The sequence below is a fragment of the Clostridium sp. DJ247 genome (assembly GCF_014231265.1).
In genome coordinates this window covers 1-48,289 of record NZ_JABAIW010000040.1, presented here as the reverse complement: position 1 = coordinate 48,289, position 48,289 = coordinate 1, and the positions used below count along the sequence as shown (strand labels likewise).

The window sequence follows — 48,289 nt, the reverse complement described above, 5'->3', positions numbered from 1 at the left end:
AAAATACAAATTTATCCAGTCGAAATTAATACGCATTTCTATTGTAATTATATATGTTAAAAAAATAACAATAACAAACCCAAAAATCATGGGACAACTCTCTTGACAAACGCCGTCTTTTACCAGTACTCTTTCTTCATATCCATCAATTTAGTGACACTTTATACATCACAAATTGGTGTAAGTTATCTTCTTGCTTTACCAGAAATATGCTCAATACTTATTTTTATTACTTTAGTTTTTGTACTTGCGTTTGTAATATATGCCTTTCCCTTCTCTATGTAATCTGGCGAATATTTATTTAATATATTATCTAATTTATGTCCTTCAATAGCACTATGAAAATATATTGAATTGTTAGAAAAAATAAAACTTAGGGGTACACCATAAGGATATCCATTTTGACTTACAGTTGATAGAATACCATACTCACTATTTTTTAAAATTTCAATAGCTTCATCATTTTTCAGTTCTCTGTCTTTTCTTCGCATTTCTCTAAACAAAATAATTCCCTCCATCTTTCTTCAATCTTATTAATATAAATCTATTTTGCTAGTTTAATTATATCGTATAACTCAGAGATTTTAATATTTTCTCTTCACTTATTTAATAGCATTATTTAGCTATATAATATAATACAAAAAATAGATAGATGCTATCTTTAATAAAGATATAAATAATATAGATAATATATTTTGTGAATAAGTTGAGAGTGTTCCGGTAGTGGAGGTATCAACAGCTTCAAGTAACAAATCGTGTATATAACATTAATATTCAATTTCAATATTTTCGCTCTTAAAAATTAACATAAATAGAATCTTTAAGACGTTTTATATCACTTATAGGAGGTAATCCAAACATTCGTGCATACTCACGACTAAATTGAGAAGGACTTTCATAACCTACCTTATAACCTGCATCTGCTGCTTCCAATGTTTCTGAAAGCAAAAGTCGCCTTGCTTCTTGTAATCTAATTTGCTTTTGATATTGTAATGGACTCATTGCAGTAACCTTCTTAAAGTGATGATGTAAAGATGAGGGACTCATATTAATTACCTTTGCTAATTCATCAATACGCAAGGGCTTTGCAAAATCATTGTTAATCACATTAATAGCTTTTGAGATAGCCTGTGCATGGCTGCCTATCACAGCAAATTGCTTTAATATGTATCCATGTTTATCTTGTAAAACTCTATAAAGAATTTCTCGAATAAACAAAGGTGCAAGAACTGGAATTTCCTCTAGAGTTTCTAAAAGACTGACAAGTCTTAACAAAGCATCTAAAAGTGTTGAATTAACTCTGGTTACAATTAATCCTCTTCCAAAATCAGATTTTTCGTTAAAACTTTGTTTGGATTCTTTGATAATATCAAGAATTTGATCAGAATTAAAACTAAGCCTTATACATAAATATGGAGAATCAGGAGTAGCTTCAATTATTTTACCTACAATAGGCAAATGAACAGAAGTTACCAAGTAAGAGTTTGTGTCATATTTATAACTTTCTTTCCCGAGAATTACCGTTTTTGCACCTTGTACTATTATGCATAAGGATGGTATATAAATCGCATGTAAATGCTCTGAAATATTAGAAGCACGTATGAAATCCAATGATGGTATGGCAGTTGATTGAAACCCATCTCTATCAGTAAAGCGCTCAACTAGCGAAACTAACTGTCTTCGCTGATTAACTAAGTTATAGTTTTTTAAATTATAAATTCTTTTTTCCATATTGATATCTCCTTAAACTTATAAATAAATTATAATTTTCTTTGCAGAATTAGGCAATGATTTAATATAAATAGGCTACCTATCTATATAGTAGTTATCTTATAATCAAATCAATGAATAAAGAGTATGTGAGAGGGAAAAGTTAGTTAACTAAGGTACTTAGTCTCAGATACCCTTAATCATAAATAGAAAATTTTAAGGGAGAATGATAGAAATGAAAAGTTTAGAAGGAAAAGTGGCAATAGTAACAGGTGCATCTAGAGGAATAGGAAGTGCTATAGCTAAACAATTAGCAGCTCTAGGAGCTAAAGTAGTTGTCAATTATTCCAGTAGTCCAGAGAAAGCAGAAAAGATTGTAGAAGAAATTACTAAATTAGGAGAAAAGGCTGTCGCAATTAAAGCTGACGTTAGTAATATAAAAGATGTTGAAAGATTGTTTTCAGAAACAATTAATGAGTTTGGCAAAGTAGATATATTAATCAATAATGCAGGAGTAATACTATATAAATTACTTTCTGATGTAACAGAAGAAGAATTTGATAAACTTTTTAATATTAATGTAAAAGGTACTTATTTTGCATGTCAGCAAGCTATGAAGCACATGGAAGCCAATGGAAGGATTGTGAATTTTTCCACTTCGATAGTTGGAGGTATGTTTCCAACGTATAGTGTTTATGCAGCTACTAAGGGAGCAGTTGAGCAAATCACACGTCAATTGGCAAAGGAATTTGGACATAAAAAAATCACAATTAATACTGTTGCCCCAGGGCCAGTAAATACTGAACTTTTCAACGTTGGAAAGACAGAGCAGCAGATAGAAGCAATAAAACAAATAAATGCTTTTGGACGTCTAGGCGAACCAGAAGATATAGCAAATGTTATTGAATTTCTGGTGAGTGATAAAGCTCAATGGGTAACTGGTCAAACACTACGAGTTAATGGTGGATATGTTTAATGTTTATAAATAAAACATATTAGATATAGTAATTAGATTGAGCAAAAAATTCGATAGAGCTACTATTGGTTTAGGATGCATGGGAATGAGTCATGCCTATGAAGCACAACTACTCACACAAATTAGACATGTCTAATTTGTGTGAGTAGTTATATTTACAGTGTTTTTTAAAATTTACCATAGATAACTGTACCTTTATAGCCTCAATATTTTTTTATTTAAATCAGGGGGAATGATATCTCTTTTTCAAATGCAGTTGCTGGTTACCTTGCTTCAAGTAATTACGCCGGATATTTGCTTGGATCCATGTTAACAGGAGTCATTCCCATGAAATATCGAAGAATTACTTTTTTAAGGTTAAGTCTAGTGATTAGCATCTTAACTACTGCTTTTATGGGATTATTTCATTCTTACTTACTTTGGTTTATCTTTCGTTTTTTCTCTGGCAGGAGCAGCAACCGTAGTACTAATAGGAGCTTGTTAACTTTTATCCGGAATTAAATTTGAGAAAATTACACTCTTAGGTAAGCCTGTAAATAAAAATGAATATAATCTAAATTACGGCTAGATTAATTAAGTAAAAAGTATTATTGTTTTATTATTACTTTTAGAAAGGAATGTATTTTTATGACTGTAAAAAACTTTAAAGCTATGGTAGTAAATGAACTTGAATACAATAAATTTTCAAGAGAGATTTTAACTAGAGAGATTTCTACACTTCCAGAAGGTGATGTATTAATAAATGTAAAATACTCATCCTTAAATTACAAAGATGCTCTTTCTTCAACTGGTAATAAAGGGGTAACTAAAAAATATCCTCATACTCCAGGTATAGATGCTTCCGGAATTGTTATTGAGAGTACTTATAAAGGATTCAATGCTGGAGACCAGGTAATTGTTACAGGATATGATTTAGGTATGAATACCTCTGGTGGCTTTGGTCAGTATATCCGAGTTCCTTCTGATTGGGTAGTTAAGCTGCCTCAAAATCTTTCATTAAAAGAAAGTATGATATATGGCACCGCAGGATTTACTGCAGCTTTATCCATATATAAATTAATTACCTCCGGTGTTAGTCCCAATGATGGCGAGATATTAGTAACAGGCGCAACAGGTGGAGTAGGAAGCATTACTGTATCTATTCTTAATAAGCTTGGCTATAAAGTCATTGCTGCTACAGGTAAGCCAGAGTCAAAGGATATGTTACTAAAATTAGGAGCTAAAGATATAATTCTTAGAGAAGAACTATATGATAAGTCTGGAAGAGCACTTTTAAAAGGAAAATGGGCAGGTGTAATAGATACGGTAGGTGGAAACTTGTTAGCAACAGCAATTAAATCTACTAAATATGGTGGAAGTGTAACTTGTTGTGGAAATGTGGCTTCCCATGAACTTTCAATATCTGTATATCCATTCATTCTTAGAGGCATATCTGTTCTTGGAGTAGATTCTGTTCAATGTCCAATGGATTTAAGACTAAAAATAATTCACTTATCCTTAGGCTGTGCTAGTAACATCCTTTCCTTCCACAACCTAAGGATAATCTCACTTATTTAGTTCACAATATATTTGTATCCATATCAATACTTGCTGGATCATTATGGCTCTTTACCGATAAACGCATAAAACCAAATCCTAATTTTTTCATTCATATTGCTCCCTTCACATATCTAAACTCATACAATTTGGAGTTCACTTCAAGTCAAGTACTTTTTTAATCTTTTTAATTTGCTGATGTGCATAATTGTTTAATTGCCAAATAGTTTAACTGCTTGTTTCATTTTATTAATAATCTCCACACCAAATGGACAGTTTTTCATACATAACCCACATGCTATGCACTCACTTGCATGATGTTCTAATAAGTCATAATGATTCTTTAGTGTTTCAGGAACCTCCTCTTGAATTAATGCTAAATCTAAATATTTATTTACTGATGCAATATCTATCTTTTTAGAACATGGGGCACAATGTCCACAATACATGCAATGTCCGCTAAATGAACTTCTTGGAGCATTTGCAAGAACTTCACTATAATCTTTTTCTTTATTATTTGCAGTGACATAAGCGGCTGCTGCAAGTATTTGATTTGTATTAGATACTCCAACCATTACGGAAGCAACTGCCGGTCTGGTTAAACAGTAATGTAAACATTGTACTGGGGTCAGTGCTTTTTCAAAAGGCGATTGTTTGTCACTTAGTAACACTCCAGCAGCATATGCTTTCATGACAGTTAAAGCAACACCTGCATTTTCACAAGTTTGGTATAACCTATCACGTTTTGGATCAATACCTTCATAAGTCCTATTTTTAAAAGTACTTTCTTCAAATAGTTCGTATACATCCTCGGTGGCTGGTAACATATCATAAGCAGCATTGATACTGAATAAAATTACATCAATTATTCCTGTTTCCACTGCCTTAAAAGCAATATCTGTATTATGGGTTGATATTCCTAAAGACTTAATAACCCCTTTTTCTTTTAATCCTTTTGCATATTTAATTATTTCACCATTAAAGATGTTATCAAAATCCTTTTGATCATCAACATAATGAATCATCCCTACATCCACATAGTCTAACTGCATTCTAGCTAAAAAGTCTTCATATGCATTGACAACTTCATTAAAATCCCTAGTACGACGATATTGTCCTTTATCCCAAGTAGAACATAGATGTCCTTCAATAACAAAACTACTTCTAGGATATTTACTTAACGCTTTTCCAACGTTACTTCTAACTTCCGGATTTGAATTATATATATCAATAAAATTAATGCCTTCCTTTAATGCACAATCAATAAGTGCTTCGCAATCTTCATAGCTTTTATTTTCAAATCCCTCACCACCAATACCAATGGCACTTACTTTAATTCCTGTTCTTCCTAAAATTCGATATTCCATACAATACACCTCCTATATATAGATAAGCACGCCCGAAATTTAATTTACGCTCCGGGATATATTACCATGTTTCGTCACGTTAAATATTTTTAATTAGTCTAAAGCTCAAATTTAAGCAGAGAGCCAAAATCTGTGATTTTGTGCGAATCGCTTACTCATCTGACGAAAGGAAGAGGAGTTTCATAATATAAAAGAACTTTGATAAACTCGCTATGCTCAGTCCGGACCAACTTATCAATTACCATTGATAAGTCGCTCGTTGAAAGCCATTTAGGCTTTCAACCATATCTAAAGTTCTAAGATTTTTTATCAAATTTTCACTAAGACTAATAAAAAATATTTAAATGTGACTTCAACATTGGTAATATACCCCTACACATAAATTAAATTTTAGTTTAGGTTATCTATATAACTAAGGATATCACCTTGAGTTAACTCCAAGTCAAGATGTTTTTCTCTGTATTAAAAACATATAAAAAACCTCTTTACACTTTTTAATTCCTAACTCAGTGTAAAGAAGACTTAACCTGTAATTTAATATTTTAGACGCAGAAATACTAATCATCCGTTCTTCTTAGCTCATTTTCTTTCGTAACTACTTGTTCATATCTTTCTATTTTATAATTCAGGCGCTCTATTGTTTTTTTAATATCTTCCGCTTTTTTTATTAACTGTTCACGTTGTTCAATTAATAGCTCTTTTCTTGCTTCAATAGTTTCAGCCCCCTGTTGAAACAGAGTAACATACTCAATTAATACTTCAATTGGAAGACCTGCATTTCTCATACATTTGATAAATTCGATCCACCTACAATCTTCTTCCGTATAATCCCTAATTCCACTTTCATTTCTCTTTATAGGTGGTATCAAACCAATTCTTTCATAATACCGTAACGTATCTGGAGAGATATTAAATTGTTTACTTGCTTCTGCAATAGTCATGTTTTTACCTCCTTGAGCTTCAGTCTAGCACCTGGAGTTAACTCCAGGTCAAGTATTTTTTTTGAAGTATTATTAAATTTAACTGCACTCTTATTAGAAAAAGATGATCTGTATTTACCTGATGTACTTACATCGAAATGAACTTATCAAAAAATAAAACGCCCTAACCTTAAGATTTTAGAGCGTTTATAAATATTCTATTTTCATTTTTAAACTTCCTATATGCTTCATAAAAAATAAATATTAGTTTCGGGATAAAAGAAAAATCTATCGCTGCTAGCAGTACTAGTTTTACTCCCAAGTCACTATATTCTCAATACCATTCATTTTTTCAACTGCCCATTCTACAGCCTCTCTGCTACTGCCAAATTCCTCATTTGTACTGCTTACATAGGAATAACCCTCTTTGTCATCCACAGTTTCAATAAACAACTCTTTTATTCCATCGGTGATACTTATTTCATCATTTTCTTCAAGGACATCTATTAATTCGTCAAGCATTATTGAGTTTCCTTCCATATGGTAACCACCTTTCTATTATATTTATAAATTATGATTCAACAAATCATATTCTTTTATAACCTATTTTTAAAAACATATTTCATAAATATCATATATTGAATTACCGCCTAAAGTTTTATAACCACAACATAGATAGTTTTTCATATAAAACACTTGATCTACTCATATCAGGAGCTTCTGTCCAAAAAACAGGATAAATAAATAATCTTCTTTAGGTTTCTATTGCAGCAAGAGGACTTTCCACATGGTGCAGATATATATTTGTCATAACATAATCTACTGTACTATTTTCTAAAGGTATTTTTTAATATCTCTATTTTAATTCTCTAAATATCTGTATAATGTTGATTTGCTAATTCCAGTTTCATCTTTTATTTCAGCCAGACTATATTTCTTGCTTTGATACATAACAATAGCACGTTTTACATTCTCATCAGGTTTCCTTGGTCGTCCTGTAGCCACTCCTTTTTGTTTTGCCTCATATAATCCTCTTCTTGTTTTTTCGCTTATAACATCGCTTTGAAAGTCAACGAGATGTTTTACAATATCAGTGAAATGATACCCTGTAGTATTACTTGTATCAATCCCCTCAGCAAGAGATTGAAAATAGGCATCTTTTGCATCAATTATCTCTAATAGCTCTACTAAATGACGCGTTGAATCAGCTAACGCAAAAAGCTTTGTAACTACAATTTTATCACCTTTGTTAAGGGTATTTATCATATTTTTTAGCTGTATTCTTCTTTTTGCTGATGAATGTTCTTCTGAAATAATTGTTGTACAATTTGCTTTTTTTAAATTCTTTATTTGCTCTTCACATTTTAAATCTTCTTGATAAGGTCTCATATATCCAATTAACATGCATGTTCTCCTAATATTAAAATATTTCTTCTATTATAGCATATTTTTTTATTTATAAAAAAGTATCAAAATAGTTCCTTTTTGGGACGATATGTGTTAAAATACTTTTTAGTACATGTCCAACTCCAATTTTATAAGAGTTAAAAGACAAAAATAATAAAGATGAGGTGTATGAAAAGTGATTGAAAGATTAAAAACAGAATGGTTTTCAAATGTTAGAGCAGATATTCTTTCCGGTATTGTTGTAGCATTAGCGTTAATTCCGGAAGCAATTGCATTTTCCATTATTGCAGGAGTAGATCCAATGGTTGGATTATATGCATCTTTTTGTATTGCAGTCATTATTTCCTTTGTAGGTGGTCGTCCTGCAATGATTTCGGCGGCAACTGGTTCAATGGCATTAGTAATGATTCCTTTAGTAAAGGAATATGGACTAAATTATTTACTAGCAGCAACTATATTAACAGGTATTATACAAGTAATTTTCGGTGTATGTAAAATATCGAATTTGATGAAATTTATTCCACAAGCTGTAATGATTGGTTTTGTAAATGCTCTGGCAATTTTAATTTTTATGGCTCAAGTACCGCATTTTATTGGAATTTCTAATATTACGTATATCTTTGTAGCAATTACACTGGTAATTGTCTATACACTGCCTAAATTTATTAAGGCTATTCCGGCACCATTAATAGCTATTATTTTACTAACAGCTGTTGCTATTTTTATGAAGCTGGACTTACAAACAGTTGGAGATTTAGGAACTATCACAAAATCGTTGCCTAAATTTTTTATTCCAGATGTTCCCTTTTCTTTTGAAACACTAAAAATAATTTTCCCATATTCTATTGCTTTAGCTATTGTGGGTTTATTAGAATCTTTATTAACAGCATCAATTGTAGATGATATGACTGAAACAAAGAGTGATAAACACAAAGAATCAAGAGGACAAGGTATTGCTAATATTATTACAGGTTTCTTTGGTGGTATGGCAGGTTGTGCAATGATTGGTCAGTCTGTGATTAATGTGAAATCAGGTGGACGCCGTAGACTCTCCACTTTTGTAGCAGGAATATTTTTAATGTTTTTAATTATTGTATTAGGTGATTTAGTTGTACAAATTCCAATGCCTGTTCTTGCAGGTATTATGATTATGGTATCCATCAGTACCTTCGACTGGTCTTCCTTCTCTTATTTAAGAAAAGCACCCAAAAGTGATGCTGCTGTTATGTTGTCAACAGTTATCATTGTAGTTGCAACAGATGATTTATCAAAAGGTGTTATTGTAGGTGTTATATTAAGTGCATTATTCTTCGTTGCTAAGGTTTCAAAGATACAGGTAATTGAAAGAAAAGAAAAGCAAAATACAATATTTGATATAAAAGGTCCATTATTCTTTGCATCTGTTCAGGGATTTGTAGAATCATTTGATTTCAATACAAAAAATACAAATATTATTATTGATTTCTCCAATACACATATATGGGATGATTCAGCGGTGGGAGCTATTGATAAAGTAGTTATTAAATATCGAGAGAATAATAATAAAGTTACTATTCAAGGCTTGGATTCTTCTAGTAAAAAACTTATAGACAGGTTAGCTGTACATAAGGATGAAAACTGTGCATAATGGTTTAAATAAGAAGTTATCTGTACATCAATATATATTGGAGGTTTGAAAAATGTATAATAATATATTACTAGCTGTAGATGGATCAGAATATTCAATTCGAGCAACAGAGGAAGCAATAAAAATTGCTTCATTAGGAGACAAATGTATGATTGAGGCTGTGTTTGTAGTTGATTTTTTAAAATCAAAGAGTGAAGTTCTTCATGCTGAGGGCAAGGAAGAACTAGAATTGTCAAGAAGAAAGAAACTTTCACCCATTGAAGAAAAGTTAAAATCCAGTAATTTGTCTTATGAAATTAAGATTTTACATGGAGATCCTGGTCCCACAATTGTAGACTACGCAAACAAAGGAAAGTTTGAGTTAGTTATTATAGGTAGTCGTGGTCTTAATTCGCTGCAAGAACTGGTACTTGGCAGTGTTAGCCATAAAGTAGCAAAAAGAGTTAAGTGTCCTGTTTTAATTGTAAAATAAAAAGAGACATTTTTATATAAGCAGTTTAATCTTAAAATCAAACTGCTTTCTTTCTTCGGCTCAACTTATGAACACATAAACAATAAAACTCCTATTAACTTACAATTTACCCAACCATCATAATTTTTAGACAGGGCAAGAGGCGTCTCATAATGTGAAATTGTAATAAGTGGTTCAATTCCATATTTTAAACATTCATCAAATAAATTATCATAGAATTGTAATCCCTTCTCATTTGGCTCTGCATCATCACCATTTGGGAATATTCTAGACCACGCAATAGATGTTCTAATAGTTTTAAAGCCCATTTCAGCAAATAATTTAATATCTTCTTTATACCTGTGATAAAAATCAATACCTATTAATTTCATATTATCTTCTGTTGGTTCTTCTGTAATTGGTCCCATGATACCTCTTGGTGCTATATCTTGTGTTGATAAACCTTTACCATCTTCATCTTATGTTCTTTCTGTCAATTATCGAAGCTATACCAAGAATAGCAACAATAATAAAAAGTCCATCCACTAAAGTAACACCGAATACACCTATTTCTCCCATATAAAATCCCTTTAGTGATGCTATTTGAAATATAAAAACACAAACAGGTCCAATTGCAAATTGTAACAACATACCAAACTTGAAACCTTTTAAAAGCATTTTGATACCTCTCAAATATTAATATTTTCTCAAAAAATAGTTGTACACATTTATTCTATAAGCGTAATATGCAATGTCAGTTGTACACCAACCTGCAAACCTCATTGGATTTATCTATAACCTATCATTTTTCTTTATCGTTTATGTAAATATCAAGTGCTTCAGTTGCTTTAACAGTCAATCTAATCACTACAACAAGTGCTACTATATAAATAACATTAGCTATTCAACTTGTTATTTGTCCAAAAACATAGAAACTCACACATACTCCCCCTTTAAATAAATTCCCATATTTCAAAACTTTTAATATATTATAGATTTATGATTAATAGATTTTAAATATTTCTTTATCAAATCCACTTTTAATATCTAAAGTAACAGATCCTATTTTTAATGAAATTGGTGATGTTTCTATGCTTTTAGAGATTGTTATTAGTCCCCACTTTTGTTCTTGAGATTTCCTATTTCTCATCCAAATTACCTCCTATCTTCATAGGAGTATTATCCCATGATTTTTCTAATTACACTAGGTGACGAGTTATTTGACGCTTACCAGAAAAAATTTAGATGCAAAAAAGCTGGTAACAAAATTTGTTATCAGCTTTTTTAGTCAGTCAAACCAGTAAGCAACGAAGATGTCCTAAAGATATTAGATGCTGTTAATTTGGCACCGTCAGCAATGAACCGCTACCCAATGGAATTCGTTGTTGTATCAGGCAAATAGATACAGAAACTTTGGCTAATTATAATCAAACTAAATATTTAATTTTTATCAATCGATTAAACCGATTTTTTTCAACTAAGACATCTCCTTTAAATTTATTTAGTTTTATCTCATAACTATAGTTAAGACGCATTTAATGAATTATATATGTGGTATTCCTTATAATCAAAATTATTTAAGTCCCTAACCTAGTTTTGTTATTTACACTTCATAATTTCTCTTGTTGCTTTTGTTAACCTCTTAATACCTTCTTCAATCATTTCTTCATTGGAGTTTGTAAAGTTCAATCTTAATGTATTGATACCTTTTTCGTTAACATAAAATGGATCACCAGGTACAAAAGCAACCTTTTCTTTAGCTGCAAAATTGAACAAGTCTAAGGATGAAACTCCTTCTGGAAGTGTTATCCAAAGGAACATTCCGCCTTCAGGTTTTGTACTCTTTACTTCCTCTGGGAAGTACCTTTCAATCATTGACACCATGCAATCCCTCTGGCCTTTATATAGTTGTCTAATTTTTTTTATATGGTCCTCAAGATCATTATCCATTAAAAATTGGTGCACTACTCTTTGTGAATAATAATTACTATGCAAGTCAGCTGCTTGTTTTGCAACTATTAATTTTTCCATGATTTCACCTTTAGCACATATCCATCCTAATCTTATTCCTGGTGCTATTATTTTAGAAAATGACCCTAGCATAATTGAGTTATCTTCCAGATAGGTTCTTATAGGTGGTAAGTCCTGTCCCATAAATCTTAATTCACCATAAGGATCATCTTCAATAAGAACTGTGTTATATCTTTTTAAAGTATTTGCAATAATTTCTCTATTTTTTTCTGAATATGTTATACCAGAAGGATTTTGAAAGTTTGGAACTGTATAAAATAATTTTGGATTGTGTGCATCTAAAGCACTTTCCAATAGATCAATATCAATTCCATCATCATTCAAAGGAACAGAATGAAAAACTGGTTCAAAAATTGAGAATGCTTGTATTGCTCCTAAATAACCCGGACGTTCTATAAGAATATTATCATCTTTATTCAGTAATACTTTTCCTATCAAATCTAGTGCTTGCTGTGACCCATTTGTTATTAATATTTCGTTAGGTTCAACCCTTAATCCAAATCTCTTAAAATATCTTTCTGCAAGGTATTGTCTTAGGGGAAGGTATCCTTCAGTTGTACTATATTGAAGTACAGCATTACCATCTTCATTTAAAACTTTTTGTGATGCCTCTTGAATTTCTTTAACTGGGAAAGACAATGGATTAGGAAGTCCACCTGCAAATGATATTACTTCAGGATTTTCTGTTACTTTAAGAATTTCTCTTATAAAGGATTTTTGAACCTTATTCATTCTTTCAGCAAATACTATACTCATTAATACTTCACCACTTTCTGAGAATTTTGATTATATTTTTTACTGTTTCCTCCAATGCGCATTTAGAGAAAATAAAAAACCCTTCATCCTAATATATAGGACGAAGGGTGAATCTCCGTGGTACCACCTAAATTTGTACAAATGTACACTCTCAATATAGTGCGGGCATATATGCCGATACTATTTCCCTTTTAACAGTGGGAATTCCGTTAAATCCTACTCACATAAAGCTTTCAGTTTAAAGCTCCGAGGCTACCTTCATTACATCAATCATGGGAAATTTCCACCAGCATTCCCTCTCTTTATTTCAAGTATGTAACTACTCTTCCACATCAATGCCTTTATTTATAGTATTGTACATATGTTATCAATATTACAACATATTGTCAATACAAAACTATAAATAATTTAATATTTTTTAGACTCTTAATACAAGTTTAATGGAAATTCAAAGAAATCTAAATTTATTATACCTGTTGCTAATTTTAACTTCCACCCAGTAATCTATGCTTAGTAGAGGAGTTTTCTTCAGCCTCAGCTCTATCTAATATTAATCCACGAGTTGAATAATAAAATATTTGCTCGTCCACAGCAGTTTTCTAGCTGTGGATCAGAAACACTCATACCCGATCTATTTTTATAGTCGGGCTTTATTACTAACTGATAGCTTTTTAGGTCTACTCTCGCTTTACTTTTTACTTTGTTAAATATTTTATTTAAATCTCTCCTGATTTTTTAATTTACATTGACTAAAAATGAGTATCAAACTGTTCCTTGATTCCAACAACATAATTCTTATTGTGGCTTATTTTGTAAGTAGGAGGTATCTACGTTTGTCCCCTCATGTAAAATTTGAAAATTACCGTTATCATCAGTGATAATATCATAACCATAAGTATATTTTTCTGTTAGTTTATCCTGTGCTTTTACTATACCTGCTTCTATTATGCAGACAAAATAGTTATTACAGATAGTAATAATAAAAAAACCATCAAACTAATAATCCTCTTCATAATTACTCTCTCCCCCAAAATAAGTAATTTTGTTACATTAGGTTAGCTGCAAATTACTCTTGTATCGTAAGGTAAGAATCATGCGTACTTATCTGTTTCCTTAACTGTCGTTTTAACAGAAGAATTTTCAACGATAGGCTTCTTCCAATATTGTCCTGTCCTTGTATCCAACACAACTATATTTTTTTCATCTACCCGAACCATTTGGTATGTCCCAGTTTCATTATTTTCACTATTGCTTAAAATATATCTTCCAAGTATAATAATTCCAGCTAATATAAACACTCCTATTAGTACTACTGATATCATTATATACATATCTGTAATAGTCCTCCCCCAAAAATTTACTCTTGGTCAACTCAGTAAATTTGTAATTAATCAATAATAAATTACAGTTGTGACGCTTAATAAGAATATTGGGTAATAGCAAACCCTATATTGAAGTACCATTATTTATCTTCTTTAAAAAGGTATCTACTAATTTTTCTGCTTTTTCAAATGACTGTACACAATAATTTTTAGAAAAAGGATTACTAAATCCATGTTTTCCATTTAACATATAAACCTTAATATTCTGTTTTCCCAAGGAATAAACTAATTCTTCTACATTAAATGAGTTCTCTTCGGTAGGGAAAATTAGTAGAACTGGGCATTTTGGAGTGATATTCTTATAATCTCTAATGCGTGAACCATAATATCCTATAATACCATTACACATATTTTCTTCGCCACCACATAACCATGCAATTGTCGCACCTACACTATATCCCAATAAATATATGTTCCTATATTGCTTTTTTGCTTGTATAATCACCTGTTTTACTTGCTGAACTGCTGAATCAAACCCAATATTATTCATAAAATGTTGATAGGCTTCTTCTTGCAAATCATAATTAAAAGGTTGAACCAGGTCAATTAGGTTGGGGCAAATAATATCATATCCATTCATAGAAAATTTCTCACAAACCATCTGTATATGCTGATTGATCCCATATATTTCATGTAATACTATTATTACAGAATCAGAATTATTTATAATTTTCATATAATCCTCCTAGAAGTGGTTACTTACTTTTTTATTGCTTCGTCATATTTTTACTATGTTGACTTAAAATAAAAATCTTTGCTTAGTACAACTTCTCCAATTTTCTTACTACTCTTGTTGCATAGCCTTTTGCTACTTTAACTGGACCATCTACATCAGTTATTGTATTGCTTCGGAATTCTGTATTCACAAGGTACATTTATCTGACACTTTCCACAACCATATCTAGGCTTGTGTTTTTCAGCTGTTTTATCTAAAAATTCAGAACATATAATGTGATTTTTCCCGTATTCTATAGATATGGCATTGGCTGGACAGTTTCTTGCACATGCACCACACATTGAGCAATATTCATAGATATTTTCGTATTCTCTTTTGTCAGGACACAAGTCTAATTCTGTAACAATACTACCAAATCTTCCAGCTATGCCTTTTGATGTTATTAGACCTTTAGAAAGCCCAAAGGTTCCAAGTCCACAGACAAAAGCTACATGTCTTTCAGACCAGGTACTTGTAAATGATGCCTCAGGATGAGCGGAATCTTTATTAAATCTAGCTTTGGACCAGAATCTTTCATCTAAAGACGGAACAATACTATTATATCCTTCATTTACTAATTGGGACTTTAAATACATACAGAGCTTATTTAGAAAAGATTGACCTTCAATACGTCCATGTAGCCATTCTTCTGAAGGCCATGACATGTCCTTTTTATTTCCATTTTTAACTGATTGGCTAAAGGGTAAAAAAAAGGAGATAACAGTTTTGGATTGTGGCAACCATTCTTTTGGAAGCAAGAAGTGTTTGCCTATTGCTGATGGTTCTTTCAATAATGTAAAATACTCATCATCTGCTGAACCAAATGCAAAAATTGGCTCATCAAAAATCTTCATTCCTGCAACATTTTCAGAAATGGCACTCTCCCTTGTTATGTAGTTATCTTCAGAGTTCTCAACAAAGTGCGATGCCATTTTTATTAAGTCTTGCTTGTTCATTCTCCCCCTCCTTATATAGTCAGTTTTACCACTGCTAAATTATGATTATCAAACTAACTTTTCTTTACATTTTACCATATAAAGCAGAAAATTTGTATAATTATCTATATATTGAAATCATATACATCAAAAAGTATAGAACAATTATAAATCTGTAAACACTACTTAAATATACATTCAATTTGCTGAATACAACTACTGTAATACTGGTGCTTCTGTAGAATAAAACCTAAAGAATAAGGAAAAATATCTTTAGCTATTCTATAACCTGGAGGGAAAAATATGTTAACTAATGATACAAAAAAAGAACTAAATAGATATGTAGATGATTTTATAGTAAATGCCTTATCAAACAATTATGCAGTAATTGAAGATTCCATAGTAAATGACATAAGTAAAGAAACTAACCTCAAACCTAAAAGAAATTAGTGACGATGAAATATCAGATTATGTGTATGACCTAATCAAAAGTGATCCTAGAATCCATTTTTATGGAGTTGGAGAGGTTTATACCTATAATGGCCAATTTGAAGCTATAACAGATAACCCTATTATAACCAGTAAGGTTTTTGATAATCCCTTTGATGCAAAGTATGAGCACAAGTAAAAGTATTGATATAAACCTCATCTGAAGTTTAGTTGAAAGAATCCAGGAGCTTAGCACCGCTTAGCCGCCGCTTATGGAAGCAGATGTCTTAGCGGTGGTTAGCTATAGGATAAACTATCTTACCAATCAGATTTTTTTAGTATAGTCAGATAGATGCTTCCTTCCCATAATGCTCTTGCTTCATTATACTCTCTGGACAGTTTATGCCTATGAATTTAACTCTTCTTTATAGATTATATTTTTCAAATACAACCTAAATATATTCTATTATTACATTTACAAATTCTTCTATATCCTTTAAGTTGTTATTTATTATTTCATAAACTAATCCTCTATCTAATTTCATATAATCATGAACTAAAATATTCCTGAAACTAGCCATATTACATAAATTATTTTTTAGTTTTTCATCAATTATTTTATTTTCATATAAAACTAAAAATATATCCTTATTATTCTCTGGCTTTCTATATCTTATATCTGCTATAACATGATTTCCGATATCAAGGACACATTCAATGCTTAAGTGAAGAAACCTTTCAGACGATCCATATAAAAGAGGATCACTAATGTATGTTTCTTTATCATACTTTTTTATAGATTTAAGTATGTTTATATATTCATTTAATTTATTTACTCTTGAGATTATTACGTCTCGTTTAACCATAAACTTTATCCTCCAAAATATTCTCCTTTTTTTATTTTTTCAATTATAGCGTTATCATAAATATCTGAATAATACTTAAAATCAAAGTACTCCCTTAAAGATAAAGATTCAAAATCCGCTCTATAATCATTATCTTTAATTACTATTCCATCATGAATTACTTCATATTTTAATAATAATGAAGCATTGTTTAAAGAAACTATATCCACATCCCTTTTGAAAAAGACTTTCCCTTCTTCTATAATATCTCCTCTTATAAAAGCGTCTTCCATAGGTGGATATTCTTCTTCAAAATATATTGCTATATCTACATCACTATTTTCAGCTGCTTTACCCGTTGCCTGTGAACCAAAAACATATGCAAATTTTATTTTATATTTTCTATTCATATCTTCTATAAAGTCTCTAGATTTGTTAACAATATGCTCCATATGTATTCACCACCAAATTTATTGCCTATATAAAGATTGTATAGTAATTTTTAGGGAATTACCATATACATTTTTTATCTAAATAAATATTATTCCCAGGTTCTTCGTTTAAGTTAATGCTTTTTCATAACAATTATAAAATTTTTTCTTGAGAATAGCTCTGTTCTATTAACAATTAGAGATAGCAGAATGATAAAAAATTCCTAGCTACTTTTATGTATGATATCAATAAAACTGCACATATTAATATTGTAAGGAACATAACAGTTGAGTCAAGACTTATATATGCTCCTAAAAAGGGGTGTATATAGGCCGGCCAAAGATAATATATGGGTCATACATTTGGCTCATATATTGTCAGAGGGAAGATTTTATAGGGTGAGGAAAAGCTTTATTATAGTCGATATTATATTGATTATAATAAGGTTCCAACTGATTCTATAAGGTTGAACTAAGATTATATAAAGTATTGATTTTCGGTTTTATGCAGCCGAGAGGTTGCATAAAGCTGGGTAGACATTTTATATAGTCCAACAAACCATTATTATAGGTTGTGACCTGCTTTGTTATAGTCGAAAGATTATAGCATGGTAATAAGCTATCTATAGTAGTGCAAGGTAGATTGTTATATTCTTTACAGATCTACTGAAGTTTATTAGGCTTTGGTAGTGGGAAAGGTAATGCCCTCATAATAGTGAATGGCATTACCTTTCTTTAACAACAGAAGGTCTATTTTCTAAATGATTTAAAATTACTTCCATACTATGCTTTTTTCCTCAAAATTTTCAACAAAAGAAATTTACCATTGATAACACATGAAAGAACATCAAGCAGTTTCTCCATCACGCTGTAGTCTCCATGTTTCACCGCAGCTTCTAGTGCCTCTTCTATCCGATGATTTCGAGGGATTAACGCAGGATTGCTGCTTTGCATTAACTGATGGGAGGAGTCTTTTGTTTCCTGCTGTCTACTTAATCTAGCCTGCCACAGCTCACGCCACTGAGCAAATTCCGTGGTATGACCTAGTCACACATAACTAATTAAATAAAACTACATTATCTTTAATTATTATACAAGTCCCTTCATAGATATCTGTAGTCCCATTTTTAATATTTCTTATTTTAACAAAAGTCTTGTAATTATCTCCGTTATCATCTTCTGTCCAAAAACTTGTTACAATATAGTCACCAATTATCTCATCAAGTTCTTCATTTTTATCGTCTAATATAAGACTAATATTGTTATTGTAAATTTCTTTAACTATTTTTTTATTACCGTCAAGAATTTTCCTTTCATATATATTCCTATTTTTTATATTATGCCATATACTATAGTAGTTATAAGAGTCATTATCGACATTTATTTTTATAGACTTTACTAACCATTTTTTCAAAGTTTTTTTATGGATTGAATATATATCTTGAACTTTGCTTTCAAAGTTCTTTACCCTATAATAAATATTTTCATCATCCATGCCAAAATACCTTGTCCAAGCAGTAAGTTCTGTTTTATAAATTTCATTGAAAGGAATTACTTTACATCCATTTTTCACGGATTCAACAAATCTATCTAAAGAAATAATATTTATGCTCTCCCTATAACCATCTCTATAGAAGTCTTCTTTTTTAATTCCTTCGTCAAAAAGATATTCTAGTTCCCAATCTTCCATATATATATATATCTTCTTCTCGTTCCGTATTTCCAAAAATAATTTCACTATCATTAAATGAAATTATTTTTTCTGTTTCAAACTTAAATCTTCTTAAATCAATTAAATTCATCTCTTCCTCCATGTAATAATAAAGTAACAAATTTATTTCAACCCTTCTATTTTGTCTAGTATAAATATTCTAATTCTTTCACCACTTTCTGTAGATATATCCCACCATCAGCAATGTCAGATAAAATTACAAGTATGATTTAAATACTTTACAAAACAATTATACCATGTTATCCCAATTTATAAAATTAACTACATACTATCGTTATAATTTAAAACAAATATAATTTATCATTACATCAATTGTAAATTATCATCCTTACAAGGTATTATTGTCACTATTTTTTACTTCCATTTTCTTTTTAATTTAAAGAATTCCTGTAAATATCCCCATACAGAAACTGGGGACATAATCATCTGATAAAATAATGTAAATAGAATAAACCCAAATAAATTTTTTCTCACTTTCAAATTTAAACTTCTAAATACATATCTCTGATATATAAATAATATAGTATAACTTATAAGAGTTAATGGAAGAACTAGTAATGTCATAGGACCTACTATCCAGTAAATACCAAACAAAGCCAAAATCAACCCTGGAAGCCAGCAGAATGTATAAGCAAAATCAAGATATGGCATTATAAAATTTATACTTGTTAGATACTTAATGTAAATGTAAGGCTGCTTCCATGGCTTTATTGCTTTTAATGCTTCAATCATACCTCGTGCCCATCTGGAACGTTGTCTTGAAAAAGAATATAAAGTAGTTGGAACATCAGTAAATGCAACTGCTAATGGCTCAAAATATGTTCTCCAGCCTTTACTCAATAGAGTCCATGTTAAAACAATATCCTCACCAATTGCATTTGGCCATCCACCTATTTCTTTTATATTTTTCGTTTTATAAATACTATAGGCACCTTGGGCAACAAGTGTTCCTTGGTATAATCCCTGCAATCTTTTAATCGATGCAATACCAAGAAAATAATCCCATTCCTGAATTTTTGTTATCAAATTATCTCTGCTGTTGTGAACAAGTATAGAACCCGCAACTGCACAAACTTCACTTGGAGCACTTTTAATTCGCCCTATAAGATACCTTACAGCAGATTTATGTAAAAGTGTATCCGCATCAAGGGTAATAATAAGATCAGTCGTTGCGTATTTAAGACCAGTATTTAATGCGTTATATTTACCTGGATTTTCCTCACTAATTACTGATAAATCAAGATTCAATTTTTCTGCTGCTTTTATTGCATTTGATGTAGTCAAATCAGTTGAACCATTATCAATAACAAGTATTTTACATTTACCGGTATAGTCTTGTTTAGCAATGTAGCTGAGAGTATTATCAATTTTATCTGCTTCATTCCTCGCCGCAATAAGGATAGTAATATCATCTAACGGATATAAATTTTTAAATGATGGCTGTCTGTCCATTATTAGGCTAATAATTAAAAAAGCATTAAGATATCCTGGTATATATGCTATTCCCGTAATAATAATAATTGCAGCTGGCAATGAAACTATTTTAGAAAAATCTTTAATCCAGTTTATAGAGATATAAATTGAAAATACTATCCATATCAATGAAAAAATATGACTAACTAAAAACTTTACTGGTACAGATATATAAAATTTTCTTTTGTACTGTATTTTTTTATTCATATTAATATTTATATTACTCTGCATATTGGCCCTCTTTTATATAAAATAAAATTTGTAGTTGTTAAAATACAACTTCATATTATAATATATGCTGATCATAATGTTTTTTTCATATTTGTACTATAAATTTGTATAAATTTTTCATGAATTCTATTTTTATATCGTATTATTCAATTTTCAAAGCACATTGTTCGTATATCAAATTTCAAGAGTTACGTCGCTTTAAGTTACCATCAACAAGTCCAGCATATGTTATTGACTTTGATAGTTCTAGAAATCTCTAGGACTTTTATTTTAATCTATAAAACAAAAATTACTTTATATAAATTATTAAATAGCAAAATGTAGTGATTGTAATAAAAAATACAAAATCATCAACATCTAAAAAAATAGAAGAATAAGAAAACGTTTTGAAGAGAGACTTTAAGACAGCTCCTATTAATGAAAAATAGGTAACAGATATCACTTATATTGCATACTATATAAAAGATATAGCAGTTATGATAATAACACTAATCATCAATTATTCGTAAGTAGGAGGAGGTTGAAAATGGTTACTATTCGTATGTGGGTGCCCAGGAGAAAAGGATGTGCGCACCTACGTTTGACAAGTCCTGTTATTAAATGGAACTCAGTTGTTCACATTTCAGCGAGCGAAGCCAAGCACTGACATAGGGAGTCTTCTTGCTCCACTTGCGAAAAGCAGCAGCGGAACAGCTGTAACTACACCAAATCCTATAAGCAGAAGGATTACTACTGCATCTTCTCTCCCAAAAGCACCCAGTCCACTAAACTGCCTTGATGCTATATATGCTGCAGCAACCGGAGTAAGCATGGTTGTTTCGAGAGTTAGTCCAACTATAGAATTAACTCTAACGTACTTCTTCATTAATATCAGCTAAACAAGTTGGAAGTCCAATGCTCTTATTGAAACTATAAACCCTGTCACGTTCTTTAAATTGTTTGTCACATGTAAGCATAACCAAAACGCCATAGGAAACTACTTCTCCATGTAAATGATTCTTTTCTATCTTTTCTAATGTAGTACATCCATAATATACTGAATGGGCAAGGCAACTATTATAATCATTTATTACAAAAACTGATACAAGTCCTGTAGTAATTATTATGTTAAGAATTACTTGTTCTAGTTCATATGATACTTTGTGAAGTTTAGCATCTTCATAAGCTTTTTTACCATACTTTAAAAGTGGCTCTACACATCTACTGCTTATATCCACACCTAAAAGATTAGTATGGTCAAGTTCATCACCTCTTGCAGAAATTTTATAAAGTAAAAAAACCTTGTCTCAATTAATTAGAGACAAAGTCTAAAAAACCCTGCGGTACCACTCTACTTGTCACTTAAAAAGTAACCACTCAAAATATCTCTAGGAAAACCTATTTAATATTTGGCAATATAACGGTTGCTACCGGTGATGCTTACACAATAATTATATCTTCAGCCAACTACTCATGAGTGATTTTCAATTCCTTTAAATTGGAGTAACACCCCACATAACATAAGAAAGTACCGCATACACAACACCATCTTTTTTATTATTTAATTTCATTCTAAGCCTTCTTCCTAAAATCAGTTTAAGTTAGTGAAAATTTTGTATAATTATCTACATGTTGAAATCATATACAACAAAAAAAGTACAGTAAACTTTATACTATACCTTTTGTTAACATTCCTCGTAAAACTTAGCATTACTTAGTATTCCAAATACCTTTTCTATCTTCCCGTGTTTCCTCTGCAAATTTCCTAAAACAGCTTCTGTACTTCACATCCGGACTATTGGCTGGATTACCATCTATCATAATGTATTCTTGTTTTATTAAATCTATCTGCTGCTTCTTTTTGCTCATCTGGGTATCCAACAGGTATTATTGATAAAGGAATTACACTAGCTGGTAAATTTAAAAGTTCTTTTACTGCATCTACCCTATCTTCCATTGGGTAAACCCCTAACCATACAGCACCTAAACCCTTTTCCTCAGCAGCTATTAATATATTTTCTGTAGCAGCTGAACAATCCTGTACCCAATAGCCTTTAAATACTTCTTTTGATTCATCTCCGCAAACTACAATTGCTACATCTGTATTCAATAACATTTTTGAATATGGATGTACTTCAGTTATCTTCTTCATAATCTCTTTATCTCTTAAAACTATAAATTCCCAAGGCTGTTCATTTCCAGCAGAAGGTGCTGCCATAGCTGCTCTTAATAATTCCTCAATAATCTCATCACTTACCTTTATGTCCTTATACTTTCTTATACTCTTTCTATTTAATATTGCGTCCATATATATGCCTCCTAATTGTTTTTTTCATGATTTATACTTTTATTATAAAAATTAAGCTTTAAAATAACAAGTACGCACCATTTTAATTTATAAAATAAAAAATCTTCCGTTCTCATAAATACAATAATTTATATTTATATTGAATCATCGCCTAAAGTTTTATAACCACAGCATGGATAGGTTTTTATAGTTAATATGCCTGGTCCAAGGATATTTCAAGTACCTATTCTAATAATGCCTGCCTATTAAGGAAATATCAGAAGCTTTTAATAAGCCTCAAATTGTTTGCAACTTTATTATTTATATTATATACTAAAAAATAATATATTCCACTATTTCCAAGTAATCACCAAGTTACAGTTACCTAATAAGCAAACAGGCAGGTAAGTCTGGAACTACACCTAGAGGAGGCATTAACTAAAAAAGTGCATAACAAACAAACCATCCGAAGGACGTTTTTTTGTAGTTTCCTGTAATCTCAACATTATAGTGTATTAACAAAAATAAGCTCAAAGAAACGGTTTCACTCCGTTTTGTGCCTTGAGCGAAGCGAAAGGAATGTTTATAAGTATGGAAAAAAGCATAAAATTTAAGGAAAGAGCTTTAGGTATATTAGATACACTATCCGTAGTTGTAATGGTATTGCTGTATTTTATTTTGATACTGCTTATCTTCCTATTCGTACATGAAAGCTTCAAATCAAGACACGAGATGGCGGTATCTATAATAGTGATGATAATATTCGTATTACCGCTGGCAATACTGTTTTATTGCTTATCAAGAATACTGTTTTCAATATTCTTTCAGAAAAATGATAAGCTTGATGGACTCGTTATAAATAGAAAGGAATTCCCTCAGCTTTATAAAACCATTGATGAGATAAGGTCCATGTGCAAATGTCCTAAAATACATGTAATAGCATTGGATTATAGCAACAATGCATACATTAAAGAGGGATCTAGATTTTATCTTGCAAAGTGGAAAAAAAGATATTTAGTAATAGGTGTACCACTATTACTTCTATTGAACGAAAGAGAGCTTAAAGGTGTTATAGCCCATGAGTGCGGACACTTAAGTAAACTTCACAGCAGAAGCTGTCATCGAATTTCATGGAAAATCATAGGCTTAAAGAAATACTTGGATAAGCTAAAGAAAAAGGGAAAGCCTAACTCTATGATAGGTAAGATGGTAAAAAGATATGTGATTCAGCTTAATAATCTATACTTTCAATTAAGCAAAAACCATGAACTTGAAGCTGATATAATTGCTGCAAAAGTTGTAAGTAAGCAGACCCTTATAAATTCATTAATTAAGATGGAATTTTATGATGGCATTTTCAGCAGATACTTCTGGAGAAACATAACAGAACTAAATAAAAAGCAAGAAAAAGTTTTAGAGGATATGTTCTTCATGATGGAAAAAGCAATGAAAGGCAATCTTGAAATTCCTGAAGAGGTATATAAAAGCTTTTTAGAAGGAATAAGAAATTATTATTCCTTGCCTGGAAGTACTCACCCTTCTATTGTTGAAAGAGCAAAGTCATTAAGTGCAGCTATACCATCACTAGAGGGAAGATTCAATGGAGATTTGATATCAATTTTCAAAGACAATTATGAAAGTACAATAAGAACGCTATTCAAAGGTGAAGCAGATAATATACTACATAATATGAGCATTAAGTGGGCAGAGCTTTCTAAGGACCGCTGGGAGGAATACTATAAATATATAACAGGTATAAAGACCTCTCTGAAAGATATGGAAGCTATAGAAAAAGAAAAAGGCTTAGACAGTAAGCAGTGGCTTGATAAAGGATTTATAATAGAAGAACTTGATGGCAGTGATTCTGCTCTTGAAGTATTCAGAGAAGCAGAAAAGGTGGACAAGAAAAGTGTTGCAGCAAGATTTCATATAGCTCGTATTCTTCTTCAAAAGGGCGAAGAGGAAGGTGTTGAGATTTTCAAAGCCATCATGGAAGAAGATGCACAGCTAATTCCTAATTGTTGTTTCCATGTGGTTAATTATTATCTTTATAATAACAATAGAACCGAGGCAATAAATTATTATTACTATGCAGTGAATTTTATGAATACTAACGAAGAAGCTGCAGATGAAAGAGCTTCTTTATATATCAGCGATGAGTTTTTGCTCCATGATTTATCTGCTAAAACATTAGAGAAAATAAAAAATGAACTCCTAAGATATAAGGAGGTAAAGAAAGTCTACATTGTTATGAAGAAATTGAACTTAACCAAGGATTTTCCTCTGTATATAATTGCAGTTAAATATAAAAGGTTCTCTAGCAGAAAAACGGTTAAATCAATTCAGGATGATATATGTAAGGTACTCCACACCGAAGAAATCTTGCCTTGGGATTTCAAGGTTGTTCCACTGAATGGAAAGAATCTTAATATTGAGTACGACACAGATAGTATTTTAGGTTCGAGAATTATATAAACAGCTGTACTGTCAGGCACTTGATAAAGTGAAAGCTAATTTTTAGTTGAACGAATCCAGGGACGTAGCCGCTCTTTACTCCCACTTTGAAGAAGATGGGAGTATTAGAGCGGATAGTCATCGGATAAAATAAGATGTATTATGAATATAAAATAGCGTGGCTTCTTGGCCACGCTTTTATAGCTATGGCTTTTTGAAGCAGTAGCTTTCGTGGTTTTGTAAATAATTATGTGTATTCTCTTTCTTTTGACAAATAATTTTGAAATGATGTATAATGTTGGTTTTTTCAGTATGTATGTGGGAAAAACAATGTAAAACCTTTAGTTTTTCTTATTTCTAAAAAACATCAAACATAAAATGTTCTTATTTTGAGGCATAATGGATAAGCAATAATATGAAATTTTATCATAATATCAATAAAAACCACCCGTTTGACAAAAATACATCAATATTGTAAAATACAAAACTATAAGGTAATTTGTACATAAATAGTATTAAAAAGGAAGCGATGATATGATAAAATTCGATGACAAGTTTTACTATGAGTTTTTTAGATTAAATTACTCTGAAAGTTATAAAAGAAAAATAACGGATATACAAAAACAAAATAAAATAAAAGAAATTTTATCAGGTATAGATAACCATATTATACCAAACAGTTATCCTGAATATATGATTGATATAAATAGCCATTTAAGACAGGGAATTGTAGAAAGAATAGGATTTCCATTAATAAGTAAACAGTGGATTAAGCCTTTAGCAAAATGGATAGGTGACAGAAAATGTTTAGAGGTTATGGCTGGCTGCGGTTCAATTTCTTTTGCATTAAAACAAGAAAAAGTTAATATTATTACTACAGATGATTATTCATGGAACTATAGTGAGAATTGGAATGCTGATAAAAATTATTTCATATCTTAATCCTGAACGTACAAAAACCTTTTTAACATCAGGTAATTCTCTTAGCTTTTCAAGTAATCTTAAATATTCCATATGATCTACATCTAAATTTTCACAGGGACTTGGATGTAAGCACTGTTTATTTTTACAAGCACCAACTTTAAGTTGTTTCTTACATGCAGGATATCTAAAATTGGCTGTAGGCCCTCCAACATCATGGATATATCCTTTAAAATCTTCAAACTTTGTAATTTCTTTTGCTTCTTCTAATATTGACTCTTCACTTCTACTTTGTACAATTCTTCCTTGATGGAAGGTTATAGCACAAAAAGAGCAGCTTCCAAAACACCCTCTTGAACTTACTATACTAAATTTAACCTCTTCTATAGCTGGTATTCCACCTAGCTTTTCATAAATAGGATGGTAGTTTTTTTGATAAGGTAAAGAATAAACCTTATCTAGTTCTTCTCTAGTAAGTGGCATCTCTGGTCTATTTTGTACAACATACTTATTTGTATGTTTCTGTACTATAGTATTTCCTCTAACAGAATCTTGCTCTTCATACTGTATTTTGAAAGCCTCTGATATTTATTTTTATCTCTACACACATCTTTATAGGATGGTATTTCGATATAGTCATATACCTCTTCTATGTTATCTAAAACATAACATGTGCCTGGTACATGTCTAATATATTGTATATCTAAGCCATTGTTCAAGTTATCTGCAATCTCCACTATTTGTCTTTCACTCATGCCATAAACTAATAAATCTGCTCCACTATCAATTAATATAGATTTTCTTACCTTATCACTCCAATAATCATAGTGGGCAAATCTTCTTAAACTTGCTTCTACTCCTCCAATTATAATAGTAATATCTTTGAATGCTTCTCTTATTCTATTACAATAAACAATCGTCGCTCTATCAGGTCTTAATCCCATTTGTGCTCCTGGTGAATAAAAATCTTTTTCTCTCAATTTTTTACTCACCGTATAATGGTTTACCATATAATCCATATTATCTGCATTTACTAAAAAGCCTAACCTAGGTACCCCTAGTTTTTTAAAATCTTCTGCATCCTTCCAATTAGGCTGAGCTATTATTCCTACTTTATATCCTGCATTTTCAAGCACTCTGGAGATAATTGCAGTTCCAAAACTATGGTGATCTACATATGCATCTCCCGTAACTATAATAAAGTCTAACTGTTCCCAGCCTCTATCTATCATATCTTGCCTATTAATTGGCAAATACTTATTATCCTTCATATTTTCACCTTCTTTTGTATCTACAATAATTAAATATTAAATTCTTATTCAAACTACAATTATAACACTTTTTACGACATAATTCTTTAAAAAATTTATATCCTAATTACTGTATAATATGCTCTTATTTAATATTAGTTTTGTGTCTCTTATATTTGGGATGTGCTATATATTTACGGTCTTTTAAATTAGAAATAAATGAAAATAATATATTAGCATTCTTCTCTTTCTAACTCATATACTTATATAGATAAATCTTATTAGTAGAAGGAGATATCATGCAGATTCACGTTGTTCAACCAGGACAGTCAATATTTGGAATAGCTCAAGCATATAATTCCACAGTTTCATCAATTGTGGGAGCTAATGAAGTTCCAAATCCTAATCAATTAGTGGTGGGACAGACATTGGTAATTCCCATCTTGGGAAGCTATTACTGGGTTCAACCGGGAGATAGTTTGTACAGCATTGCTCGGAGATTTGGAATAAGCTATCAAACACTTGCTCAGATCAATAGAATTTCAGTTACCCAGCCACTGCAAATTGGATTAAGATTGTATATTCCTCCACGACCTAGAAGAATGGCAGAAATAAATGCATATGTTGAACCTATAGGTGGAACTGTTACCCCTGTACTAGAGCAGTCAGCTCGAAGTGCAGCACCATTTTTGACATACCTGGCACCATTTAGCTTCCGGATTCAGAGAGATGGAACATTACAAGCTCCTCCATTAGATAATTTTCCAGCCATCGCCAGAGCGAATAATGCAACCTTGATGATGGTAGTTACTAATCTTGAGGCAGGACAATTCAGTGCAGAGCTCGGAAGAATCATTTTGACAAATGCAGAAGTACAAAATCGTTTGCTTAATAACATCATTGCTACAGCAAGACAATATAACTTTAGAGATATACATTTTGATATGGAGTTTTTGCCGCCTGAATTAAAAGAAAACTATAACAACTTTTTAAGGAAGGCAAAAGCAAGATTATCGGCGGAAGATTTACTGATGTCCACAGCCCTGGCACCAAAAACAAGTGCCACTCAAGTAGGTGCCTGGTATGAAGCCCACGATTATAAAGCACATGGAGAGATTGCAGATTTTGTTGTCTTAATGACTTATGAGTGGGGATTCAGCGGTGGCCCGCCAATGCCTGTATCACCAATAGGTCCCGTTAGGCAAGTAATTGAATACGCTTTAACTGAAATGCCTGCTTCTAAAATTATGATGGGACAGAACTTATATGGATATGATTGGACACTGCCTTATGTACCTGGAGGACAATATGCAAGAGCAGTTAGCCCTCAGCGTGCCATTGAAATTGCAGCAGAAAATAATGTACCAATCAGCTATGACTATACAGCACAAGCCCCTTATTTCAATTATACAGATACGGTTGGAAAACAGCATAGAGTATGGTTTGAAGATGCTCGATCAATTCAAGCGAAATTTAACCTTGTAAAGGAGCTAGGTTTACGAGGTGTAAGCTATTGGAAATTAGGGCTTTCTTTCCCACAAAACTGGCTGTTGATAGAAGACAATTTTGATGTAGTAAAGCGATAAATTATAGAAATCATCTTGTAATATGACATTTCTCAAATTCTCCAAACATAATACTTTTATTAGTATCATATTTAGGCAATTTAACCAGTAATAGATTGAGAATATAATAACTGCAGAACTTTAAGGATTTATCAGTGCTGTATCTTTACCATTATAACTGATTATAATTATAATAATGCGAGCCTACATAGATTTATATAAATCTATGTAGGCTCCCTAGTATTGTCCATGGATTGTAGATAAATCAAATCTGCTATCAAGAGTGTTTTTTCATGGTCAAGCCACTTTTTTAAGACATCTAATCCACCTGCATTCTTCATTAGGATATATTTCACCGAATCAATTTGAAGCTCAGTTTTAATATCTTAACTTAGTGTAAAGTAAATTGTAGGAATTCCATTAGCTCACAAACTATCAAAATAGTCTTTTTCAAATTGTTCTAATTTATTTATCCTTATTATCTAAAGAACGGCTAATCTAGGAAAGTAAAGGTAACAAAGGTTCCTCCATAGCCAAGAGCAGTAATAGAAAATGCTAGTAACAGTCTTCCATTAGTTATAAGCTTTACTTAATCCTATTGAAAAGAATACTCCATGAGAGAATGCCGTTAAAATTCGAGCAACAAGCAGCAGCCCAACTATAACAAATTCTGTAGTTCCTATACTAAAGGCACTTATTGCCAGAGCTATTATAATGCAAGTGTTCCGTTCTTAGCTGATTAAAATAAAAAAGCTAAGAAAAAGTATAAATTAATCTATTTATATACTTTGTTTTGTACTCCCCATTGAGACATAAGCTCGAGTATAGGAATCAATGTTTTACCTTTTTTAGTCAGTGAATATTCAACTTTAGGCGGCATCTGATTATATTGTTTTCTATTAATGATATCATTCTGCTCCAACTCTTTCAGCTGTTGGCTTAATGTTTTATGTGCGATTTTAGGTAAGTTCATCTTCAGTTTTCCATATCTAATTACTTCATCTTGAGCTATAAGTGACAATATAGCCCATTTCCATTTTCCACCCATTACTGATAATGTATAACCAATTGGACAACCGTTGAATGGGCAACTATTTAATGTATCTTTTTTAGAATTATCCATATTTTACTCCTTTACTTACTTTTTATTTAGTATCTAACAATAAAGTGCATACTTTATAAGTATTGTATGGTATGGTACAGTTAAAATCAATAAAAATACTAGGAGTGATTAAAATGGAATTCTTTGATTTAGTAAAAAGTAGACGTTCTGTTCGTAAATATTCATCTAAACCAGTAAATAAAGAAGATGTCTTAAAGATATTAGATGCTGCTAATTGGGCACCATCAGCAATGAACCGCCAACCATGGGAATTTGTTGTTGTATCAGGCAAATGGATACAGAAACTTGGGAATAGTTATAAGGGGGTTGTAGAAGAATTTACACGACAGTCAAATTTATTGGATGATAACCCTATTATTTCCAGTGAGGATTTTGTGAAATTTGCAGCAGTTTATGGCGGTGCCCCTATAATTATTGTTGTTTTAGTTAAAAAAGATGATGATTCTGATTGGCAAAAAGCTAATCTTGAAAGTGCCAGTGCTGCAATGGAAAATCTGATTCTTGCTGCTGCAAATTTAGGACTTGGTACATGTTGGATGACTGGACCTCTTAAGGATGAGAATACTATACGACATATTTTAAACATTTCTGATGATAAAGAAATTGTAGCAATAACACCATTAGGATATTCTGATTTGAAACCAAAACCAATATTACGTGTAGATCCAAAGTTGGAGAAAAAAATTAAATGGTTTGAGTAATAAATAACTGATAAATTAGAAATGCCTATGGCTTCTGTTAAAGATGACGTAGGCTTCTTAATTGTACTAAAATTTAATTTGTATGTCCTGAATATAAAATTAGACTACTCTTATTCTTCAAATTCTCTAATAGTTATACACACCACATGTCCCCTATTATTTAAATCTTCTGACGTATAAAATTACTCTTTCTACACAGTTTAAGAATATTACGTATTATCTTAATTAAATACTGTGACTATTTAACAAGTTTGACTTCATATATTTTAGATGGCTGTCCATCTGGATAGAAACCTTCTCCTATGTATTTAAAACCATACTTTTCATAAAACTCATTTAACTCAGTACAAAGATAAATACTCTCAAAACCCTCTAATCCAGCATCTTTCTTTACCTGCTCAATCAATAAACTTCCCAATGCTTTTCCTCTATGCTCTTTTTCGATATAAAGTGAACATAACCATGGCGATAAGTCTATTCTGTTTATAAAATCATGGTCTATTAATCCTGTGCAGCCGACAATTTGGTTATCAATTTCTAACAGATACCAATATGGAACAGGCTCCTTGGTGTTTACACATCCAAAAATACTATCTTCATATAATTGATAATTAGTTTCGTTTCCCCATTTACTGTGAATATATTTTGCAGCAATTTCTTTATAATTTGGTTCTTGCCTTACAGAAATAATCCTCATCTATTTTCTCCCTTTTTCTAATATTATTTGTTTCGTCATAATTTACCATTGTTCATTAACTTAATTTAAGATTTAGTGTACTATTTAAGAAATATTAACTATTAATTTTCTTTATTAGCCATGCCATATTTTGTCCTAAATTTTTCATGTTTCGCATACCTTCCTCATCCCTTAAGACATCACCAACTTCTTTTCCATAAACCATATTCCAATAAGTAGAACCTACCAGTAAAACTTCTTTGTTTAATAAAAAATGATTTAAAGTATCTACAGCAGTCATTCCACCACCGCGGCGAACTGCCACAACAGAGGCACCTACTTTATATTTAAGCAGTTCAGGATTGGTTGCAACAACAACTCCTGAACGTTCAACAAAAGCTTTCATCTTAGATGATATATCAGCTGAGTAAACTGGCGAGCCGAGGATAACTCCATCTGCCTCAACCATTTTATGAAAACATTCATTGAAAGCATCATCTTTCATAATGCATTCTCTATTTCCTTTACAAGCAAAGCAACCCGTACAGCTTTTAATTTCTTTATCAAATAGTTGTATCAATTCTATCTCTATATCTTGCTTTTCCAATTCTTTAAACACTGTTTGGATTAATATTGCTGTATTCCCATTTTTACGGGCACTTCCATTTATTCCAATCACCTTCATAAAATATCTTCCTTTCTATAAATAAATATCTTTGTTTGATACAACTTCTCCAATTTTCTTCCTACTCTTGTTACATAGCCTTTTGCTGCTTTAACTGGATCAGCTACATCAGTTATTGTATTGCTTTGGAATTCTATATTCACAAGGTACATTTATCTGACACTTTCCACAACCGTATCTAGGCTTGTGTTTTTCAGCTGTTTTGTCCAAAAATTCAGAACACATAATGTGATTTTTCCCATCTTCTATAGATATGGCATTGGCTGGACAATTTCTTGCACATGCACCACACATTGAGCAATATTCATAGATATTTTCGTATTTTCTTTTGTCAGGACATAAATCTAATTCTGTAACAATGCTACCAAATCTTCCAGCTATTCCTTTTGGAGTTATTAGCCCTTTAGAAAGCCCAAAGGTTCCAAGTCCACACACAAAAGCTACATGTCTTTCAGACCAGGTACTTGTAAATGATGCTTCAGGATGAGCAGAATCTTTATTAAATTTAGCTTTGGACCAGAACCGTTCATCTAAAGACGGAACAATACTATTATATCCTTCATTTACTAATTGTGACTTTAAATATATACAGAGCTTATTTAGAAAAGCTTGGCCTTCAATACGTCCATGTAGCCATTCTTCTGAAGGCCATGACATGTCCTTTTTATTTCCATTCCTAACTGATTGGCTAAAGGGTAAAAAAAAGGAGATAACAGTTTTGGATTGCGGCAACCATTCTTTCGGAAGCAAGAAGTGTTTGCCTATTGCTAATGGTTCTTTCAATAATGTAAAATACTCATCATCTGCTGAACCAAATGCAAAAATTGGCTCCTCAAAAATCTTCATTCCTACAACATTTTCAGAAATGGCGCTTTCTCTTGTTATGTAGTTATCTTCTGAATTCTCAACAAAGTACGATGCCATTTTTATTAAGTCTTGCTTGTTCATTCTACCACTCCTTATATAGTCAGTTTTACTACTGCTAAATTATGATTATCAAACCAACTTTTCTTTACATTTTACCATATAAAATGTAAAATTTGTATAATCATCTACATATCGAAATCATATACAACAAAAAGAGTACAGTAAATTTTATACTGTACTTTTTGTTAACATTCCTCGTAACACTTATCATTTATATGCATTTAAATGAAAAAAACTATAAAAGTTTTCCCTAGATTTTGTAATCTCTAAAGTTGAATTAATTCCTTAGGTTCAAAGTTCTTTTCTATAGTCCATGTGGTAGCTATACCATTTTTCAACCTAAATACCACAAAAGTTTCATAGAAATCTTTTAACTCTCCACTTTCTTTCCATGGTTTTAAAAATTTACGGGTTGGATGTTCCGAAATCTCATCTTTAAGATTATTATCATCTACTATCTCTAATTCACCACTTACACGTACTTGAGTACCATTCCCATTAAAACATAGCTCAACCTTTGGATTTTTTACTACTTGACCATACACATCCTTCATTATCCCTGTATGGAATACAATTCCATTGTCATCAGCTTTATAGAGTAACATTCCTCTAACTCTTGGCTGATCCTCCTCTACTGTGGCCAAAAAGAAGACAGGATTTTTTCTCATTAATTCGAAAATTTCTTCTCTTATCATCACCATTCCCCCTAATCTTATCTTTTATATACTTAAAATATACAAAAAACAGAAGTAAATATCTTTCAAAATATTCTCAAGATATTTCATAATTCTGCCCCTTATTTTGAATATAAATTTTGATAATCTGTTGGAGTACTTCCAAGTTGTTTTACAAAACAAGAAGAAAAATGAGATGTGCTATTAAATCCACATTGTAGAGCTATTTCTGTAATGGTTTTTGTTCTGCCTCTCAGCAACTTCTTGGCTTTATCAATTCGCAGCTTAATTAAAAACTCAATTGGAGTTAACTGAGTTTCCTGCTTAAATGTACGAATAAAATGAGATTCGGACATATTTACAAGCTTTGCCAAACTCCCCACTGTCAATTTTTCACCAAAGTTCTGATGCATATACTCTATTGCTTTCTCTACCTCAAATTTTTCCATAAACAAATCTGATGAAGCACCTATTTCAAGAACACCCCTTATCAATTGATGAGTAATAATGGTTGAAAGACTCTCAAGTATACTCTCATAACCTGGCTGTTTATTCTCATATTCACTCATGAATTTCTTTATATAAATCATAATATCTTGGGTAACTAAAAACTGCTTCCAAAAGTAGCTGTCAGGACTTTTATTACTATATATATTGTAATGATCTTCATAGAATTCACTAGATATAAAAATAGCAATATAACGGGTAAACGTATCTGTTTCCTTTTCTTCATGATTAATATCTGGTGATATTGCTGTGACTAAATAATGATTAGGTAATACATCTATTGTTAACGGTACTATACTTTGCTCCTCAGAAAAGAACAATACAAAAGAATAAGCTGGATGGGTGTGTTGTGGTGTAATAGCATATTCGCAAAATCCAACACTTGGTATGAACATTCCTAAATGCTTGGCTATGTAATAATCTACATAATTTAGATTTTTTTCTGTTATATTTCCCACAAGTCTTTGAATATCTTTTAAGGATTTTTTATCTATTCTCATATAATTACTCCCCGAACATTTATATTACTGCATCAATTTTTATAGATTCTATACTCTTTAATTTAGTAATTTCAAACCCTATATCATCAAACTCGTTAATAAATAATGATATATACTTTAAGTCCGTTAAATTGGTAATACTCTCTGGTAGATGATTAATTTTATTATTGTGAATGCCAAAGTACCACAAGTTAGCTAGTGCTCCTATATTATTAGGAAGTCTTCGTATTTCATTAAATGGCACAAATAGCACCCATAGATTATTTAAATTACAGATTTCTTCAGGTAAATCCACTATTTTATTGTTACTCAATTCCAATACTGATAAATTTTTGAGCTTACCTATCTCTTTAGGTATAACTGATATAGAGGTGTTATCTATAATCAACTCTTTCAGCTTATGTAAATTGAACATACTTGAAGGAATACTTCTGATTTTACTTCCAGATATCCTTAATATCTCTAAGTTAGGTAAACTACCTAATCTGCCGATATCTTTATCTTAGCCTTTATCAAATCTTCGACGATACTATTTTTAACACTATAAGTAACCTTTAAAACATCCCTATCCCTAGTCATTCCCACATAAAGAAGCTTCTTGGACTCCTTCATACTATCTAGCAATATGTTATATTGCCTACTAGAATTATTAACTTCTAAATTTTCATTGTTAAACCAGCTTTTCTCTACATTTTACCATATAAAGCGGAAAATTTGTATAATTATCTATATATTGAAATCATATACAACAAAAAGTATAGAACAATTATAAATCTGTAAACACTACTTAAATATACATTGAATTTGCTGAATACAACTACTGTAATACTAGTGCTTCTGTAGAATAAAACCTAAAGAATAAGGGAAAATATCTTTAGCTATTCTATAACCTGGAGGAAAAAATATGTTAACTAATGATGCAAAAAAAGAACTAAATAGATATGTAGATGATTTTATAGAAAATGCCCTATTAAACAATTATGCAGTAATTGAAGATTCCATAGTAAATGACATAAGAAAGAAAGTAACCTCAAACCTAAAAGAAATTAGTGACGATGAAATATCAGATTATGTGTATGACCTAATCAAAAGTGATCCTAGAATCCATTTTTATGGAGTTGGAGAGGTTTATAACTATAATGGTCAATTTGAAGCTATAACAGATAATCCTATTATAACTAGTAAGGTTTTTGATAATCCCTTTGATGCAAAGTATGAGCACAAATAAAAATATTTAATATAAAAAATTTCCAATTACTTTTATGTATGATATTAATAAAACTGCACATATTAATATCGTAAGGAACATAACAGTTGAGTCAAGACTTATATATGCTCCTAAAAAGGGGTGTATATAGGCCGGCCAAAGACAATATATGGGTCATATACTTGGCTCATATATTGTCAGAGGGAAGATTTTATAGGGTGAGGAAAAGCTTTATTATAGTCGATATTATATTGATTATAATAAGGTTCCAACTGATTCTATAAGGTCGAACAAAGATTATATAAAGTATTGATTTTCGGTTTTATTCAGCCGAGAGGTTGCATAAAGCTGGGTAGATATTTTATATAGTCGAAGGGCCCATTATTATAGGTTGTGACCTGCTTTGTTATAGTCGAAAGATTATAGCATGGTAATAAGCTATCTATAGTAGTGCAAGGTAGATTGTTATATTCTTTACAGATCTACTGAAGTTTATTAGGCTTTGGTAGTGGGAAAGGTAATGCCCTCATAATAGTGAATGGCATTACCTTTCTTTAACAACAGAAGGTCTATTTTCTAAATAATTTTAAACTACTTCCATACCATGCTTTTTTTCTTTTTTATCATTTATTTGTCTATCTTGCCTTCTTACATGATTTTTTCCAGTATAATTTACCTCCAGACTTATCCCGACTTACTCCATGTAAATTTATCTGAACGTAACTATCGTAAAACTTAGATACATACACCTGATAAGAAGAAAGCGAATTAACTCAATCACACATTATGCTCATTTGGCAAATAAACCTACAACTTTTTCTTATAACCCTTGTTTGCCGTTGGCTTGAAACCTACCGACTCATAAAAACTACAAGCATCTAATCTGTCAGTTTCAGTAACTAAAATAATTTGTGTACAATTTCTTTCATTTGCAATTCTCTCAACTTCTAAAAATAGTGCTTTACCAATTCCCTTTTTCCTGCAATTTTTATCTACTATCATATTTTCAATTACTAAAAAAGGTCTACAGTCCCCATAGAGTTCTTCACACACAATGCCCATGACTGAGCCTATTAACCGACTTTCTTCTACTGCACTAAGCAAAATATGAGTATCACTATGTTGCATTTTTCTAAATTGTTTTTGCATTTTTTCAATGCATGAATTTTCATTCCAAAATTGCATATATAGCATTGCTAATTCTGGAATATCTTCAATTATCATTTTTCGTATTATCATAATTAAATACCTTCCTGTATATAAATAATCTTCTTCATTTAGATTCTCCAATAACTCTTACTTTCCTTCCCTTCTTATTCTTTAAATGCTGTTAACTGTAAATGAAAATTATAATAATATATTTCCTTTTGTGTGCTAAAAAGATGATATCATTTATAAAGTTATAAAAAATATTGACTTTAACGTTGCGTAAAGGTGTAAAGTAATCTTGTAAGGAGGTGAAGGGATGGAATATACAGTGCAAAAGTTAAGTAGTCTAGCGGGTATTAGCACCAGAACACTTAGGTACTATGATGAAATAGGAATTCTTAAGCCGGCAAGAATTAATTCCTCAGGGTATCGGATTTACGGTCAAGTAGAAGTTGATAGACTGCAGCAAATACTGTTTTACAGAGAATTAGGTGTAAGTTTAGATCTTATAAAGGATATATTAGCTTCACCTTCCTTTGATAGAGTAACTGCGCTTAAAGAACATCGTGAAAAACTCCTTGAAAAAAGAAAACAATTAGATTTGTTAATAGCTAATGTAGATAAAACTATAGCCTTAACAGAAGGGAGAGCTAAAATGAGTGATGAAGAAAAATTTGAAGGTTTTAAACAAAAAATCATAAATGATAACGAGAAGAAGTATGGTAAAGAGATTCGAGAAAAATATGGCACGGACTCCGTTGAAAAATCAAATTCAAAACTAATGAATATGACACCAGAAGAATATAATTCTATGATAAATCTTGAAAATCAGGTAAAACTAACACTAGCTGAAGCTTTTAAAACTGGTGATCCAGCTAGTGCTTTAGCTCAAAAGGCAGCTGAACTGCACAAGCAATGGATAACATGTTGTTGGGGGCAATATAATAAGGAAGCCCATGCTGGTTTAGCTCAAATGTATGTTGATGATGAAAGATTTACAGCCTATTATGATGAAAAACAATCGGGTACTGCAGCCTTTTTAAGAGACGCAATTCTTATTTACACAGGTATGAAAAAATAATACAGGGAATAGAAAAAGGGCTATTAATTATGCCCTTTTTCATACTAACAGTTATTTTTAATTTTCACTTGACATCAGTTATCCGGTCTAATATTTTCCTAATGCTTCTATATCAAGTACCGCAAAAGGTTCGGTAAGGACACTCTGATTTCGCAGGCAGTGTTGAGTATTCAGCCTGTTCAGGAGAGTGTGCATAGGGGCGTGAAAGAACATTAAGAAATCTCTCCATCACGCTGTAGTCTCCATGTTTTACCGCAGCTTCTAATGCCTCTTCTACCCGATGATTTCGAGGGATTAGTGCTGGATTGCTGCTTTGCATCAACTGATGTGAGGAGTCTTTTGTTTCCTGCTGTCTGTCTAATCTAGCCTGCCACAACTCACGCCACTGAGCAAATTCCGTAGTATCAAACATCCCCATATCCGACCATTTATCAAAAGTTAACGCACGGAAAGTATTGGTATAGTCCGCACCCTGCTTCTGCATCATGCTGAGGAGACCTTCAACAAGGGATTCATCCTGCGACTCTTCGTTAAAGATTCCCAGTTTTGCTCTCATTCCCGCCATCCAGTTACTGTGATACAACTCACCAAAATCTGAAACCGCATCCTGGGCCAATTTGACAGCCTGATCCTCATTGTCATGCAGCAACGGCAATAGGGTTTCAGCAAATCTGGACAGATTCCACACCGCAATATAGGGCTGATTGCCATAGGCATAGCGACCATGAATGTCAATGGAACTGAATACCGTTGCCGGGTCATAGGTATCCATGAAGGCGCAAGGACCATAATCAATGGTTTCTCCACTAATGGTCATATTGTCGGTGTTCATGACTCCGTGAATAAAGCCAACCAGCTGCCATTTAGCAATCAACACGGCCTGACGCTTGATTACTTCCTTCAGCAGGAAAAGATAGCGGTTCTCACCAGAGTAAACCTCTGGAAAATGTCTTTCCAATGTATAATCAGCCATAGCTCGAAGCTCCTCAACAGTGCCCCATTTTGAAGCATATTGAAAGGTTCCCACACGCAGATGACTGGCAGCCACACGGGTAAGAATTGCACCAGGCTGTTCAGTTTCGCGAATTATTGACTCACCAGTTGTAACTACCGCTAAGCTGCGGGTAGTCGGAATACCAAGTCCATGCATTGCTTCGCTGATGATGTATTCACGCAGCATCGGTCCAAGTGCCGCTCGGCCATCGCCTCCACGGGAGTATTGCGTTCTACCTGAACCCTTGAGTTGAATATCAAATCGTTCACCTTGGGGCGTAATCTGTTCACCGAGCAACAGAGCCCGACCGTCACCTAACATGGTAAAATGCCCGAATTGATGCCCTGCATAAGCTTGAGCAAGAGGGAAAGCACCTTCTGGAGTCTGATTGCCAGCAAGCACCGCTACGCCATCATTGCTTTGCAGCACCTGAACGTTCAACCCTAAAGATGTTGCCAACGGATCATTGAGAATAATCAACTTCGGCGAGGGTACAGGGGTTGGATTGAGGCTGGTAAAAAATGATTCCGGCAGACGAGCATAACTATTGTCTAAGTTCCATCCTGTTTTTATCATTTCTTTTATTTCTGGCATGGTATCTCCTCTCCTTCTTCTATCTTTTTGTATCCTAGTTTTTTCCTTTAAATAAAACAAAAGTTATAGGTATTCTATGATATTTTTAGTTATATACTTTCTATTTCAACACAACCCTTTTTAGTGTCTGCTTCTGCTAATTTATTATACCCTTTTCACACAAAGATGCGCCCTTTAAATATTCTTTAGGTATGTACTGATAACTCTTTACCCTGCAGGCATGTCTATTCTAATGCAAAAAACTTAATGAAAAGACTTTATGTTTTTGTAATTTTATGGTATAACATATAATATATTAGCTAAAAACTCAGATTACATTTCTAAAAGCAAAGAAATCACGAGTTATTGCAAGAATAATTAAATCTGTAATTGATGGTACTACAGTTTACTAAGTATTATCTAACAGGAAAGGAGAAATGAATAATGCTGTACAGTATAAATGCCACCATTGTATTTAAAGAGGAGGGAGAAGTAATATTTTAAACTTTTAGCCCTCCAAGAGATATGAGAAAATAAAATTTTGGAGGACACTATGAATTATACAAACTTAAAAAACTATGGATTAATTCCTCGCTTTGAGCAGGAAGCTACTTTATATGACGGAATGTTTTTAGCAAGAGTTTCCGAACAACATCGCGATTTATATAAAGTGATTGGTGAAAGTGGAGAAATGCACGCTGTGGTTTCGGGTAAGCTGGCCTACACTGCCAGTGATAGAACTGATTTTCCTGTGGTGGGCGATTGGGTCATGGTAGACAGAACAGATGACAGTGCAGGAAACGCAGTTATTCATCACGTGTTACGTCGTAAAAGCATGTTTGAAAGAAAGGCCGCTGGAACATCCAATACTATACAGATTGTAGCGGCAAATATAGATATAGTTTTTATCTGTATGTCTCTAAATTCTGATTTCAATTTGCGCCGACTAGAACGATATTTATCAATTGCATGGGATAGCATGGCCACTCCAGTAATCATCCTCACAAAATCTGATTTATGTAATGATTTAGACCTTCGCCTTGCCGAGATTTCCACAGTAAGCGTGGGCACTGACGTAGTTATCTGTTCCAGTATGGAGGAAACCGGATATAAAGATGTTCTTTCCTATATTACCGAAGGTAAAACAATTGCATTTATCGGCTCGTCTGGTGTTGGTAAATCCACGTTGATTAATCGCCTGATGGGGCGAGATATTCTTGCCACAAAGAAAATCCGTCAGGACGATAAGGGACGTCATACTACAACACATCGCCAGCTTCTGCTTCTGCCTGGCGGCGGAATCGTCATAGATACACCTGGCATGCGTGAATTGCAGCTTGATTCCGGTAATTTGTCAAAATCCTTTGAAGATATTGAGGATCTATCAGCAAAATGCAAATACAGAGATTGCTCCCACTCCATAGAGCCGGGCTGTGCAGTACGAAGTGCCATTGAAGCTGGCGAGCTGTCAAAAGATCGCTTTGAAAATTATAAGAAACTTCAAAAAGAAATTAGCTATGAAGGGCTGAACTCTCGCCAGTTGGAAAAGGAAAAAATCAAAAGAATGTTCGGTAATATGGGAGAAATGAAACAAGCTATGAAGTATGTAAAAAATAAGAATAAAAATAAAAGATAGACCTAATTCTCTTATATGTCTATTTCAACTTACTATTAATTTTTAAGGCCATAAGAAAATCACTTATGGCCTTTTTTTCTTCTAAAGGTCTTGCTATTTAATGTATCTTCTCCTAGTTTTGATATTGCTATTTTGTAATGACCTTTACATAATTTATCCCCTTCTGAGGCCCCTGCCCAAACAAAGTCCCAGTTATCCTGCGCATTAAGGCTTGTTGTTCTTACCTGTTTATCATCACTATATATAAATACTGAATAATTTTCTTCATTGTTATCTTTTATATTAAATGTGTAAACACTTTAAATCAGTTAAACTGTTTTTTCCATAATATAATCATCAATGTAAAGTCCGGAGTCTATATCCGCTTTTTGTTCCCGTGCAATCACAAATCCTAGTTTTTTATATACAGCGATTGCTGAATCATTATTTTAATGAAAAATTTGTATAGTCATCTACATATTTAAATTATATGCAACCATTATTCTCAAATTACTTTTATGTGTGATATTAATAAAATTACACGTATTAATATGGTAAGGAACATAACATGAGAAAGGTAATACCCTCATAATAGTGAATGGCATTACCTTTCTTTTATTAAACTACATTTAGCTTTTAATAGTTTACATATTTCTTACATAAAATTTTGCTATTAAAAATGATGCTTGGAAAAGATAGCTCACAAATTAGCAAAATATTCTTCATAAACCCAGCTGTTGGGTAGAATACTTAATTGCTACTAATAATCTTCAACATCAAATTCTCTATCCTTAAAATAGTATTTTCTATCATCATCTGTTATTTTTCGTATCACCCTGCATGGATTTCCCACTGCAACAACATTATCCGGTATATCTTTTGTTACAACGCTTCCAGAACCTATTACAACATTGTTTCCTATCTTAATATCGGGATTTATTATAACACTTCCACCTATCCATACATTATCGCCAATTGTTACTCCAAGACCATACTCATAACCTGAATTTCTTGATTGAGGATGAATTGGATGCCCTGCTGTATAAATTGATACATTAGGAGCAAACTGAACATTTTCGCCAATTATTACCTTACCCACATCTAATATTGTACAATTATAATTTGCGAAAAAGTTATTTCCAACTTCAATGTTTTTACCATAATCACAGTGAAATGGTTGCTCTACAAAAATGTTATCACCTGTTTTTCCAAATATATCTTTAATCATTGCAACCATTTTCTCCCCTTCATCTGGACGGAGTAAATTATAATCATATATTTTCAGCTTATTTTCTACTCTTTCTTCACTAAGTCCATCTAACCAAGCTTTGTATGGCAATCCTGCCAGCATTCTTTCTTTTTGGTTCATTCTTAGTTTCCCCTTTTCTGAAAATATTCTTCTTTTCCTTATTCCCCAACATATACTACTGCCATTTATAATTTTCTTAATCTTGCATAGTATTGTATGAACTTATTCCCCAACGTATACAACTGCTACCTGGCATGGTTTCAACACAAGTTTTCTTCCTATAGGTGAATGAACATCCATATTAGCTAATAACACCTGATTTTTGTCATGCTCCATTTCCAGCGTCATTTCTTTCTCTCCAAAATTGGTTGCTACCAATATTTTTCGGTTACTTAACTGCCTATAATACGCATATATTTTTTCATGATCTAAATATGCAGGAATAAAATCTCCATAAGTGAAAATTTCTCCATATTGTTCTGATTTTCTTAAAGCAATAAGTTTCTGGTAATATCTCAATACAGAGCCTTCATCCTCTATTTGAGCTTCCACATTGATATAAGAATAATTTGGATTGACCTTAAGCCATGGCTTTCCTTCCGTAAATCCTGCATTGTCTTTCCAACTCCACTGCATTGGAGTTCTTGCATTATCCCTACTATGTGCATAACATACTTCCAATGCTTCCTCATTTGTAAGACCTGCCTCTATAGCTTTTTTGTACTGATCCTTTGTACTAATATCATCATACTCATCAATACTTTCCATTCTGCAGTTTTTCATACCAATTTCCTGTCCCTGATAAATAAAAGGGATTCCTCTCAACAGAATACTTGTTGTTGCAAGCATTTTTATCCCAGCTTCGTTCTGTGCATATTCTGGAAGATAAGTACAAGCACCTCTTGGTTCATCATGATTTTCAATAATATTAGCCAAGAATCCTATTCCTTGACATCGCAGCTGTGACTCAAACGTAACATTTCTCCATGCGTCAAAGTCTAATGGTTTAGCATCATACCAGCCATTCTTACCATTTGTCAGAATATTTGCAGAAAAATCAAACATTGTAGAAAAATGACCACCTTCACCAATAAATCCAGTTAACTCATCTTCCTTCATATCAAAGACTTCTGCTACTGTAAATGCTTCAAACTTGTCAAAAGTCTGATGCTTCATTTCCTGAAGCATTTCCCCTACACCATTTACTTCTTCCACCATTTTTGTTACTCTTACAAGTCCATCATCACTATCTGACGGATAACTTGGAAATTCTAAATCTTTTTTGATATTAATAATAGCATCAATACGAAAACCTGCTACACCTTTTTTAAGCCACCAGTTAATCATCTTAAATAGCTCTTCTTTCACTTTAGGATTATTCCAGTTCAAATCCGGCTGCTCCTTGGCAAACATGTGCAAATAATATTTGTCTGTACCCTTTACTGGTTCCCATACACTTCCTCCAAAGTAGGAACGGTAGTTACTTGGTGGATTTCCATTTCTACCTTTTACAAAATAGAAATAATCTGCATACTCACCATCAGGTTCAGCTAGTGCCTTCTGAAACCATTCATGTTGGTCAGAGCAATGATTAATAACTAAATCCATCACAATATACATATTTCTTTTTTTTGCTTCTTCCAGAAGTTCATCAAATTCATCCATAGTTCCAAACTCTGGTGCAATACTATAATAATCTGATATATCGTATCCCTGATCTATAAAAGGAGATTTGTATATAGGACAAATCCAAATAATATCAATCCCCAATTCCTTCAAATAATCCAATTTCTCAATGATTCCTCTAATATCCCCAATACCATCTCCATTTGTGTCCCTAAAACTTTTTGGGTAAATCTGATATGCTATTTTATTATGCCACCACTGCTTTTTCATAAAAAAGCCCCCTTTCCAATACCTATTTACATTATATATACACAGAAGGAAGATTTCTTCTTCAATTTTGACAAAACATTACTCTATTTTGACCTTTTTGTTTTACTTCTATATTCTGACGGAGTCATATGCTTTTGCTTATCAAAACGTTTAATAAAATAGCCCATGTTCTCATATCCACAAGACATAGCAATATCGATAATTTTCCTTTCTGTCTGTGATAAAAACTCGGAAGCCTTTTCAATGCGAATTTCATTTATATACTCAGTGGGTGTTTTTCCTGTCAACTTTTTAAAATACCGACAGAAGTATTGTGGGTTCATTCCCAACAGTTTCGCCATATCATTGGCAGATATTTTTTTGCTATAGTTATCATGGATGTAAGTAAGAACCTTCTTAACATTTGCTATCTTATGTGTATTCTCTTCCTTAATTACCTCCGAATAATGAAATTTTTTATTTTCATATAAAATGGCAATTAGCTGATAAATATATGATTTCACTCGAATACATGAACTTAATTCTTCGCATTTTGACTCTCTTATTATTTCCATATATATTTTTTCTGTTTCTGTAAAAATATCATCTTGTAAAAAAATAAATTGAGGAAACAGTATCTCTTTTTCAATCAACGGTCTGATAATCTGATATTGTATTCCATCAAAATACTCAAAGCTAAGCATCTTCAAATCAAAAACTATAGCACTTTCCCTGCACCCTTCTTCGCCGATAATAGAATGAATATCTCCAGAAGTAATAAACATAAATGCAGGAGCGTCAATTTTATATTTTTTCATATTAATATCTACCATAAATCTTCCTTTTTGAAAAAACACCAATTCTGTTTCATCATGCCAATGCACTCTAACAGAAAACTGTTTATTAGAATTCCATTCATAACATGCTAAAGGAAAATTGACATTTCCATGTGCAACTTTTTCTTTTAGTTCTTCTCTTCTCATCGTGTAAATCCTTTCAAGTTCACTTCTGTCTTTAAATAAATCCATTCAACCATTTATAACGTGGGGTGTTTGTCCATGCAGCATTTTATACATAAATTTATTTACACTTCTACTTATAAAAAATTGATAATTGAAAAAACATATAATAGAATCATACCTTTACCACTGTAAAATTTATTCCTTAAATGTTATTTTTTATTATACCATATAATATATAAACTCTAAAAAGCTACTAAATCACATTTAGCAGCTTTATAAAATTCCATATTTATTAACGTCTATGTCACTTGCTTATTCCTTTTTAAAAAATTCAATGGCTTTATCCCATGAATCCTTTTGTATATGTGCATTTCCTTCTAATGTACCACCAGTAGCAAAAACAAGTCTTGGTGCTAACCTCATACTGGCTGTTAAACTTACTGGTAAGATATATGGCAAAGGAAAGGGGTGCCCTGCATTTTCATAACCCAAAAGCTTGTAGTTATATTTGTAATTATATTTTGCCAAAGTATCTATTATTTTAACACAGCCATCGTAGGCGTTCCAAATGTTGTCTTTTTCACCTGCAATCAATAATATATGGGCTTTTGCATTTTCTACTTTAATTCGTGCAGCTTCCTTGTTCGCTGCAGTATCCACACAAGTTTTATACGTATAGGTATATACAAAGGGTTTATTTTTTATGAAGCAATCTAACATGTTTGTAAATAAAATGCGGTTCTTCAAGCGTATAAACGGCAGGGACTTTCCTTCATATGACCAATATGAAGGGATTAAAATAGATCATTTTAGTCATGTTGGAAATTTCGTGAATTATGGAAGAAGGTTTGTAAATATGAGAAGACTATGATAGTATATATAGGAATGTAAGGAACTCTATACATGTTTTTTGTAAATTTCAAGTTCGTAATTGCTTTGTTACGAAGTCGTGAATAAGGAAGTTAATATAATTCTTATATGCTAGCATTAAAAATATCTAATGGAGGAAATGAAATTATGTTTGATTTGCCAAATTGTCCAAAATGTAATTCAGAATATACTTATGAAGATAGAGGTCTTTTTGTTTGTCCAGAATGTGGTCATGAGTGGACTTTGAAATCAGAAGCCGAAAATAGCGACGAAGACAAGAATGTTATCAAAGATGCAAATGGAAATATTTTAAGCGATGGTGATTCTGTAACAGTAATTAAAGACCTTAAAGTAAAGGGAAGTTCATCGGTTATAAAAATAGGTACAAAAGTAAAAAACATACGCCTAGTTGATGGAGATCATAATATTGATTGTAAAATTGATGGTTTTGGAGCTATGAAATTAAAATCTGAATTTGTTAAAAAGGTATAAATCTTCGGTAGTAGGAAAAGTAATGCACTCATAATAATGAATTGCATTACTTTTCTTTAAGTTTCCAACTTCTCCTCTAGGACTTTCTACATCTCCCTCATACCTTAGAATTAAGTCAATATGCAGGTGCGTTACTGTCTGTCCAGCATAATTGGTGTTAGTATAATATTGTAGACACAGAAAGCCGAACACTTCTAAAGTCGTATTTCAAGAGATTACGACTTAAATATAAATCTATAGTTGTATATCAGTTATATTTTTCTTATACAACATATATAAAGTTACTAACGAACCTATAAATATTGCACACCATAAGCTAACCCATAAAATAGGATTTGGATTAAAATATATGCGTATAGCTGGGAATATTAGAATCCCCGTAAGATTATATATAAAATGACATATTATAGTACTATATATGGAGTCAGTCCAAATATATATTAATGCTAATACTATTCCTGCTATGAACGTATATATAGCCTGTACCCGATTTAAATGAAATAATCCAAAAATTACTGCTTGTGTTAAAATACTTATACTAAGATTAAAATGATTTCTTAGTTCATTAAGTATTAATCCTCGAAATAAAATTTCTTCAAAAACAGGAGTTATAAAAATTGCTAAAACTAAAGCCAATATAATGTTAGCATTGTTAGTAGTATTAATACTAATTACTGGTGTCAACTTTATAAATTTAGAGTCAATAACACTCAAAAAAGTATCAATAATTGCATTAGTTGATATTGCATTCAATATAATAAATAAGGATGTGCTTGTTCCTATCTTCTTAAATTTACATATATTTTTTAAATCAAATAATACAGAGTAAAAATATATAACTAAGAAAATTTCTAGTATCTTAGATATAGTACCTATAGCTTCTTTATCTAAGAAACCTATTAACAGGAAACCTAAAATATAATTTAATAGTTCCCCTATAGTTGTAGATTTGTACTCTAATATCTCTTGAATATTTAACTTTATTTCAAATTTATTTAACCACACAAATAAGAAAAGGA

The 48,289-nt window shown here is 31.8% G+C and carries 49 protein-coding genes, 6 pseudogenes and 1 other annotated feature; of the genes and pseudogenes, 16 read left to right on the top strand and 39 right to left on the bottom strand.

Going from position 1 to position 48,289, the window contains the following annotated elements:
- Positions 1 to 185: 185 nt before the first annotated feature.
- Positions 186 to 503 carry a pyridoxamine 5'-phosphate oxidase family protein gene (locus HGI79_RS15595; RefSeq protein ID WP_185651621.1) on the bottom strand — a complete coding sequence of 106 codons (318 nt, stop codon included), beginning with the start codon at positions 501 to 503 and terminating at the stop codon, positions 186 to 188.
- A gap of 292 nt (positions 504 to 795) precedes the next feature.
- Positions 796 to 1,731 carry an AraC family transcriptional regulator gene (locus HGI79_RS15590; protein WP_185651620.1) on the bottom strand — a complete coding sequence of 312 codons (936 nt, stop codon included), beginning with the start codon at positions 1,729 to 1,731 and terminating at the stop codon, positions 796 to 798.
- Between the two features lie 214 nt (positions 1,732 to 1,945).
- Here HGI79_RS15590 and HGI79_RS15585 point away from each other — a divergent pair, with 214 nt between their 5' ends.
- From HGI79_RS15585 to HGI79_RS15575, 3 genes are all read left to right on the top strand, one after another.
- Positions 1,946 to 2,686, top strand: coding sequence for an SDR family oxidoreductase (locus HGI79_RS15585; RefSeq protein ID WP_185651619.1), 741 nt, complete (start codon positions 1,946 to 1,948; stop codon positions 2,684 to 2,686).
- A gap of 222 nt (positions 2,687 to 2,908) precedes the next feature.
- Entirely contained in the window at positions 2,909 to 3,187 is a 279-nt protein-coding gene (locus HGI79_RS15580; RefSeq protein WP_185651623.1) for a YbfB/YjiJ family MFS transporter, read from the top strand.
- Between the two features lie 126 nt (positions 3,188 to 3,313).
- The gene (locus HGI79_RS15575; RefSeq protein WP_185651618.1) at positions 3,314 to 4,243 is read left to right on the top strand and encodes a YhdH/YhfP family quinone oxidoreductase; all 930 of its coding nucleotides are present in this window, start codon (positions 3,314 to 3,316) and stop codon (positions 4,241 to 4,243) included.
- Positions 4,244 to 4,434: 191 nt separating this feature from the next.
- Here the strand turns inward: HGI79_RS15575 and HGI79_RS15570 are convergent, their stop codons facing one another.
- From HGI79_RS15570 to HGI79_RS15555, 4 genes are all read right to left on the bottom strand, one after another.
- On the bottom strand, positions 4,435 to 5,589 hold the full coding sequence (locus tag HGI79_RS15570) for an aldo/keto reductase (RefSeq protein ID WP_185651617.1): 1,155 nt from the start codon (positions 5,587 to 5,589) through the stop codon (positions 4,435 to 4,437).
- A gap of 557 nt (positions 5,590 to 6,146) precedes the next feature.
- Positions 6,147 to 6,530: a MerR family transcriptional regulator gene (locus tag HGI79_RS15565; protein WP_185651616.1), complete on the bottom strand. Its 384-nt coding sequence runs from the start codon at positions 6,528 to 6,530 to the stop codon at positions 6,147 to 6,149.
- A 291-nt stretch (positions 6,531 to 6,821) separates the two neighbouring features.
- Positions 6,822 to 7,049, bottom strand: coding sequence for a hypothetical protein (locus HGI79_RS15560; protein WP_185651615.1), 228 nt, complete (start codon positions 7,047 to 7,049; stop codon positions 6,822 to 6,824).
- Between the two features lie 321 nt (positions 7,050 to 7,370).
- Positions 7,371 to 7,913 (bottom strand): recombinase family protein, encoded by a 543-nt coding sequence (locus HGI79_RS15555; RefSeq protein WP_185651614.1) that lies wholly within the window; start codon positions 7,911 to 7,913, stop codon positions 7,371 to 7,373.
- Positions 7,914 to 8,091: 178 nt separating this feature from the next.
- Here HGI79_RS15555 and HGI79_RS23325 point away from each other — a divergent pair, with 178 nt between their 5' ends.
- Both HGI79_RS23325 and HGI79_RS15545 read left to right on the top strand, forming a co-directional pair.
- Positions 8,092 to 9,543: a SulP family inorganic anion transporter gene (locus HGI79_RS23325; RefSeq protein ID WP_185651613.1), complete on the top strand. Its 1,452-nt coding sequence runs from the start codon at positions 8,092 to 8,094 to the stop codon at positions 9,541 to 9,543.
- A 52-nt stretch (positions 9,544 to 9,595) separates the two neighbouring features.
- Positions 9,596 to 10,015 carry a universal stress protein gene (locus HGI79_RS15545; protein WP_185651612.1) on the top strand — a complete coding sequence of 140 codons (420 nt, stop codon included), beginning with the start codon at positions 9,596 to 9,598 and terminating at the stop codon, positions 10,013 to 10,015.
- 89 nt (positions 10,016 to 10,104) lie between these two features.
- Here HGI79_RS15545 and HGI79_RS15540 read toward each other — a convergent pair.
- The 3 genes and pseudogenes from HGI79_RS15540 to HGI79_RS15530 all read right to left on the bottom strand — a co-directional run.
- A pseudogene (locus tag HGI79_RS15540) lies at positions 10,105 to 10,473 on the bottom strand (family 1 glycosylhydrolase); the annotation flags it as partial.
- Positions 10,472 to 10,672, bottom strand: a pseudogene (locus HGI79_RS15535) (lysine transporter LysE); the annotation flags it as partial. The pseudogenes HGI79_RS15540 and HGI79_RS15535, both read right to left, overlap by 2 nt.
- 325 nt (positions 10,673 to 10,997) lie before the next feature.
- Entirely contained in the window at positions 10,998 to 11,144 is a 147-nt protein-coding gene (locus tag HGI79_RS15530) for a hypothetical protein (protein ID WP_185651611.1), read from the bottom strand.
- A gap of 156 nt (positions 11,145 to 11,300) precedes the next feature.
- Here HGI79_RS15530 and HGI79_RS23710 point away from each other — a divergent pair.
- A pseudogene (locus HGI79_RS23710) lies at positions 11,301 to 11,396 on the top strand (nitroreductase family protein); the annotation flags it as partial.
- A gap of 197 nt (positions 11,397 to 11,593) precedes the next feature.
- Here the strand turns inward: HGI79_RS23710 and HGI79_RS15520 are convergent.
- From HGI79_RS15520 to HGI79_RS15505, 4 genes are all read right to left on the bottom strand, one after another.
- Positions 11,594 to 12,781: a PLP-dependent aminotransferase family protein gene (locus HGI79_RS15520; protein WP_185651610.1), complete on the bottom strand. Its 1,188-nt coding sequence runs from the start codon at positions 12,779 to 12,781 to the stop codon at positions 11,594 to 11,596.
- 93 nt (positions 12,782 to 12,874) lie between these two features.
- Positions 12,875 to 13,126, bottom strand: a binding site (T-box leader).
- 746 nt (positions 13,127 to 13,872) lie between these two features.
- Positions 13,873 to 14,112: a hypothetical protein gene (locus HGI79_RS15515; RefSeq protein WP_185651609.1), complete on the bottom strand. Its 240-nt coding sequence runs from the start codon at positions 14,110 to 14,112 to the stop codon at positions 13,873 to 13,875.
- A gap of 115 nt (positions 14,113 to 14,227) precedes the next feature.
- On the bottom strand, positions 14,228 to 14,839 hold the full coding sequence (locus tag HGI79_RS15510) for a dienelactone hydrolase family protein (protein WP_185651608.1): 612 nt from the start codon (positions 14,837 to 14,839) through the stop codon (positions 14,228 to 14,230).
- 155 nt (positions 14,840 to 14,994) lie between these two features.
- Positions 14,995 to 15,834, bottom strand: coding sequence for a 4Fe-4S binding protein (locus tag HGI79_RS15505; protein WP_185651607.1), 840 nt, complete (start codon positions 15,832 to 15,834; stop codon positions 14,995 to 14,997).
- Between the two features lie 282 nt (positions 15,835 to 16,116).
- Here HGI79_RS15505 and HGI79_RS15500 point away from each other — a divergent pair, with 282 nt between their 5' ends.
- On the top strand, positions 16,117 to 16,263 hold the full coding sequence (locus HGI79_RS15500) for a hypothetical protein (protein ID WP_185651606.1): 147 nt from the start codon (positions 16,117 to 16,119) through the stop codon (positions 16,261 to 16,263).
- 22 nt (positions 16,264 to 16,285) lie between these two features.
- The gene (locus HGI79_RS15495) at positions 16,286 to 16,441 is read left to right on the top strand and encodes a hypothetical protein (RefSeq protein WP_185651605.1); all 156 of its coding nucleotides are present in this window, start codon (positions 16,286 to 16,288) and stop codon (positions 16,439 to 16,441) included.
- Between the two features lie 253 nt (positions 16,442 to 16,694).
- Here HGI79_RS15495 and HGI79_RS15490 read toward each other — a convergent pair whose 3' ends face one another.
- From HGI79_RS15490 to HGI79_RS15450, 9 genes and pseudogenes are all read right to left on the bottom strand, one after another.
- Complete coding sequence (locus tag HGI79_RS15490; RefSeq protein ID WP_185651604.1) at positions 16,695 to 17,108, bottom strand: type VII toxin-antitoxin system HepT family RNase toxin; 414 nt, start codon at positions 17,106 to 17,108, stop codon at positions 16,695 to 16,697.
- A 5-nt stretch (positions 17,109 to 17,113) separates the two neighbouring features.
- Positions 17,114 to 17,539, bottom strand: a complete 426-nt coding sequence (locus HGI79_RS15485; protein ID WP_185651603.1) for a type VII toxin-antitoxin system MntA family adenylyltransferase antitoxin — start codon at positions 17,537 to 17,539, stop codon at positions 17,114 to 17,116.
- Between the two features lie 816 nt (positions 17,540 to 18,355).
- Positions 18,356 to 18,565 (bottom strand): annotated as a pseudogene (locus tag HGI79_RS15480) (protein adenylyltransferase SelO family protein); the annotation flags it as partial.
- A gap of 10 nt (positions 18,566 to 18,575) precedes the next feature.
- Positions 18,576 to 19,208 carry a hypothetical protein gene (locus HGI79_RS15475; protein WP_185651602.1) on the bottom strand — a complete coding sequence of 211 codons (633 nt, stop codon included), beginning with the start codon at positions 19,206 to 19,208 and terminating at the stop codon, positions 18,576 to 18,578.
- Positions 19,177 to 19,320: a hypothetical protein gene (locus tag HGI79_RS15470; RefSeq protein WP_185651601.1), complete on the bottom strand. Its 144-nt coding sequence runs from the start codon at positions 19,318 to 19,320 to the stop codon at positions 19,177 to 19,179. The genes HGI79_RS15475 and HGI79_RS15470 overlap by 32 nt, the downstream gene beginning before the upstream one ends.
- Positions 19,321 to 19,604: 284 nt before the next feature.
- Positions 19,605 to 20,954, bottom strand: a complete 1,350-nt coding sequence (locus HGI79_RS15465) for a glycosyltransferase family 2 protein (RefSeq protein WP_185651600.1) — start codon at positions 20,952 to 20,954, stop codon at positions 19,605 to 19,607.
- A gap of 622 nt (positions 20,955 to 21,576) precedes the next feature.
- Positions 21,577 to 21,819 (bottom strand): hypothetical protein, encoded by a 243-nt coding sequence (locus HGI79_RS15460; protein WP_241428230.1) that lies wholly within the window; start codon positions 21,817 to 21,819, stop codon positions 21,577 to 21,579.
- A 1-nt stretch (position 21,820) separates the two neighbouring features.
- Positions 21,821 to 22,213: pseudogene (locus HGI79_RS15455) on the bottom strand (glycerol dehydrogenase); the annotation flags it as partial.
- Positions 22,214 to 22,740: 527 nt separating this feature from the next.
- Positions 22,741 to 23,241 carry a nitroreductase family protein gene (locus HGI79_RS15450; RefSeq protein ID WP_185651599.1) on the bottom strand — a complete coding sequence of 167 codons (501 nt, stop codon included), beginning with the start codon at positions 23,239 to 23,241 and terminating at the stop codon, positions 22,741 to 22,743.
- Positions 23,242 to 23,781: 540 nt separating this feature from the next.
- Between HGI79_RS15450 and HGI79_RS15445 the strand changes: the two genes are divergently transcribed.
- Both HGI79_RS15445 and HGI79_RS15440 read left to right on the top strand, forming a co-directional pair.
- Positions 23,782 to 25,695 carry a M48 family metalloprotease gene (locus HGI79_RS15445; RefSeq protein WP_185651598.1) on the top strand — a complete coding sequence of 638 codons (1,914 nt, stop codon included), beginning with the start codon at positions 23,782 to 23,784 and terminating at the stop codon, positions 25,693 to 25,695.
- Positions 25,696 to 26,208: 513 nt separating this feature from the next.
- The gene (locus tag HGI79_RS15440; protein WP_185651597.1) at positions 26,209 to 26,616 is read left to right on the top strand and encodes a hypothetical protein; all 408 of its coding nucleotides are present in this window, start codon (positions 26,209 to 26,211) and stop codon (positions 26,614 to 26,616) included.
- Here HGI79_RS15440 and HGI79_RS15435 read toward each other — a convergent pair.
- Positions 26,599 to 27,866, bottom strand: a pseudogene (locus tag HGI79_RS15435) (YgiQ family radical SAM protein); the annotation flags it as partial. The gene HGI79_RS15440 and the pseudogene HGI79_RS15435 sit on opposite strands and share 18 nt — an antisense overlap.
- Before the next feature lie 278 nt (positions 27,867 to 28,144).
- On the opposite strand from HGI79_RS15435, the gene HGI79_RS15430 reads away from it, so the two are divergent.
- Positions 28,145 to 29,431, top strand: a complete 1,287-nt coding sequence (locus tag HGI79_RS15430) for a glycoside hydrolase family 18 protein (RefSeq protein WP_185651596.1) — start codon at positions 28,145 to 28,147, stop codon at positions 29,429 to 29,431.
- A gap of 754 nt (positions 29,432 to 30,185) precedes the next feature.
- Here the strand turns inward: HGI79_RS15430 and HGI79_RS15425 are convergent.
- Positions 30,186 to 30,533: a helix-turn-helix domain-containing protein gene (locus tag HGI79_RS15425; RefSeq protein WP_185651595.1), complete on the bottom strand. Its 348-nt coding sequence runs from the start codon at positions 30,531 to 30,533 to the stop codon at positions 30,186 to 30,188.
- Between the two features lie 113 nt (positions 30,534 to 30,646).
- On the opposite strand from HGI79_RS15425, the gene HGI79_RS15420 reads away from it, so the two are divergent.
- Positions 30,647 to 31,234 (top strand): nitroreductase family protein, encoded by a 588-nt coding sequence (locus HGI79_RS15420; RefSeq protein WP_185651594.1) that lies wholly within the window; start codon positions 30,647 to 30,649, stop codon positions 31,232 to 31,234.
- A gap of 238 nt (positions 31,235 to 31,472) precedes the next feature.
- Here HGI79_RS15420 and HGI79_RS15415 read toward each other — a convergent pair whose 3' ends face one another.
- The 8 genes from HGI79_RS15415 to HGI79_RS23320 form a co-directional block, all read right to left on the bottom strand.
- A complete protein-coding gene (locus HGI79_RS15415) occupies positions 31,473 to 31,931 on the bottom strand; it encodes a GNAT family N-acetyltransferase (protein ID WP_185651593.1) in 459 nt (152 codons plus the stop codon).
- 94 nt (positions 31,932 to 32,025) lie between these two features.
- A complete protein-coding gene (locus HGI79_RS15410; RefSeq protein WP_185651592.1) occupies positions 32,026 to 32,595 on the bottom strand; it encodes a flavodoxin family protein in 570 nt (189 codons plus the stop codon).
- Positions 32,592 to 32,738: a hypothetical protein gene (locus HGI79_RS15405; RefSeq protein WP_185651591.1), complete on the bottom strand. Its 147-nt coding sequence runs from the start codon at positions 32,736 to 32,738 to the stop codon at positions 32,592 to 32,594. The genes HGI79_RS15410 and HGI79_RS15405 overlap by 4 nt, the downstream gene beginning before the upstream one ends.
- Positions 32,704 to 33,543 carry a 4Fe-4S binding protein gene (locus HGI79_RS15400; protein ID WP_185651590.1) on the bottom strand — a complete coding sequence of 280 codons (840 nt, stop codon included), beginning with the start codon at positions 33,541 to 33,543 and terminating at the stop codon, positions 32,704 to 32,706. Before HGI79_RS15400 ends, HGI79_RS15405 begins: the two co-directional genes overlap by 35 nt.
- Before the next feature lie 245 nt (positions 33,544 to 33,788).
- The gene (locus HGI79_RS15395) at positions 33,789 to 34,217 is read right to left on the bottom strand and encodes a pyridoxamine 5'-phosphate oxidase family protein (RefSeq protein WP_185651589.1); all 429 of its coding nucleotides are present in this window, start codon (positions 34,215 to 34,217) and stop codon (positions 33,789 to 33,791) included.
- 101 nt (positions 34,218 to 34,318) lie between these two features.
- Entirely contained in the window at positions 34,319 to 35,203 is an 885-nt protein-coding gene (locus HGI79_RS15390; protein WP_185651588.1) for a helix-turn-helix domain-containing protein, read from the bottom strand.
- Between the two features lie 19 nt (positions 35,204 to 35,222).
- The gene (locus HGI79_RS15385) at positions 35,223 to 35,618 is read right to left on the bottom strand and encodes a leucine-rich repeat domain-containing protein (protein ID WP_185651587.1); all 396 of its coding nucleotides are present in this window, start codon (positions 35,616 to 35,618) and stop codon (positions 35,223 to 35,225) included.
- A gap of 65 nt (positions 35,619 to 35,683) precedes the next feature.
- Positions 35,684 to 35,815, bottom strand: coding sequence for a hypothetical protein (locus HGI79_RS23320; protein ID WP_278046720.1), 132 nt, complete (start codon positions 35,813 to 35,815; stop codon positions 35,684 to 35,686).
- 292 nt (positions 35,816 to 36,107) lie between these two features.
- Between HGI79_RS23320 and HGI79_RS15380 the strand changes: the two genes are divergently transcribed.
- The gene (locus HGI79_RS15380; RefSeq protein WP_185651586.1) at positions 36,108 to 36,431 is read left to right on the top strand and encodes a hypothetical protein; all 324 of its coding nucleotides are present in this window, start codon (positions 36,108 to 36,110) and stop codon (positions 36,429 to 36,431) included.
- Positions 36,432 to 37,217: 786 nt separating this feature from the next.
- Here the strand turns inward: HGI79_RS15380 and HGI79_RS15375 are convergent.
- Complete coding sequence (locus HGI79_RS15375) at positions 37,218 to 37,649, bottom strand: GNAT family N-acetyltransferase (protein ID WP_185651585.1); 432 nt, start codon at positions 37,647 to 37,649, stop codon at positions 37,218 to 37,220.
- Positions 37,650 to 37,875: 226 nt separating this feature from the next.
- On the opposite strand from HGI79_RS15375, the gene HGI79_RS15370 reads away from it, so the two are divergent.
- Positions 37,876 to 38,640, top strand: a complete 765-nt coding sequence (locus HGI79_RS15370; RefSeq protein ID WP_185651584.1) for a MerR family transcriptional regulator — start codon at positions 37,876 to 37,878, stop codon at positions 38,638 to 38,640.
- A gap of 112 nt (positions 38,641 to 38,752) precedes the next feature.
- Here HGI79_RS15370 and HGI79_RS15365 read toward each other — a convergent pair whose 3' ends face one another.
- The gene (locus HGI79_RS15365; protein WP_185651583.1) at positions 38,753 to 40,228 is read right to left on the bottom strand and encodes a YdiU family protein; all 1,476 of its coding nucleotides are present in this window, start codon (positions 40,226 to 40,228) and stop codon (positions 38,753 to 38,755) included.
- 532 nt (positions 40,229 to 40,760) lie between these two features.
- Here HGI79_RS15365 and rsgA point away from each other — a divergent pair.
- Complete coding sequence (gene rsgA, locus HGI79_RS15360; protein WP_185651582.1) at positions 40,761 to 41,843, top strand: ribosome small subunit-dependent GTPase A; 1,083 nt, start codon at positions 40,761 to 40,763, stop codon at positions 41,841 to 41,843.
- Positions 41,844 to 42,582: 739 nt separating this feature from the next.
- Here the strand turns inward: rsgA and HGI79_RS15355 are convergent.
- The 4 genes from HGI79_RS15355 to HGI79_RS15340 form a co-directional block, all read right to left on the bottom strand.
- Positions 42,583 to 43,191, bottom strand: coding sequence for a sugar O-acetyltransferase (locus HGI79_RS15355; RefSeq protein ID WP_185651581.1), 609 nt, complete (start codon positions 43,189 to 43,191; stop codon positions 42,583 to 42,585).
- 102 nt (positions 43,192 to 43,293) lie between these two features.
- Positions 43,294 to 44,967, bottom strand: a complete 1,674-nt coding sequence (locus tag HGI79_RS15350) for an alpha-glucosidase (protein ID WP_185651580.1) — start codon at positions 44,965 to 44,967, stop codon at positions 43,294 to 43,296.
- An 83-nt stretch (positions 44,968 to 45,050) separates the two neighbouring features.
- Positions 45,051 to 45,974 (bottom strand): AraC family transcriptional regulator, encoded by a 924-nt coding sequence (locus tag HGI79_RS15345; RefSeq protein WP_241428228.1) that lies wholly within the window; start codon positions 45,972 to 45,974, stop codon positions 45,051 to 45,053.
- Positions 45,975 to 46,220: 246 nt separating this feature from the next.
- Complete coding sequence (locus HGI79_RS15340) at positions 46,221 to 46,628, bottom strand: acyl-CoA thioester hydrolase/BAAT C-terminal domain-containing protein (RefSeq protein ID WP_185651579.1); 408 nt, start codon at positions 46,626 to 46,628, stop codon at positions 46,221 to 46,223.
- Between the two features lie 297 nt (positions 46,629 to 46,925).
- Between HGI79_RS15340 and HGI79_RS15335 the strand changes: the two genes are divergently transcribed.
- The gene (locus HGI79_RS15335) at positions 46,926 to 47,270 is read left to right on the top strand and encodes a zinc ribbon domain-containing protein YjdM (protein WP_185651578.1); all 345 of its coding nucleotides are present in this window, start codon (positions 46,926 to 46,928) and stop codon (positions 47,268 to 47,270) included.
- 234 nt (positions 47,271 to 47,504) lie between these two features.
- Here the strand turns inward: HGI79_RS15335 and HGI79_RS15330 are convergent.
- Positions 47,505 to 48,289 (bottom strand): CPBP family intramembrane glutamic endopeptidase (locus HGI79_RS15330; protein ID WP_185651577.1); only part of this gene is annotated, 785 nt, incomplete at its 5' end.

Excerpts from the sequence above, each read along its gene's own strand:
- HGI79_RS23320 (WP_278046720.1), bottom strand. The coding sequence starts at position 35,815 with ATGAAGGAGTCCAAGAAGCTTCTTTATGTGGGAATGACTAGGGATAGG.
- HGI79_RS15560 (WP_185651615.1), bottom strand. The coding sequence starts at position 7,049 with ATGGAAGGAAACTCAATAATGCTTGACGAATTAATAGATGTCCTTGAA.
- HGI79_RS15370 (WP_185651584.1), top strand. The coding sequence starts at position 37,876 with ATGGAATATACAGTGCAAAAGTTAAGTAGTCTAGCGGGTATTAGCACC.
- HGI79_RS15505 (WP_185651607.1), bottom strand. The coding sequence starts at position 15,834 with ATGAACAAGCAAGACTTAATAAAAATGGCATCGCACTTTGTTGAGAAC.
- HGI79_RS15350 (WP_185651580.1), bottom strand. The coding sequence starts at position 44,967 with ATGAAAAAGCAGTGGTGGCATAATAAAATAGCATATCAGATTTACCCA.
- HGI79_RS15530 (WP_185651611.1), bottom strand. The coding sequence starts at position 11,144 with ATGAGAAATAGGAAATCTCAAGAACAAAAGTGGGGACTAATAACAATC.
- HGI79_RS15470 (WP_185651601.1), bottom strand. The coding sequence starts at position 19,320 with ATGAATTTAATTGATTTAAGAAGATTTAAGTTTGAAACAGAAAAAATA.
- HGI79_RS15440 (WP_185651597.1), top strand. The coding sequence starts at position 26,209 with ATGATAAAATTCGATGACAAGTTTTACTATGAGTTTTTTAGATTAAAT.
- HGI79_RS15485 (WP_185651603.1), bottom strand. The coding sequence starts at position 17,539 with ATGGAGCATATTGTTAACAAATCTAGAGACTTTATAGAAGATATGAAT.
- HGI79_RS15570 (WP_185651617.1), bottom strand. The coding sequence starts at position 5,589 with ATGGAATATCGAATTTTAGGAAGAACAGGAATTAAAGTAAGTGCCATT.
- HGI79_RS15365 (WP_185651583.1), bottom strand. The coding sequence starts at position 40,228 with ATGCCAGAAATAAAAGAAATGATAAAAACAGGATGGAACTTAGACAAT.
- HGI79_RS15510 (WP_185651608.1), bottom strand. The coding sequence starts at position 14,839 with ATGAAAATTATAAATAATTCTGATTCTGTAATAATAGTATTACATGAA.
- HGI79_RS15545 (WP_185651612.1), top strand. The coding sequence starts at position 9,596 with ATGTATAATAATATATTACTAGCTGTAGATGGATCAGAATATTCAATT.
- HGI79_RS15575 (WP_185651618.1), top strand. The coding sequence starts at position 3,314 with ATGACTGTAAAAAACTTTAAAGCTATGGTAGTAAATGAACTTGAATAC.
- HGI79_RS15385 (WP_185651587.1), bottom strand. The coding sequence starts at position 35,618 with ATGTTCAATTTACATAAGCTGAAAGAGTTGATTATAGATAACACCTCT.
- HGI79_RS15335 (WP_185651578.1), top strand. The coding sequence starts at position 46,926 with ATGTTTGATTTGCCAAATTGTCCAAAATGTAATTCAGAATATACTTAT.
- HGI79_RS15375 (WP_185651585.1), bottom strand. The coding sequence starts at position 37,649 with ATGATAATACGAAAAATGATAATTGAAGATATTCCAGAATTAGCAATG.
- HGI79_RS15355 (WP_185651581.1), bottom strand. The coding sequence starts at position 43,191 with ATGAACCAAAAAGAAAGAATGCTGGCAGGATTGCCATACAAAGCTTGG.
- HGI79_RS15515 (WP_185651609.1), bottom strand. The coding sequence starts at position 14,112 with ATGTATATAATGATATCAGTAGTACTAATAGGAGTGTTTATATTAGCT.
- HGI79_RS15460 (WP_241428230.1), bottom strand. The coding sequence starts at position 21,819 with ATGAAGAAGTACGTTAGAGTTAATTCTATAGTTGGACTAACTCTCGAA.
- HGI79_RS15590 (WP_185651620.1), bottom strand. The coding sequence starts at position 1,731 with ATGGAAAAAAGAATTTATAATTTAAAAAACTATAACTTAGTTAATCAG.
- HGI79_RS15500 (WP_185651606.1), top strand. The coding sequence starts at position 16,117 with ATGTTAACTAATGATACAAAAAAAGAACTAAATAGATATGTAGATGAT.
- rsgA (WP_185651582.1), top strand. The coding sequence starts at position 40,761 with ATGAATTATACAAACTTAAAAAACTATGGATTAATTCCTCGCTTTGAG.
- HGI79_RS15490 (WP_185651604.1), bottom strand. The coding sequence starts at position 17,108 with ATGGTTAAACGAGACGTAATAATCTCAAGAGTAAATAAATTAAATGAA.
- HGI79_RS15420 (WP_185651594.1), top strand. The coding sequence starts at position 30,647 with ATGGAATTCTTTGATTTAGTAAAAAGTAGACGTTCTGTTCGTAAATAT.
- HGI79_RS15425 (WP_185651595.1), bottom strand. The coding sequence starts at position 30,533 with ATGGATAATTCTAAAAAAGATACATTAAATAGTTGCCCATTCAACGGT.
- HGI79_RS15380 (WP_185651586.1), top strand. The coding sequence starts at position 36,108 with ATGTTAACTAATGATGCAAAAAAAGAACTAAATAGATATGTAGATGAT.
- HGI79_RS15450 (WP_185651599.1), bottom strand. The coding sequence starts at position 23,241 with ATGGACGCAATATTAAATAGAAAGAGTATAAGAAAGTATAAGGACATA.
- HGI79_RS15585 (WP_185651619.1), top strand. The coding sequence starts at position 1,946 with ATGAAAAGTTTAGAAGGAAAAGTGGCAATAGTAACAGGTGCATCTAGA.
- HGI79_RS15395 (WP_185651589.1), bottom strand. The coding sequence starts at position 34,217 with ATGATAAGAGAAGAAATTTTCGAATTAATGAGAAAAAATCCTGTCTTC.
- HGI79_RS15555 (WP_185651614.1), bottom strand. The coding sequence starts at position 7,913 with ATGTTAATTGGATATATGAGACCTTATCAAGAAGATTTAAAATGTGAA.
- HGI79_RS15340 (WP_185651579.1), bottom strand. The coding sequence starts at position 46,628 with ATGTTAGATTGCTTCATAAAAAATAAACCCTTTGTATATACCTATACG.
- HGI79_RS15345 (WP_241428228.1), bottom strand. The coding sequence starts at position 45,974 with ATGGATTTATTTAAAGACAGAAGTGAACTTGAAAGGATTTACACGATG.
- HGI79_RS15390 (WP_185651588.1), bottom strand. The coding sequence starts at position 35,203 with ATGAGAATAGATAAAAAATCCTTAAAAGATATTCAAAGACTTGTGGGA.
- HGI79_RS15400 (WP_185651590.1), bottom strand. The coding sequence starts at position 33,543 with ATGAACAAGCAAGACTTAATAAAAATGGCATCGTACTTTGTTGAGAAT.
- HGI79_RS15520 (WP_185651610.1), bottom strand. The coding sequence starts at position 12,781 with ATGAGTATAGTATTTGCTGAAAGAATGAATAAGGTTCAAAAATCCTTT.
- HGI79_RS15415 (WP_185651593.1), bottom strand. The coding sequence starts at position 31,931 with ATGAGGATTATTTCTGTAAGGCAAGAACCAAATTATAAAGAAATTGCT.
- HGI79_RS15475 (WP_185651602.1), bottom strand. The coding sequence starts at position 19,208 with ATGGAAGATTGGGAACTAGAATATCTTTTTGACGAAGGAATTAAAAAA.
- HGI79_RS15465 (WP_185651600.1), bottom strand. The coding sequence starts at position 20,954 with ATGCAGAGTAATATAAATATTAATATGAATAAAAAAATACAGTACAAA.
- HGI79_RS15410 (WP_185651592.1), bottom strand. The coding sequence starts at position 32,595 with ATGAAGGTGATTGGAATAAATGGAAGTGCCCGTAAAAATGGGAATACA.
- HGI79_RS15565 (WP_185651616.1), bottom strand. The coding sequence starts at position 6,530 with ATGACTATTGCAGAAGCAAGTAAACAATTTAATATCTCTCCAGATACG.
- HGI79_RS15430 (WP_185651596.1), top strand. The coding sequence starts at position 28,145 with ATGCAGATTCACGTTGTTCAACCAGGACAGTCAATATTTGGAATAGCT.